This window comes from Marinomonas sp. IMCC 4694 (genome assembly GCF_008122525.1).
In the GTDB taxonomy this organism is placed as follows: domain Bacteria; phylum Pseudomonadota; class Gammaproteobacteria; order Pseudomonadales; family Marinomonadaceae; genus Marinomonas.
Genome location: NZ_VSRV01000001.1, coordinates 749,728 through 807,398 on the forward strand (window position 1 = coordinate 749,728; position 57,671 = coordinate 807,398).

The 57,671-nt window shown below is 45.3% G+C and carries 57 protein-coding genes and 1 tRNA gene (2 of these 58 only partly in view); 35 read left to right on the forward strand and 23 right to left on the reverse strand.

Annotation, left to right across the window (positions count from 1 at the left end):
- From FXV75_RS03410 to FXV75_RS03445, 8 genes are all read left to right on the forward strand, one after another.
- Positions 1-199, forward strand: partial view of a response regulator gene (locus tag FXV75_RS03410; protein ID WP_148831182.1) — the 3' portion only. The gene continues 224 nt to the left of window position 1, outside the view; the window shows 199 of its 423 coding nt (coding positions 225-423); its start codon lies off the left edge, out of view; the stop codon is at positions 197-199.
- Between the two features lie 26 nt (positions 200-225).
- A complete protein-coding gene (locus FXV75_RS03415; protein WP_148831183.1) occupies positions 226-996 on the forward strand; it encodes an EAL domain-containing protein in 771 nt (256 codons plus the stop codon).
- 140 nt (positions 997-1,136) lie between these two features.
- Positions 1,137-1,493, forward strand: a complete 357-nt coding sequence (locus FXV75_RS03420; protein WP_148831184.1) for a RidA family protein — start codon at positions 1,137-1,139, stop codon at positions 1,491-1,493.
- Positions 1,494-1,746: 253 nt separating this feature from the next.
- Positions 1,747-2,691, forward strand: coding sequence for a thioredoxin family protein (locus FXV75_RS03425; RefSeq protein WP_148831185.1), 945 nt, complete (start codon positions 1,747-1,749; stop codon positions 2,689-2,691).
- Positions 2,692-2,693: 2 nt separating this feature from the next.
- Positions 2,694-4,082, forward strand: a complete 1,389-nt coding sequence (locus tag FXV75_RS03430) for a conjugal transfer protein TraH (protein WP_148831186.1) — start codon at positions 2,694-2,696, stop codon at positions 4,080-4,082.
- A 310-nt stretch (positions 4,083-4,392) separates the two neighbouring features.
- Entirely contained in the window at positions 4,393-5,937 is a 1,545-nt protein-coding gene (gene istA, locus FXV75_RS03435) for an IS21 family transposase (protein ID WP_148831187.1), read from the forward strand.
- Positions 5,938-5,965: 28 nt separating this feature from the next.
- Positions 5,966-6,730 (forward strand): IS21-like element ISShfr5 family helper ATPase IstB, encoded by a 765-nt coding sequence (istB, locus tag FXV75_RS03440; protein ID WP_148831188.1) that lies wholly within the window; start codon positions 5,966-5,968, stop codon positions 6,728-6,730.
- Between the two features lie 40 nt (positions 6,731-6,770).
- Positions 6,771-10,295, forward strand: coding sequence for a conjugal transfer protein TraG N-terminal domain-containing protein (locus FXV75_RS03445; protein WP_262368453.1), 3,525 nt, complete (start codon positions 6,771-6,773; stop codon positions 10,293-10,295).
- Between the two features lie 32 nt (positions 10,296-10,327).
- Here the strand turns inward: FXV75_RS03445 and eexR are convergent, their stop codons facing one another.
- From eexR to FXV75_RS03480, 7 genes are read right to left on the reverse strand one after another with little or no spacing between them, the layout of a single operon-like run.
- Positions 10,328-10,759: an entry exclusion protein EexR gene (gene eexR / locus FXV75_RS03450; RefSeq protein WP_148831189.1), complete on the reverse strand. Its 432-nt coding sequence runs from the start codon at positions 10,757-10,759 to the stop codon at positions 10,328-10,330.
- Between the two features lie 54 nt (positions 10,760-10,813).
- Positions 10,814-11,347: a FlhC family transcriptional regulator gene (locus FXV75_RS03455; protein ID WP_148831190.1), complete on the reverse strand. Its 534-nt coding sequence runs from the start codon at positions 11,345-11,347 to the stop codon at positions 10,814-10,816.
- Positions 11,344-11,643 (reverse strand): flagellar transcriptional regulator FlhD, encoded by a 300-nt coding sequence (locus tag FXV75_RS03460; protein ID WP_000210563.1) that lies wholly within the window; start codon positions 11,641-11,643, stop codon positions 11,344-11,346. Before FXV75_RS03460 ends, FXV75_RS03455 begins: the two co-directional genes overlap by 4 nt.
- Positions 11,640-12,188 carry a lytic transglycosylase domain-containing protein gene (locus FXV75_RS03465; protein ID WP_148831191.1) on the reverse strand — a complete coding sequence of 183 codons (549 nt, stop codon included), beginning with the start codon at positions 12,186-12,188 and terminating at the stop codon, positions 11,640-11,642. The genes FXV75_RS03460 and FXV75_RS03465 overlap by 4 nt, the downstream gene beginning before the upstream one ends.
- Positions 12,175-12,837, reverse strand: coding sequence for a DUF6475 domain-containing protein (locus tag FXV75_RS03470; RefSeq protein WP_148831192.1), 663 nt, complete (start codon positions 12,835-12,837; stop codon positions 12,175-12,177). Before FXV75_RS03470 ends, FXV75_RS03465 begins: the two co-directional genes overlap by 14 nt.
- Positions 12,824-13,693 carry a hypothetical protein gene (locus tag FXV75_RS03475; protein ID WP_148831193.1) on the reverse strand — a complete coding sequence of 290 codons (870 nt, stop codon included), beginning with the start codon at positions 13,691-13,693 and terminating at the stop codon, positions 12,824-12,826. The genes FXV75_RS03470 and FXV75_RS03475 overlap by 14 nt, the downstream gene beginning before the upstream one ends.
- Before the next feature lie 55 nt (positions 13,694-13,748).
- A complete protein-coding gene (locus FXV75_RS03480) occupies positions 13,749-14,000 on the reverse strand; it encodes a helix-turn-helix domain-containing protein (protein WP_148831194.1) in 252 nt (83 codons plus the stop codon).
- A 117-nt stretch (positions 14,001-14,117) separates the two neighbouring features.
- On the opposite strand from FXV75_RS03480, the gene FXV75_RS03485 reads away from it, so the two are divergent.
- The 3 genes from FXV75_RS03485 to erpA all read left to right on the forward strand — a co-directional run bounded on the left by FXV75_RS03485 (position 14,118) and on the right by erpA (position 17,024).
- Positions 14,118-14,765 carry a LexA family protein gene (locus tag FXV75_RS03485; RefSeq protein WP_148831195.1) on the forward strand — a complete coding sequence of 216 codons (648 nt, stop codon included), beginning with the start codon at positions 14,118-14,120 and terminating at the stop codon, positions 14,763-14,765.
- 256 nt (positions 14,766-15,021) lie between these two features.
- A complete protein-coding gene (locus tag FXV75_RS03490; RefSeq protein WP_148831196.1) occupies positions 15,022-16,608 on the forward strand; it encodes a peptide chain release factor 3 in 1,587 nt (528 codons plus the stop codon).
- Between the two features lie 74 nt (positions 16,609-16,682).
- Complete coding sequence (erpA, locus tag FXV75_RS03495) at positions 16,683-17,024, forward strand: iron-sulfur cluster insertion protein ErpA (protein ID WP_187424919.1); 342 nt, start codon at positions 16,683-16,685, stop codon at positions 17,022-17,024.
- Between the two features lie 102 nt (positions 17,025-17,126).
- Here the strand turns inward: erpA and FXV75_RS03500 are convergent, their stop codons facing one another.
- Positions 17,127-17,969: a hypothetical protein gene (locus FXV75_RS03500; RefSeq protein ID WP_148831198.1), complete on the reverse strand. Its 843-nt coding sequence runs from the start codon at positions 17,967-17,969 to the stop codon at positions 17,127-17,129.
- A gap of 100 nt (positions 17,970-18,069) precedes the next feature.
- Positions 18,070-18,372, reverse strand: coding sequence for a YhbY family RNA-binding protein (locus tag FXV75_RS03505; protein WP_148831199.1), 303 nt, complete (start codon positions 18,370-18,372; stop codon positions 18,070-18,072).
- 99 nt (positions 18,373-18,471) lie between these two features.
- Here FXV75_RS03505 and rlmE point away from each other — a divergent pair, with 99 nt between their 5' ends.
- The 16 genes from rlmE (at position 18,472) to FXV75_RS03585 (ending at position 35,454) form a co-directional block, all read left to right on the forward strand.
- The gene (gene rlmE / locus FXV75_RS03510; RefSeq protein WP_148831200.1) at positions 18,472-19,092 is read left to right on the forward strand and encodes a 23S rRNA (uridine(2552)-2'-O)-methyltransferase RlmE; all 621 of its coding nucleotides are present in this window, start codon (positions 18,472-18,474) and stop codon (positions 19,090-19,092) included.
- Positions 19,093-19,153: 61 nt separating this feature from the next.
- Positions 19,154-21,121 (forward strand): ATP-dependent zinc metalloprotease FtsH, encoded by a 1,968-nt coding sequence (gene ftsH, locus FXV75_RS03515; RefSeq protein WP_262368454.1) that lies wholly within the window; start codon positions 19,154-19,156, stop codon positions 21,119-21,121.
- Between the two features lie 32 nt (positions 21,122-21,153).
- Complete coding sequence (folP, locus tag FXV75_RS03520) at positions 21,154-21,987, forward strand: dihydropteroate synthase (RefSeq protein ID WP_148831202.1); 834 nt, start codon at positions 21,154-21,156, stop codon at positions 21,985-21,987.
- On the forward strand, positions 21,987-23,336 hold the full coding sequence (gene glmM, locus FXV75_RS03525) for a phosphoglucosamine mutase (RefSeq protein WP_148831203.1): 1,350 nt from the start codon (positions 21,987-21,989) through the stop codon (positions 23,334-23,336). The genes folP and glmM overlap by 1 nt, the downstream gene beginning before the upstream one ends.
- An 86-nt stretch (positions 23,337-23,422) precedes the next feature.
- Positions 23,423-24,172, forward strand: coding sequence for a triose-phosphate isomerase (gene tpiA, locus FXV75_RS03530; RefSeq protein ID WP_148831204.1), 750 nt, complete (start codon positions 23,423-23,425; stop codon positions 24,170-24,172).
- A 3-nt stretch (positions 24,173-24,175) separates the two neighbouring features.
- Complete coding sequence (gene secG, locus FXV75_RS03535; protein WP_148831205.1) at positions 24,176-24,532, forward strand: preprotein translocase subunit SecG; 357 nt, start codon at positions 24,176-24,178, stop codon at positions 24,530-24,532.
- A 57-nt stretch (positions 24,533-24,589) separates the two neighbouring features.
- A tRNA-Leu gene (locus tag FXV75_RS03540) sits at positions 24,590-24,675 on the forward strand.
- A gap of 267 nt (positions 24,676-24,942) precedes the next feature.
- Complete coding sequence (rimP, locus tag FXV75_RS03545; protein WP_148831206.1) at positions 24,943-25,404, forward strand: ribosome maturation factor RimP; 462 nt, start codon at positions 24,943-24,945, stop codon at positions 25,402-25,404.
- A gap of 28 nt (positions 25,405-25,432) precedes the next feature.
- The gene (gene nusA, locus FXV75_RS03550) at positions 25,433-26,923 is read left to right on the forward strand and encodes a transcription termination factor NusA (RefSeq protein ID WP_148831207.1); all 1,491 of its coding nucleotides are present in this window, start codon (positions 25,433-25,435) and stop codon (positions 26,921-26,923) included.
- 26 nt (positions 26,924-26,949) lie between these two features.
- Positions 26,950-29,523: a translation initiation factor IF-2 gene (gene infB / locus FXV75_RS03555; RefSeq protein WP_148831208.1), complete on the forward strand. Its 2,574-nt coding sequence runs from the start codon at positions 26,950-26,952 to the stop codon at positions 29,521-29,523.
- A 12-nt stretch (positions 29,524-29,535) separates the two neighbouring features.
- Entirely contained in the window at positions 29,536-29,925 is a 390-nt protein-coding gene (gene rbfA / locus FXV75_RS03560; protein ID WP_148831209.1) for a 30S ribosome-binding factor RbfA, read from the forward strand.
- Positions 29,926-29,938: 13 nt separating this feature from the next.
- Entirely contained in the window at positions 29,939-30,865 is a 927-nt protein-coding gene (truB, locus tag FXV75_RS03565; RefSeq protein ID WP_148831210.1) for a tRNA pseudouridine(55) synthase TruB, read from the forward strand.
- A 111-nt stretch (positions 30,866-30,976) separates the two neighbouring features.
- Entirely contained in the window at positions 30,977-31,246 is a 270-nt protein-coding gene (gene rpsO, locus FXV75_RS03570; protein ID WP_012068748.1) for a 30S ribosomal protein S15, read from the forward strand.
- A gap of 200 nt (positions 31,247-31,446) precedes the next feature.
- Positions 31,447-33,555, forward strand: a complete 2,109-nt coding sequence (pnp, locus tag FXV75_RS03575) for a polyribonucleotide nucleotidyltransferase (RefSeq protein WP_148831211.1) — start codon at positions 31,447-31,449, stop codon at positions 33,553-33,555.
- A gap of 143 nt (positions 33,556-33,698) precedes the next feature.
- Complete coding sequence (locus tag FXV75_RS03580; RefSeq protein WP_148831212.1) at positions 33,699-34,289, forward strand: LPP20 family lipoprotein; 591 nt, start codon at positions 33,699-33,701, stop codon at positions 34,287-34,289.
- 130 nt (positions 34,290-34,419) lie between these two features.
- Positions 34,420-35,454: a DUF3080 domain-containing protein gene (locus FXV75_RS03585; protein WP_262368455.1), complete on the forward strand. Its 1,035-nt coding sequence runs from the start codon at positions 34,420-34,422 to the stop codon at positions 35,452-35,454.
- On the opposite strand, the gene FXV75_RS03590 is transcribed toward FXV75_RS03585, so the two are convergent.
- Positions 35,451-35,774 (reverse strand): hypothetical protein, encoded by a 324-nt coding sequence (locus FXV75_RS03590; RefSeq protein ID WP_148831213.1) that lies wholly within the window; start codon positions 35,772-35,774, stop codon positions 35,451-35,453. The genes FXV75_RS03585 and FXV75_RS03590 overlap by 4 nt on opposite strands.
- Positions 35,775-36,057: 283 nt before the next feature.
- On the opposite strand from FXV75_RS03590, the gene FXV75_RS03595 reads away from it, so the two are divergent.
- From FXV75_RS03595 to FXV75_RS03610, 4 genes are all read left to right on the forward strand, one after another.
- A complete protein-coding gene (locus FXV75_RS03595) occupies positions 36,058-37,122 on the forward strand; it encodes a diguanylate cyclase (protein ID WP_148831214.1) in 1,065 nt (354 codons plus the stop codon).
- A gap of 104 nt (positions 37,123-37,226) precedes the next feature.
- Complete coding sequence (gene glk / locus FXV75_RS03600) at positions 37,227-38,207, forward strand: glucokinase (RefSeq protein WP_148831215.1); 981 nt, start codon at positions 37,227-37,229, stop codon at positions 38,205-38,207.
- Positions 38,208-38,221: 14 nt separating this feature from the next.
- Positions 38,222-39,697 carry a glucose-6-phosphate dehydrogenase gene (gene zwf / locus FXV75_RS03605; protein WP_148835199.1) on the forward strand — a complete coding sequence of 492 codons (1,476 nt, stop codon included), beginning with the start codon at positions 38,222-38,224 and terminating at the stop codon, positions 39,695-39,697.
- A 20-nt stretch (positions 39,698-39,717) separates the two neighbouring features.
- On the forward strand, positions 39,718-40,341 hold the full coding sequence (locus FXV75_RS03610) for a bifunctional 4-hydroxy-2-oxoglutarate aldolase/2-dehydro-3-deoxy-phosphogluconate aldolase (RefSeq protein ID WP_148831216.1): 624 nt from the start codon (positions 39,718-39,720) through the stop codon (positions 40,339-40,341).
- 149 nt (positions 40,342-40,490) lie between these two features.
- Here FXV75_RS03610 and rpoD read toward each other — a convergent pair whose 3' ends face one another.
- The 4 genes from rpoD to rpsU all read right to left on the reverse strand — a co-directional run bounded on the left by rpoD (position 40,491) and on the right by rpsU (position 45,266).
- Positions 40,491-42,329, reverse strand: a complete 1,839-nt coding sequence (gene rpoD, locus FXV75_RS03615; protein WP_148831217.1) for an RNA polymerase sigma factor RpoD — start codon at positions 42,327-42,329, stop codon at positions 40,491-40,493.
- Between the two features lie 115 nt (positions 42,330-42,444).
- Complete coding sequence (gene dnaG, locus FXV75_RS03620; protein WP_148831218.1) at positions 42,445-44,439, reverse strand: DNA primase; 1,995 nt, start codon at positions 44,437-44,439, stop codon at positions 42,445-42,447.
- 4 nt (positions 44,440-44,443) lie between these two features.
- A complete protein-coding gene (locus FXV75_RS03625) occupies positions 44,444-44,890 on the reverse strand; it encodes a GatB/YqeY domain-containing protein (protein ID WP_148831219.1) in 447 nt (148 codons plus the stop codon).
- Positions 44,891-45,050: 160 nt separating this feature from the next.
- Complete coding sequence (gene rpsU, locus FXV75_RS03630) at positions 45,051-45,266, reverse strand: 30S ribosomal protein S21 (RefSeq protein WP_009835737.1); 216 nt, start codon at positions 45,264-45,266, stop codon at positions 45,051-45,053.
- A gap of 414 nt (positions 45,267-45,680) precedes the next feature.
- Between rpsU and tsaD the strand changes: the two genes are divergently transcribed.
- Entirely contained in the window at positions 45,681-46,718 is a 1,038-nt protein-coding gene (gene tsaD / locus FXV75_RS03635; RefSeq protein WP_148831220.1) for a tRNA (adenosine(37)-N6)-threonylcarbamoyltransferase complex transferase subunit TsaD, read from the forward strand.
- A gap of 1 nt (position 46,719) precedes the next feature.
- The gene (folB, locus tag FXV75_RS03640) at positions 46,720-47,085 is read left to right on the forward strand and encodes a dihydroneopterin aldolase (protein WP_148831221.1); all 366 of its coding nucleotides are present in this window, start codon (positions 46,720-46,722) and stop codon (positions 47,083-47,085) included.
- Here folB and FXV75_RS03645 read toward each other — a convergent pair.
- From FXV75_RS03645 to FXV75_RS03680, 8 genes are read right to left on the reverse strand one after another with little or no spacing between them, the layout of a single operon-like run.
- Positions 47,082-48,182 (reverse strand): tRNA nucleotidyltransferase, encoded by a 1,101-nt coding sequence (locus tag FXV75_RS03645; RefSeq protein ID WP_148831222.1) that lies wholly within the window; start codon positions 48,180-48,182, stop codon positions 47,082-47,084. The genes folB and FXV75_RS03645 overlap by 4 nt on opposite strands.
- A 5-nt stretch (positions 48,183-48,187) precedes the next feature.
- Positions 48,188-48,508, reverse strand: a complete 321-nt coding sequence (glpE, locus tag FXV75_RS03650; protein WP_148831223.1) for a thiosulfate sulfurtransferase GlpE — start codon at positions 48,506-48,508, stop codon at positions 48,188-48,190.
- Entirely contained in the window at positions 48,505-49,332 is an 828-nt protein-coding gene (locus FXV75_RS03655) for a symmetrical bis(5'-nucleosyl)-tetraphosphatase (RefSeq protein ID WP_148831224.1), read from the reverse strand. Before FXV75_RS03655 ends, glpE begins: the two co-directional genes overlap by 4 nt.
- 8 nt (positions 49,333-49,340) lie before the next feature.
- A complete protein-coding gene (gene apaG, locus FXV75_RS03660) occupies positions 49,341-49,715 on the reverse strand; it encodes a Co2+/Mg2+ efflux protein ApaG (protein ID WP_148831225.1) in 375 nt (124 codons plus the stop codon).
- Complete coding sequence (gene rsmA, locus FXV75_RS03665) at positions 49,716-50,516, reverse strand: 16S rRNA (adenine(1518)-N(6)/adenine(1519)-N(6))-dimethyltransferase RsmA (protein WP_148831226.1); 801 nt, start codon at positions 50,514-50,516, stop codon at positions 49,716-49,718. It lies immediately after the preceding gene.
- Entirely contained in the window at positions 50,513-51,532 is a 1,020-nt protein-coding gene (gene pdxA, locus FXV75_RS03670; RefSeq protein WP_148835201.1) for a 4-hydroxythreonine-4-phosphate dehydrogenase PdxA, read from the reverse strand. Before pdxA ends, rsmA begins: the two co-directional genes overlap by 4 nt.
- Positions 51,533-51,542: 10 nt before the next feature.
- On the reverse strand, positions 51,543-52,793 hold the full coding sequence (locus FXV75_RS03675; RefSeq protein WP_148831227.1) for a peptidylprolyl isomerase: 1,251 nt from the start codon (positions 52,791-52,793) through the stop codon (positions 51,543-51,545).
- 2 nt (positions 52,794-52,795) lie between these two features.
- Positions 52,796-55,030 carry an LPS-assembly protein LptD gene (locus tag FXV75_RS03680; RefSeq protein ID WP_148831228.1) on the reverse strand — a complete coding sequence of 745 codons (2,235 nt, stop codon included), beginning with the start codon at positions 55,028-55,030 and terminating at the stop codon, positions 52,796-52,798.
- A gap of 128 nt (positions 55,031-55,158) precedes the next feature.
- On the opposite strand from FXV75_RS03680, the gene djlA reads away from it, so the two are divergent.
- Positions 55,159-55,947: a co-chaperone DjlA gene (gene djlA / locus FXV75_RS03685; protein WP_148831229.1), complete on the forward strand. Its 789-nt coding sequence runs from the start codon at positions 55,159-55,161 to the stop codon at positions 55,945-55,947.
- A gap of 23 nt (positions 55,948-55,970) precedes the next feature.
- Here djlA and FXV75_RS03690 read toward each other — a convergent pair whose 3' ends face one another.
- Positions 55,971-56,903, reverse strand: coding sequence for a DUF3530 family protein (locus FXV75_RS03690; protein ID WP_410428251.1), 933 nt, complete (start codon positions 56,901-56,903; stop codon positions 55,971-55,973).
- 177 nt (positions 56,904-57,080) lie between these two features.
- On the opposite strand from FXV75_RS03690, the gene rpe reads away from it, so the two are divergent.
- Positions 57,081-57,671: the 5' portion of a ribulose-phosphate 3-epimerase gene (gene rpe, locus FXV75_RS03695; RefSeq protein WP_148831231.1), read on the forward strand. The gene runs 84 nt beyond the window's last position; only the first 591 of its 675 coding nucleotides appear in the window; its start codon is at positions 57,081-57,083; the stop codon falls past the right edge of the window.

Here is a 57,671-nt window from a genome sequence, read left to right on the forward strand (position 1 = left end):
TAATTATTTAGCAATAAGTAAATTTAAAAAAATCCCTCTAGCAGTCACTAATGTAACCGACTTTAGGACTTTTCAATTAGTTAAGTCAATCATTTCTGGTTTCCAGCTAAATTGCGTCGGTGTTTATCAGTTCCCTGTAAACTGTAAAATCTTGTTTAAGGACTTTTTAAAAAAACATCAAAGGAGGAGACTACGTTAACAGCATTAGCTTATAAGCAGAAACATATTTTAGACCTATTAAATGAAGAAAATTTGTTTTTGGATTATCAGCCCAAGATTGACTTATCTTCTGGGAGTATTATTGGTTTTGAGGCATTGGCTAGATTGCGTTCAACTGATAATAAAGTTATATACCCTGAGGAATTTGTACCTTTATATGAAAAGGTCGGCCTAAATACCCAACTAACTATGCTTGTTTTAGATAAAGCGATTACTCATTGGAAAATGCACCCTTTTTTAAAAAAATACTCATTATCGATAAATATAAGTCCTAATGATTTACTGTCAAAGGCTTTTTCAGAGTTTGCCATTAAAGCACGTTCAGACTCTATGGATATAAAGCTTTTATTCGAATTAACAGAATCACAGACAATTATTGATCAGTATCAGGCTAATAAAGTGCTCAACGAATTCATAGGTTACGGAATTTTAGTTTCCTTGGATGACTTTGGTAAGTGTCATTCTAACTTTTCTCGTTTAGATAGTTTTTCATTTAGTGAGATAAAAATAGATAAGTCATTCGTTAGTGATATCGACACAAATAAAAAACATTTTGCAATTATTGAATTGATTTTAAATTTAGCAAAAAAATTAAATGTTCAAGTGACAGCTAAAGGCATTGAAAGCTCGGTTGTTTTGAATAAATTGATAGATCTAGGCTGTACTATTGGACAAGGCTATTATTTTAGTAAGCCTATCACAGAAGATTTGCTGCATGATTGGATCGAAAAACATACTAATAATCTGAAAGTAGAATCACTCAGTTTATGTGAATAAATACTTTTATTTCATAGCTAAAAACGCTTAGATAATTTTAAGAGGTTTAGTTTAAATAACTGAACTCTGGTAAGAGGAAATTAACCCAAAAATTAAACTTATTCGAAAGAGTAGTTTAAATAACTTTATGAGGTAACCCTATGTCAATTAATCGTAAACAAATAACCCAAAGGATGAGTGCCAGTGTCACACACAACGGTACAGTTTATTTATGTGGGCAGGTATGTAAAGATGCCAATGAAGGAATTACAAATCAAACAATTTCAATGCTAGAAAAAGTAGAAGATTTACTTGAAGACGCAGGAAGTGATAAATATCATTTATTAAGTGCTACTATTTTCATAAAAAATATGGCCTTATTTGAAGAAATGAATGATGTTTGGGATAAATGGGTGCCACAGGAAGCCCCCCCCGCAAGGGCATGTGTACAAGCTAAAATGGCTCGTCCAGAATTATTAGTTGAAATATCTGTTATAGCCGCAGTTATAGATTTTTAACAGTTTTAAAAGTACATTAATTAGAGAATTAAGACCAATTTGGCGTAGTTGTTTTTTATCTATTTTAATGTCTATCAAGCTATGGGAAGTCCAGTTAGGTTGATTTCTTCTAGCCAAGGGCAGATAAGGTTTGTATATTATGCTAGTAATATCTCACTAGTCAGAAACACTCACAATTCCTTCATCTATCTGGCCAATCGCACTTACGGGGATCTTTAGGATGTTAGCTCTATGAAATTTTCTGGAGCTGACAATGAGAACCCCTTTGTTACCTTGGTTCATCCTATGGGTGACCATCCCAATCATTATTTTCTTTCTATTCATCTTGCCCGCCCATGCCAGTGAGGGGCCATTCTATCAGCGTAGTCAGGAAGGTTGGTTTTGGTATCAGGTCATTCCCGAACCTGAACAGCCTGATGAGCTTACAGAGCCTGAATCTGGTGTAGTGGAGTCCAGTCAGAGCGAACTAAAGCCCTTCAGTGCGGCATGGTTCCGAGTGCATATGCAATCGTTTATGGACAAGGCAATTGATGAGCCAACGAGTGAGAATGTCAGAGCGTATCAGTATCTTCAGCGCGTCATGATGGATAAGGGCTCACTATTTGCTGATGTTAGTCAGCAAGTGGTCATGGGTGATCCTGTTTTGGATGAAATCAGTCGCAGACCCTTGGCGACCTACGCTGCCAATCGGATGGACAGAGAAGCTGGCGCCCAACGGGATTTTGCTTTAAGTGAAGTAGCAAAACAGGCTGGTTTGTTCTTTTTCTATCGTTCGGATTGCCCTTACTGCCAAGCTCAAGCGCCTATCATCGAATCAATGGCTTTGAACTACGGTTTCGAGGTGTTTGCTATTGCTGTCGATGGCTTGCCTTTACCGGGTGGAGAATTTCCTAATTACAAAGTCGATTCAGGACAAGCACAATCCTTGTCCGTTACGACTGTCCCCGCCATGTTCTTAGTTGACCCGCCTAACGTCATTACTCCGATTGGCCAAGGCGCAATGAGCCTTGATGAGCTCAATAATCGAATCATTCTCGCAGCCCATCAGGCCGGTTGGATTGACGATCAAACTTACTATGCCACCAGACCTGTTCAACCCGGCGTGTCACTCGCGATGTCAGCCCAAGAGCTTAACGAAAAGATATTACAGGACCCTGAGTTCCTTGTTCGCTATCTGCGTGCACAAGGTGGGTTATAACGATGAAAAAAGTACTACGAGTAACGCTAATCGCCTGTGCGATTGGTTTTTCGTCTATGAGCCAAGCAAGCTTGCAACAGGAGATGAACCAGTTGTTTGGTTCAATGACCAACACCACTGCGCCTGGCGTATTTGAGAGTCAAAGGCGTGGCGTGATATCTGGAGGAAGTGTTGTTGTTCGTAACAGGATCATGAACGAGAACCTCGTCTCTATGGTGCCACCGTCATTCCAAGCAGGTTGTGGCGGCATTGATATGTTCGCTGGAAGTTTGTCATTTGTTAATGCAGATCAGTTTGTTCAATTACTTCGCTCTGTAGCGGCAAATGCCAAGGGATACGCATTCCAATTGGCGCTCAGTGCTATGTGTGAGAAATGCTCCCAGCACATGGAGACACTGCAAAAGAAAATCCAGCAGTTGAACGAGTATTTTGGCAATTCCTGTCAAATGGCTCAGGGAGTCGTGAACGATACCCTGACTGCCTTTGGTAAAAAGGGGCAAACAGAAGCCAGCATGTTGAGCTCACTTAAAGGGGCTGGAGACGTTTTTACCAGTTGGAGTGAATCCAATGGTAAGAACCCATATGAGAACGCTTCGAGTGTCGCGGCATCTGATGTGAACAAAACGATTAAAGGTAATTTGGTTTGGCGAGTATTGAAACGTCATTCGGCATCAAGCTGGTTTGCATCGGGGGATGACCGTTTTCTTGAAGCGGTTATGTCGGTGACGGGTTCGATCATTGTTGGTGATCTAGCTAATGCCGCTGATGGCCAGGGTAAAGCCCCAAAACTGACCCGGCTGAATGGCAATAAAGTGACTATTGAGCATTTAATTCATGGCGGCAACGTCGCTATGTACCGATGTGACACAGTGACGCAAGACGGTTGTCTGAACCCAACAATCACTATCGTGACTCTTACCGGGTTATCAACTCAGGTAGAAAATTTGCTTCTAGGTACAGGTTCTAGTAACGGCATTATTTTTAAATTTGCTCGAAATACAGGGGCTGCTAGCACCACCGAAAAGGCTTTTATGACCTCGGCTCCTGCGAGTATTGGCGGCATGATTCGAACACTTTCTGTATTAAATGAAGGGGCCGCTAGATCGTTTGCTTCAAGAGCGGCACCATTTATTGCTGTTGAGATGGCCCGAGCATTGGTTGAAGACATGCTCTATGCAGCTAGAAGTACCTCCGGTGTGGAAGATCATGCCTATGCGAAGTTATTAACGGAAGACCTTGAACGTGCACGTCGCCAAATTAATGAGGAGTACGCTGCTTTGCAGCGAAGATACGGCTCAGAGCAAGAGTTGCTGGCGCATTTTAATCAGGTGATTCTGACCATTCGCAAGCAGCGTTATTACACCGTTAAATCTACGGCGCTGGGGGAATAGGTCATGTGGGAAATCTATTCCATCGGGGATTCGGCTTTTTTAGAGCAGGTCCTGAACGCTGTCGCGATGATCACTGGTACAGGCGACTTTACTGCGTATTCTCATGCATCGCGATCACCTAATACTATCTAAGCCGATCACCTAATACCATCCATCAAGATCACTCAATACCATCGATGCCGATCACTTTTCGGTCAAAATGGTATTGAGTGATCGGCTTGAATGGTATCGTTCAATTTGTACACGTTTTTGTCTAGCCAGTAGGTGTTTTTAACCGTTATTCTTTTCATTTTTGATGATGAGAATGACCATGCCAACGGCACCTATTTCAATGCGTAAACTTAAAGAGATTTTAAGACTAAAATACAGCTGTAAACTCAGTCATCGTCAGATAGCAACAAGCTTATCTGTTTCACCCTCAATCGTGTCTAAATATGCCTGTAAATCAGCAGAGTTAGATATTACTTACTGGCCGCTTGATGAGAAGTGGGATGATCACGCTCTGCAACAAGCGTTCTTCAAAACAAAGCCTCGATTAAAGGGCTTTACCATTCCTGACTGGTCGTTAGTTCAGCAAGAGCTTCGGCCTAAAACCATGACGTTGTTGCTGCTTTGGGAAGAATACAAAGAGCGGCACGCGGAAGGTTTTTACAGTTACACTCACTTCTGCCGTCAGTACAAGGCATGGCTTAAATGCCAAAAACCCTCCATGCGACAAAATCATAAAGCAGGTGAAAAACTGTTTGTGGATTACTGTGGCCCAACCATGAGTATTGTTGATACAAGTACAGGCGAATGTCGTACTGCACAAGTGTTCGTTGCGGTCATGGGTGCATCAAATTATACCTATGCCGAAGCGACTTACAGCCAGAAACTCGAAGATTGGGTGATGAGTCACGCCCGTTGTTTTGAGTTTCTTGGCGGTGTTCCTGAGCTAATAATTCCTGACAACCTTAAAAGTGCCGTCACCAAACCGTGTCGATATGAGCCTGACTTAAATCCAACCTACCAACAACTAGCGACACATTACGATACGGTCATTGTGCCCGCTAGACCCTATAAACCAAAGGATAAGGCTAAGGCTGAAGTGGGTGTGCAAATTGTTGAACGTTGGATAATGGCGCGCCTTCGCAATGAAACCTTCTTTAGCTTGCGTCAATTGAACCTGAAAATACAAGCATTACTGGTCGATTTAAATCAACGTAAAATGAAAAAGCATCCTGGCTCACGGCTCAGTCAGTTTGATGCTATCGACAGACCTGCACTCAAACCACTGCCTACACAGCCTTACAGCTATACCTTAGTAAAACAGGTGAGCGTGCATATTGATTATCATGTGGAAATTGAAAAGCACTACTACTCAGTGCCACATACCTTAATTAAACAAAAGCTTGAAGCCCATGCCTCCGGGAAGTTGGTGACACTCTACCATCAAGGCATACAAGTCGCTGTTCACCCCAGATCATACCGAGAAGGTGCGCACACCACGCTTGATCTGCATATGCCTATCGCTCATCAAAAGCAGCAACAATGGGCACCACAGCGGTTCGAACGCTGGGCGAGTAAATTTGGCACATCAACTGAGCAGTTTGTTATGCAATTGATGCAAGCTAAAAAACATCCAGAGCAAAGCTACCGTGCTTGTATGGGGTTATTAAGCCTAGGTAAAAAGTTTAGTGATCAACGTCTTGAAGCCGCCTGTCATCGCGCATTAACCACAGGTGTTACTCGCGTTAAACAAGTAAAGACTATCTTAGAAAAAGGCTTGGATAAACAACCCTTGCCACAAGCTCAAGGTGATTTACTACAAGATATTGATCATAAAAATATCCGTGGCAACCACTATTACCATTAATAAAAATTAACAAACCATAGGAAGACTTATGCAAAATATCAATCAACAAGTTAATAATCAGTTAAGTAATTTAAAGCTAAGCGGCATACGTGATGCGCTATTGCAGCAATACGAGCAACCCAATTTATACGTTGAACAAAGCTTCGAAGAGCGGCTAAGTTTATTGCTTGAACATGAAATAACGCAGCGTGATCAGCGTAAAATAGATCGCCTAACGCGACAAGCAAAGTTCAGAGTTGGCGGCACACTTGCCCAACTCAACTATGGCGCAGCACGACAACTCGATAAAGCTCAGATCCGTTCATTAGCACAAGGTGAATGGCTTCGTCTTCACCAAAACATCTTGATCACAGGAGCAACAGGTTGTGGCAAAACTTACCTCGCTTGCGCGCTTGGTCAAAACCACTGCCAACAAGGGAGTAGCGTTTATTATTTTAGGCTCAAAGAGCTATTAGAAAAGATGTTTCTAGCGCAAGCCGATGGTAGTTATCGAAAACTGATCAACAAGCTTAGCTCTGCCAATTTACTGATCTTAGATGATTGGGGATTAGAGCCATTAACGGCTCAACAACGGAGTGATTTACTGGAATTAATTGATGCAAGATATGATACAAAATCGACCTTAATAGCGAGTCAATTACCGATAGAAAATTGGTATGAAATGATCGGAGAATCGACACACGCGGATGCGATTCTAGATAGGCTTGTGCACGGGGCGATAAAGTTGAAATTAAAAGGCGAGTCGATGCGAAAAAAACTAAATTTCTTGACTGATGCCGATCACTCAAGTTAGATTTTACTGAGGTCTACTGACAGACAAAAAAGTGATCGGCTTGAATGGTATTGAGCGATCGGCATCATGGTATTACGCATTTACTTCAATGGTTCGGATTGGCTTGCTCATTGGGGTATTGATGGTCTCTGTCCAGGCCTTAATGCAAGGCGGTCGTGGGATTAACTTTCAACACGTTTTAGTCTCATGGCTAGTCTTTGCAACTATGTTTGGACCCAGTACCCGAGTGAGCATTGAGGATGCGTACACGGGACAAGTTCGAGTGGTTGATAATGTGCCCATCGGTGTTGCTGCCGCAGGCAGTACGATTTCGACTGTTGGCTTTCAAATCACGCGATTGTTTGAAGCCGCCTTCTCAACTCCCGCGATGACGGAATACGGCTTTGCATCCAGTTTACAGTCACTGATTAAAGTGAGAAAACAGGTGATGGATCGCTCTGGGTTGGGTGATGCAAATCGTGTCGGCGGCTCGGACATCGAGCAATCGTGGTTTAACTACATCAAAGAGTGCACCTTGATTGGTATCGACATTGGCCAAAAGAACCTCGATCAGGTGCTGAGTGATCCTAACCCGATGACTGCGATTAGGTTTGATTCGCGCATTTATGGCACTCGAATCATGCTCAGTGGTAGCCGTAGCGATCTGGACTGCACCGATGCCTATAGCCAACTGAAACTCATGACAGAATCAACCTTCATTCCAAGGCTTAAACAGGTTCTGTCAGCCTCATTGGGGACTTCGTCAGCAACGGACACTGATGACGTGATCCGAAATGCACTGAATAACCTTGGTTTGGCTTCAGTAAACACCCAAGAGTACATGACCGCGTCGGTGCTTTTGCCTATTTATGAGCAAAGCGTGACGGGCAAATATATGGATGATCAAGCTTTCACCGCAGCCGTTATGGTTAATCAAGCGATTGAGCAGCGCAATACGCAATGGGCGGCGGAGCAGACCCTGTTCCAAAGTATCGTTCGTCCGATGATGACGTTTTTTGAGGGGTTCATTTACGCCATCACCCCTTTGATGGCCTTTGTGATAGCCCTTGGCCAAATCGGGATGCGAATGGCCGGGAAGTACTTGTTAATTCTGCTTTGGATTCAACTTTGGATGCCTGTCATGGCCATCATTAACCTGTATATTCATTTAACCGTTGCAGGGAAAATGTCGGCTCTTGATGCCTTTGCAGGTACAGAAGTGCCATCTTTTGCTGGGATGATGCAGATGGATTCAGTGCTGCAAACCTGGATAGCTACTGGCGGCATGTTGGCGTCGAGTGTTCCGGCGATTTCGCTCATGCTCGTGTATGGCTCAGCAATAACCGCTACCCACTTGGCTGGACGTCTTCAAAACGGTGATGCCATTGATGAAAAGATGGCAAGTCCAGATGCCGCGAAAAATGCCCCGGTAATGCAATCACAGTCAATGTTCCAAAATTCAGCCCTCACTGGTTCTGCTATGACCGGCGCGTCAAACCTACTAAGCAGTTTCTCTGTTGGAAACGCAGTGGGTTCAATGGTCGGCTCTGCAAAAGAATCCATGACTCAGGCAACTCAAGCCTTTAGCCGTCAGGTTGGCAATACCATGAGTCGAACCTTTGGTGAAAAGCTAAGTTACGACAACCTGTCTTCGGTTGGACGTCAGATCAGTTCTTCTAATTCCTCATCTAGCGCCGTTGTTAATCAGGTCACTGATGACCTTCAAACTCGGTATGGTTTCGGAGACGATAAAAAAGACGCTGTACGTGGCTTAGTATCTGGCGTGTTATCGGGAGGCCTAAGGGTCGGTGGAGATGGAACCATTACAAATACCGATGATAAAGAAGTAGCAGATAAAGGGTTCTTGGGAAGATTACTTGGTACAGGGGGGAATGACTCCCGACAAGGTAACTTGCCTGGAGTCGATAATCCCGAATCCTCAAGAGTGCCAAAGATATCACGGTTACGAGCAGGCTTGGATTTAGGTGGAAACTTTAGTGGCCAAGTTGAGTCGTCAGAAGGCAGTTCTCGATCTACGACCGCAAATACGCTCACTGGGGAGATGCAAAGCTTGGCATCGAGTGATTCACGACGTGCTGAGTTTCGCGATGCCATGGTTAAGGACCTTTCAGATTCAAGACGTTCTGGCGTTGAAATGTCGTTGTCTAACCAAGACTATCAGTCACTTCAGAGTTCAGCACAAGACGTTATCACGGCATCAAACCGCTTTAGTGAGCTTGATCAGGCCAGCTACAGTCTATCAGGACAAAGGAACACGGATGGTGCGACGTTAACTCGATTAGCAGCGGATAATCCTGATGTCATGGATTATTTAGGTCGCTATATGAACCAGCATGTTGAAGCAGGTAACCGATTACGTGAAAACCTTCCAATGTATCAGCGCTTGCTACCTGATGATAATCAGGCGTATGTGGCCGCAGCTATGGAGTCTTTAACCTATAGCAACTCATCGACGCCCGCTGAACGCGACAATGATTATCAAGCAGCAATGACTGTTATGGCCATGGCTACCGGAGCCGATTTACGATCAATTCAACCGCGCTCTAATGAAGGCTTGTCATCAGCTGCACCTACTTTTGGTGGCACTCAAAGCCAAGTGGAATCGGGTGTATTGGACGGCTACGAGGATGCTGCAACTGTTCGAACTCAGTTCAACGCAGCTCAATCAGCTTACCTAACTAATTTATCTGGTGTTGATGGACAACTAAATGCGCATCAACAACAAGCCCAACAGGCCGTAGTTTCTGACACAAGTACCTATCAATCTGGACTAAACAGTGAAGCTGGGTCTCAGTGGCGAGCACGCATTATGGCTGATGATAGCGGAGTTTCTGGTGCTGAAATGTTCTTCAACAGCGCCAGTGCTATTGGTGATTTCAGTGGCAAGCATACTGATGCAGCACTGCATACCTTGAATCACTTTGGCGAAGACTATGAGAGTTACAAAGAACAAGCGCTTGAAGATGCTGGCTCACGAGGTTTCTTGCACAATGCAACGCTGGCCAGTAAATCAACCTGGGATGGCTTAAAAGCAGCCGTTGACGCCGGAACCTCTTTGGAGAATCCTTTGACGGCGTTTAATGATGCATACAGTGGATCGAGTTCGCAGTATGCCTCCGAAGTAAACTGGGGTACTAAGTCTGAAGCCATGTTGGCTGGGGCATTCGGTGCGGCAGTTAACAATCGATATGGTGAGTTCTTAGAACAGTATGCCTATGATTTTAAACAGGAAGCATACAGCGAAGGGCAGAGAATGGGATTGACCCCGATTCAAAGTCAAGTGTTAGCTCAAGCTTTCAATGAAGGTTTGGCGGGGCGCGTTTTCAACTCTGAAGATTCATCGAGTTGGTCGCCTGAAATGCTTGGTCTAAGGGAGCAAATGCTAAATGAGTATCGTCAAAAAGATGAGAGCGGTGCTTACATCCCCGACAGTGTGTCCGAAGAAGATAAAGCATTTGTGGATAAGCAGATTGCAGTGATCTCAAATGCATCCCTTGCTGGAGATTATGCTCAGAACAACTTGATCGATATTAGGGCCTATAACCAGGCTTCAGGAAGGAACTAAAAACAGAAGGTAGCCAGCTTGTGATGGGCTGGCTATTTTTTTGGCCTTTTGGGGAGGATAGATGAGCGACCGTCTGCAAATTCGTTTACCCAGTACCAATATTTTTTTTCGCTCAGGCTTAGTTCTCGACCGGTATCTTTCAGTTGTCTTTGAAATAAATGGATTAGTCCGCTTAAGCCTAAGAAAGCTAAACCGACACATAAAATTGCCCAACTCGCTTGCCAATATGCGATTGCTAAAAACATAGTGGTGATGGTTATAAGGCCGATAGGACTAGCAGTTGCTTTGAATCCCAAGTAGCTGAAAAAAACGATGGTGCAAATCAGAAATGGCAAAGCCGCTAACTTGGCAGATGCCGTAAATATTTCTGATGGAAAAAAATGAGCCGCTGCCAGAGTCGCTAGAAAAAGCCCCAGTGATATAACCCAGCAGCGTGCTGGTAAAGATTTAAGTAAGTTTGTCATCTTAGTACTCTCAAAGTGCACGGGAGGTGCACAATCAAATCATGCATCAGCATGTTAGTTTTCAAAAAGTGCTCTAGTGGTTTGCTCGGCCATAATCTCACACACAGGACATTTAAGCTGAATGCGCTGTTGTGATACCGTCAAATACAGACTGCCGCATCGACACCGGTGTAAGGATGCCAGCTGTGATCTTAAATCACGAGCTAGAACCCAACCTTCATTGATGGTCAGTTTTTTCCAGGGGAGCTCAGCTGGAAGATCTGCTTCTTCCCTGGCAACCAGGTACGCATCGTAAGCCTTCATCAAAGTATCAATATTTAATTGCTTGTAAACATTGTCACCACCAATATTGACATAAAGAGCCATCAGCAGAGAGCCTTCAACTAATGCTCTTCTGCTTTTAACGATAGCATCAGATTCTGGCAATTGACCAGGACAAGGTGACTTGCCAGTCACTTCTTTGTAAAGCCTTCTGATAATGTGGATTGGCAAACCAGTATCGAGCGCGATAATGGTTGTTCGAAATCCGTATTTAATAAGCAGTGAGGCTCGGGTAAACAGCTCACTTTTGGACAGGTTATCAATCATGCATCCCCCTTGTTGTTTAGGGTTGATAATAAATAAGCGATTCTTGGGATACCTGTACCTTTGCTCTTCACCATCTCAATCAGTTGGCTTTGGTTACCCCTGGGTTGAAACAGCATGAATGATGAGGTCGCCACTCGTTGCAGGTCGTCAACACCAGCATTAATCAGTGCATCAACCACATCGCGTGTAAGTCCAAAGCGCAAGACAGCCTCTTGAGGATCAATTCGCGCTAATTCTCGTGCTGCGTGTAGGTACGCCAAATTTAATTGATAGAAGTCTTGTTGATTGGTTGTCATTGAAGGACCTCCAGTTCATGTAAAATATTTCGATAAATAGAAAGCACTCTTTGTCCATACCAGCGTGCACGCTCTTCGTTCCAACTGTGATAGCGGCCTATGCCAAGCTCTAAATCGTTTGGTGAAGACTTGATTGCTTCGGCCAAAATACTTGAGCCGACGGTAAGGTTGCTGATGGGGTCTAGCAGTTCCGCCGCTGAGCTCACCCGATGTCCGTGCCAATGCAAATTGATTTGCATTAGGCCAATATCGAGCTGGTATTTTTCACTCTCTTGAAGTGCCTGGTTTAACAGTTGCTCCGCTTCTGTCTTAGATTTGGCGTAGGTTGCGTTTGAACCATTGCGAATTGCGTATGGCCATGGACTGGTCATGTTAAGACCTCGATGTGAGGCCGACTCAGCCAAGGCAACGGCGTAGAGCATGACTGGATCAATACCAACACTTTGTGCTGCTTTTTCCCACTGATAGCCTGGAAACGCATAGACTGAAGTGCTTGCGGACATGGCTATCACTAGGGCAACGGTTTTTGCTTTAATGGTTTTCATTTTTGTCCTCTAATTGATTTCCGAGAAGCGCCTGAATGGCTTTCGGGCTTATTCTTTTCAAAGGCACTGCGCTAAAGTCGGTGATGCCTCTTGTATAAACTTGTGCTGCTTTTGACCAGTCGCCCACGGCAACCGGCGCTTGCATATCAAATCCTTTTTGCTGGTTCTGATGGTCTGCAATACCTTGTAATAGCCTTGGGTATTCACCCACTTCGTCCCGCAACAAGTAAGCCTGGTAGCGTGTTAAAAACTCTTTTTGTTTAAAGGGGTATTCCCTGTCATCTACCTTGCAGAGTTCAACCCATCCCCCCATGTCTGAAATAACGCGGTGAATAAGCGCATCGTCAAACATCACGGATGTCCAAGCGCCAACCTGACGAACAGCCTTGTCAACTTTGTTCCAAGCAACCATGGCTCTTGAACCCGAGTTGCCATCGATATGCTTGATGACGTCAGCGGGCTTTGGGAAAAATTGCCCAGTATCCGGTGATTGAATATGCCGAGTCAGACCGATTCGCACTTCTTCAATGCTATAAGCACGAAGGGCTTCAAATGCGATGGATAGCAATTGTGGTGATACGCTTTTGCCATACATGGCCCAAGCAGCTCCCCAAACTTCAGCAAACTCGCGTTTATCAACCTCCTGCACTTGAACGAACCTCCCGAATACCTGGTCCGGCCCAGCTTTCAGCAATGCGGCGATTGCTTTCTTCAATGTTCAACTGGTGATTGCTGCCTTTTAGGCTCGTCGATGATTGCTGTACTTCATCAATGCGAACGTACTCGTCTTCCCATTGCCGGTTTAAAAGCCAGTTATGTGGCATAGGGGTCTTAGTCCGATCTTGATACTGCAATCGGTTGTCTCGTTGCTCTTTCCAGCGTGTTAGCACTTCCAAGGCGAGTTCATTGTCTTCATTGAGGCCCATGCGTAGCCATTCTTCTTTGGCTTTAGCTTTTTTTTCTTTGCGTATTTGTTCATCCCAGAAGTCTTCAAACTTTATGTAATTAATAGTTTTAACTGTTAGTTTATTGCTTCTCTCAGAGTCATCCGACCGTTGAGAGTCCCTAACTGGGCTGCCATCAGGCATAAACAATGATGAAAATTCTTCTGGAAGCCGAGCTTGAAAAGCGGCGAGAGATTTCAAAAGCGAGGCCATACCTATGAAGTCGGCAGGTACATCTTTAAGCAACCGAAAGGCTGCTTTACCTTGGTTTGGGTTTTCGATTGGGTTGTGCTTCAGAAAGCTTCGAATCAAAGTCCAGCCGGATTCCTCGCAACGAATGAGGAACTGATCTTGTTCTAACTCATTTAGAGCCTTGGTAACATGTTGCTCATCCCAGTTCAAGTCAGAAGCCACGTAACCAATCGGCAATCGAAAGCAGCCAAGCAAATTACAATGTGGGCATGTAAGCAAATACAGTCCTAGCAACTTCGCTGAGTCACTCCAGGACAAAACGTTTTGCTTTAGCCAAAAGCGGGTATAGACCTTGCCATAATCACGCATGGAGGAACTCGCTTTTGTGTTTACGTAAAATGCTGACCATTATTTGCCCTTAATCCTACTGGTTACTGGCTTTCAGCTCGCTTGGGCATTCGGGATAGATGTCCGGTCTTAACTGGGCTCGGGTTACCTGTCCTTGCGTAGCTTGTTCGATGGGTAAAACGAATTCAGCGGGAACACGCCCTGATTTATTCAACCAAAACCAAACGTTTTGCTGTTTTGAGTTGATGGCTCGTGCTAATGCTGATTGCCCGCCGACCAAGTCAATGGCACGGCGGAGATGTTTTTGTGTCGTGTTGAACACTTCCATACCGTCTCCTGTTACAATAATAACTGTTACAAGATTGAATATTACAGTTTAAACTGTAGATAAGTCAACAGTTAAAATTGTTGAAAGACTACAGTTTTATTTGTAGAATGCGGGCTTATGAAAACTTTATCCGAACGACTAAACCATGCCTTGCAGCTTACTGGGGTGACTCAGTCTGAGTTGGCTCGTCGCATTGGTATCAAACAGCAGTCGATCAGCCAGATTTGCTCTGGTAAATCGGCTAGGTCTCGTTACACTATGCAGATCGCGGAGGCGCTTCGCGTGAATGCTCATTGGCTCGCCACAGGTGATGGCGAGATTGGCTTGGGGGTCGGTAATGTAGAAGTCGGGCCTGATATTAAGGGAATAATTCCTCTCATTAACTGGGTTCAGGCCGGTGATTGGACTGAAATAGCGGAGGGATTTGCCCATGAAGATGCTGAGGAGTGGCGTGAAGTCACTGGGAAAGCACATGAGGGTTGTTTCGCACTTCGCGTAAAAGGCGACAGTATGGAAAATCCAAGCGGCAAAAAATCAATACCAGAAGGTGCAGTTATAGTTGTAGATCCTGATGCTCCTTACTCATCTGGTTCATTGGTTGTAGCGCGGCTTGATGATTCAAGAGAAGCAACCTTTAAACAATTAGTCTTGGATGGTGAGCAAAAATATTTGAAGCCTCTCAATCCACAATATCCAGCAATACCGATCAACGGCAAATGCTCAATTATTGGCGTTGTTAAACAAGCTATCATCGATTTTTGGTAGCGAAGGAATTTATGGTTTAGCCACAGTTTTTCATGAGCTGAAGAGGCAAAGATTGCAAACAGCTACAACTGAGCATTGGCGCACGCTGAGAGTAAATGGTAACCGATTAGATAACCATTGATTGTTTATAAAGTCAAGATCAGCGAAAATAGCGGCCAATTACGATTAACACGACGGATTTGACAAGCGAAGAACTGAAAAGAGAGTACTTCCAAAAGTGTGTACAAATCCGTGTACAAACTAAAAGAATTTATACATGGCAAACCAAGATTTTCTTAATGAAATCAATAAGCGAAGGACCTTTGCTATCATCTCGCATCCCGACGCCGGAAAAACGACCATCACCGAAAAGCTATTGTTACTCGGGCAGTTGATCCAAACCGCGGGTTCTGTGAAAGGGCGTAAGGGCGATAAGCACGCGACGTCGGACTGGATGGCGATGGAGCAGCAGCGTGGGATTTCGATAACCTCTTCTGTGATGCAGTTTCCTTATAAAGATCGTATGGTTAATTTGTTGGATACACCAGGGCACGAAGATTTCTCCGAAGATACCTACCGTACGCTGACTGCCGTTGACTCGGTGCTGATGATCATTGACGGCGCGAAAGGGGTTGAGGATCGTACGATTAAGTTGATGGACGTGTGTCGCTTACGTGATACGCCGATTCTGACGTTTATTAATAAAATGGACCGAGACATTCGTGATCCTATTGAGTTGTTAGACGAAGTCGAGGCGGTATTGAAAATCGCTGCCGCGCCGATTACTTGGCCTATTGGCATGAGTACCTTTTTTAAAGGGGTCTATAACCTTTACACCGATACGATTCATATTTTTGTGCGTGGTCGGGGCCATACTTTGACCGATGATATTCGTATTGAAGGTTTGCATTCAGAGGAGGCCAAGGCGCTGTTAGGGGATGAATGGGAAGCGTACCTGGATGAAATCGAATTGGTGCGTGGCGCAAGCCATGAGTTTAACCAAGACGCTTATATAGCCGGTGAGTTGACGCCAGTGTTTTTCGGTACTGCGTTGTCTAACTTTGGTGTGCGTGAAATGCTGGACGGCTTTGTTGAGTGGGCGCCATCGCCGATCGATCGTGAAACCAATGGTCGTAACGTGTCGGCATTAGAAGAGAAATTTTCTGGTTTTATTTTTAAGATTCAAGCCAATATGGACCCTAAACACCGTGACCGTATTGCCTTCATGCGGGTGTGTTCGGGTTCTTACAAGCGCGGTATGAAGATGCGCCATTGTCGCCTTGGTAAAGACATTAAAGTTACCGATGCGGTGTCTTTTACGGCGGGTGATCGTGAAGGGGTTGAAGAAGCGTTTTCTGGCGATATTATTGGATTGCACAACCACGGCACGATACAGATTGGTGATACCTTTACTGAAGGTGAAGATCTAAAATTCACCGGTATTCCGCATTTTGCCCCTGAGCTTTTCCGTCGTGTGCGCTTAAAAGACCCCATGAAAATGAAAGCGCTGCAAAAAGGTCTACAGCAATTGTCCGAGGAAGGTTCGACTCAGTTGTTTATGCCGCAGCGGAATAATGAGCTAATTGTTGGGGCGGTTGGACAATTGCAATACGAAGTGGTCGCTTATCGTTTGAAGGACGAGTACAAAGTAGAGTGTATTTACGAAGCCGTAAACGTCAACACAGCCCGTTGGGTTGAGTGTAATGATACGAAAAAATTCGAAGAATTTAAACACAAATGCCGTGATAACTTAGCCATTGATGGTGGAGGGCATTTAACGTATTTGGCGCCCACACGTGTAAATTTGATGATGGCAGAAGAAAAATGGCCACAAGTGCGTTTCCGCTCAACACGAGAGCATTGATCAATACTTGACTAATTTACTCGGATAAGTAGATAATCGAAACATTAAAATAGCGTATTGGTGTTGAAATGAGCATGGTTGAATCGATTGATCCTATTGAGTTTACAGACGCGGCCGCCGCAAAGTTGCAATCATTGATCGTTGAAGAAGAAAACGATCGACTGATGTTACGGGTGTATGTGACGGGAGGGGGCTGTTCTGGTTTTCAATATGGCTTTACCTTTGATGAAGAACATCAGGAAGACGACACAGAAGTTCAGCGTAACGGTGTGACTTTGGTGGTTGACCCATTGAGTTTTCAGTATCTTGTTGGCTCTGAAGTGGATTACAAGGAAAATTTAGAAGGCTCACGCTTTGTTGTACAAAACCCAAATGCCACCTCTACGTGTGGCTGTGGTGCGAGCTTTAGTATTTAGTTTTAAGATTTAGTGCAAAGCCTGTATTGTTCAGGCTGTAAAAAAGCCCTTTGTGTTTGCGCACAAAGGGCTTTTTTTGACTTGAAATAGTACAGAACAGCATTAAGCCTTTGTATTAAGGTTATTTATCTGCTTTTCGCTGTGGTTTTTGCTGATCTGGCTGACGCCGAGCGGTTTGTGGTGGCCCACAAAGAGCAAGCCGATCTGGTGATCGCCTAGCGCGATAGGCGCTAAAAGGGTGTTTTTTACTCGCCAAACTCGCAGTCCATCTATATTAAAAAGTGGGGCTTTTGTGTCTATTGGCTGGGTTTGATGGGCATGCAAATACAGCGGGGACAATTGGTCTGGTTCCCCGTCTTGGTCCAGTAAGATATGGTGATGCGTGAGTTGTCGGTGCAGTACGTCTGGCAGATACGGCGTTCGCAAAGTAGGCAACCAATTTTCTTTTGGCGTGGTGCGAAAAATATCGGGCACTTTTGGTGAGCCATAATGGGGCGAAACCAGTAGCGTCATTTCTATTGGAGGGCCGTAAATGGGTTTGACCGGTATATGGAAGACGAGCGACTTGATTGGCTGTGGTCGTTTTTTTTCTGGTGATAGGTACTCTGAAGCCCTTGTGTCTGGATTCGCGTTAACAGGAGGTACTTGCAAAGACAGAGACCATTCTTTTGAGTCTACATTAAGCTCTTCTGGGGAGAGTAGCTGAACCTTCCCTTCAATAATATGAAGCAATACGTGTTCAACGAGGTTTGCAAAAATGCTAATCGACGCGGTAAGTGGTGTTTTTTCCTTGCTATTAAGGCGGATTTCTTTTACTTGGTGTGCGGCTGTGCTTAGGTCAACAGAATCCTTGTTGCTGACAACAGAACGATATTTTCCCCTCATGAAGGGTTTTTTTTCGTGGGGTTGGGGGCTTGCTTTATTAAGTGCCTCGATAAAAAGCATGGTGCGAATCCTCTATTAACGTTTAAAGGTATCGGCCATGATCTTAAAGAGTTTAGAGATAGCCTGTTTTTTGATCAAAAGGCTATCTCGCTGCTTGGTGTTAACGAAGTAAGTTGGACAGCTTTGGGTTGGCTTGCAGTGCAGCGCGGTAAAAAAGGGCCACTTTGCCGATGGTTTGTACGGTTTCGCATTTCATTATTTTGCTGATTTCTGCGATCAATGCGCTGCGCACTTCGCGATCCATGATGCTGATGCGGATTTTAATCAGTTCGTGATCTTCTAAAGCGCGATCAATTTCGACCAACACTGTTTCGGTTAATCCATTGCCCGCAATCATAACGACTGGGTTAAGTTCGTGTCCGATGTTGCGAAATTGCTTTTTTTGGGCGTTTGTAAGACTCATAGTAAAATTTTCTCATGTTAGTTGATCCTCTTTATTGGAGGCTTAAGAGGTTAAGCGATATTATAGCGGAATATTGACTGATTTAGGTATGATGAAAACGTGGCAAGATCAAAAAGTAGTAATAATTGGATGAAGGAACATTTTGACGATCCGTATGTCAAAAAATCCCAACAAGATGGTTATCGCTCTAGGGCCAGCTACAAGCTCATAGAGATAAACGATAAAGATAAACTGCTTCGTCCGGCGATGCGTATTGTTGATTTGGGTGCGGCGCCTGGAGGGTGGTCCCAGGTGGCGGCTAAATTAGTGGGAGATCATGGGACCGTAGTCGCTTCAGACATTTTAGAAATGGCGCCTTTGCCTGGTGTGCGTTTTGTTCAAGGTGATTTTACCGAACAAGATGTGTATGAGTCTATTTTGACAGAGATAGGCAATGAAAAAGCGGATCTTGTAATTTCAGATATGGCCCCCAATATGAGTGGTAATAGTGCTTCTGATCAGCCACAAGCCATGTATCTCGTAGAGCTTGCTTTGGATATGGCGTCTCAAGTGTTGCGTCCAGGCGGGAATTTTCTGGTTAAAGTGTTTCAAGGAGAGGGGTTTGAAGAGTACCTGAAGGCCATGCGATCTCAATTTGAGTCTGTGGTCACGCGTAAGCCAGATGCGTCACGAGCGAGAAGCCGTGAGGTGTATTTATTAGGAAGACAATACAAAGGTTAACCGGATATGGTTCTGGTACAATAACCAGAGACATTTACAATAACCGTTTAGAGGTGTGCTCTTGAACGATATGATGAAAAATATACTGTTGTGGTTGGTAATTGCAGCCGTATTACTAACTGTGTTTAATAACTTCAATACAGCGCCTGAAACGAACCGAATTTCGTATTCTGAGTTTGTTAAAGAAGTGCAAGATGGGCGTGTCGCAAAAGTGGTTGTAGAAGGTTACACCATCAGCGGAACGCGCAGCAGTGGGGACACATTCGATACTGTTCGACCTGCCGCCGCCGATCCTAAAATTATGGACGACCTGCTTACCAATAATGTCATTGTTGAAGGTAAAATGCCTGAGCAACAAAGTATTTGGACGCAGTTGTTGGTGGCGAGTTTTCCTATTCTTCTTATTCTCGCGATTTTTATGTTTTTTATGCGTCAAATGCAAGGTGGCGGTGGCGGTAAAGGCGGCCCTATGTCTTTTGGTAAATCCAAAGCCCGCCTTTTGCCGGAAGATCAAATTAAAACCACTTTTGCAGACGTGGCGGGGTGTGATGAGGCGAAAGAAGACACTGAGGAATTGGTAGATTTTCTTCGTGAACCGTCTAAATTTCAGCGTCTTGGCGGTAAAATACCTCGTGGTATTTTGATGTGTGGTCCTCCTGGTACAGGTAAGACCTTGCTCGCTAAAGCGATTGCGGGCGAAGCGAAAGTGCCTTTCTTCACTATTTCAGGGTCAGATTTCGTTGAGATGTTTGTGGGTGTTGGTGCGTCTCGTGTGCGCGACATGTTTGAGCAGGCAAAAAAACACGCGCCTTGCATTATCTTTATTGATGAGATTGATGCGGTGGGTCGTAATCGTGGCTCCGGTATGGGGGGCGGTAACGATGAGCGCGAGCAAACGTTAAACCAGTTGCTGGTAGAAATGGATGGCTTTGAAGGTAACGAAGGTATTATCGTGATCGCGGCGACAAACCGTCCGGATGTATTGGACCCTGCCTTGCTTCGTCCAGGTCGTTTTGACCGTCAGGTGCAAGTGGGTCTGCCAGATATTCGTGGTCGCGAGCAGATCTTAAAAGTGCATTTGCGTAAAGTGCCTTGTGATGACGATGTTGAGCCAAAAAATATTGCACGTGGTACGCCAGGTTTCTCAGGTGCTGATTTGGCTAACTTGATTAACGAGGCAGCTTTGTTTGCTGCTCGTTCTAATCGCCGCTTGGTAAATATGGAATTGCTTGAATTGGCGAAAGATAAAATCCTCATGGGCGCTGAGCGTAAGACCATGGTGATGAGCGATAAAGAAAAATTGAACACAGCGTATCATGAGGCGGGCCATACGATTATTGGTTATTTAATGCCTGAACATGACCCTGTATACAAGGTGTCTATTATTCCTCGTGGTCGTGCCTTGGGTGTGACTATGTATTTGCCTGAAGAAGATAAATACAGCATCAGTAAGCGCGGGCTTGAAAGCCAGGTATGCAGTTTGTATGGCGGTCGAATTGCTGAAGAAATGATTCACGGCTTTGATGGGGTTTCTACTGGTGCTTCCAATGACATCGAGCGAGCTACTAGTATTGCACGCAACATGGTCACAAAATGGGGGTTATCTGAGAAACTGGGTCCCTTTGCTTATGAAGAGGACGACAATAGCGGAAGCTTTATATCGGGTCCTACTGGCAGTAAGTCGAACTATTTTTCACCTGAAACCGGTAAAATTATTGACTCTGAAGTTCAGGACATTATCAGTCGTTGTTACAAAACAGCGACCACTGTGTTGGAAGAGAATAGAGCCAAATTAGACGTTATGGCGGAGGCATTGATGCAATATGAGACGATTGATGCCAAGCAAATTAAAGAAATTATGGACGGCAATAAGCCTTCTGCTCCTGAAGGCTGGTCTGATCCTAGTGCGAATGCGCCGAAGGATGAAGGGTCTGCTCCTGAAGCTGATGTTTCTTCACACCAGGCCAGTGACACTGTGGATGAGTCAGCTGATACGCTAAATCAAGCGCCAAAGCCAACAGGCGAATAACGTGCGCTGCTAATGATTCATAGGGTTGTTTCATGTCGTTAATGTTATTTGGGGACAAGTCGTTAGACTTGTCCCTTCCTCATGTTATGGGGATACTCAATGTTACCCCTGATTCTTTCTCTGATGGTGGTGCTTTTAACTCCCTTGAATTGGCGTTGCGACAAGCAGAGCGAATGATTCAAGAAGGCGCTAGTTTAATCGATGTAGGTGGTGAGTCTACTCGGCCAGGCGCTGCCCCAGTGACTATTGAGCAAGAAGTCGATCGAGTTTTACCCGTAGTTGAAGCGATAAAAAAACGCTTCGATATTGTCGTGTCTGTTGATACTAGTACGGCAGAGGTGATGCGCGGTGCGGCTGCATTAGGTGCTGGCTTAGTTAATGATGTGCGAGCGCTTGAGCGAGAAGGCGCTTTGTTAGCTGCGGCTGACACTGGTTTGCCTGTCTGTCTGATGCACATGAAAGGTGGGCCGCAAACAATGCAAGTCCAACCATCTTATGTCGATGTGGTGGATGAGGTTGCAGGTTATTTATTGTCAAGGGCGGCTGAGTGTGAGTTGGCTGGCATTGACCGTTCGCGGATCATCCTTGATCCAGGTATTGGTTTTGGTAAGACGTTGGAACACAACCTGTCTTTGCTACGCAATACGGCGGTGTTCAGATCGTATGGTTTCGACGTCTTGATGGGGCTTTCCAGAAAGGCCATGATAGGTGAAGTATTGGGGTTGCCCGTTGAAGAGCGTCTTTACGGTACTATGGGGGCCAATGCGTCCGCTTACCTAAAGGGGGCTCGTATTTTTAGAGTTCATGATGTTAGGCCGCATGTTGATATGTTGGCGTTGATGTCTCGTATTGAGAGAGAAGAGTGATGCGCAAGTATTTTGGGACAGATGGTATTCGTGGCAAAGTCGGAACGACACCGATAACGCCGGAATTTATGTTAAAGCTTGGTTGGGCAGCGGGCCAAGTGTTTAAGGAAAACGACAAGAAAATACTGATTGGTAAGGATACTCGCATTTCTGGCTACATGTTTGAGTCAGCTCTTGAGTCTGGCATCGTGGCGGCTGGGGCGGATGTTCGTCTGGTTGGTCCGATGCCAACGCCAGCGATTGCTTACCTTACTCGAACATTTCGGGCGAGTGCAGGCATTGTTATCAGTGCGTCGCACAACCCCTATACTGATAATGGCATAAAGTTTTTTTCTGCTGATGGGGGAAAAATATCCGATGAGATAGAAGAGCGCATCGAGTATTTTCTTGAGCAGCCTATGGAAGTAGTTGAATCCAGTTTAATCGGCCGCGCGAAACGTATTGACGATGCGGCGGGCCGTTATATTGAGTATTGCAAAGGAACATTCCCTATTGGGTTACAGTTGAGCGGTCTTAAGATTGTTGTGGATTGCGCGGATGGCGCTACCTATCACGTTGCTCCGCGTGTTTTTTCTGAGCTGGGTGCTGAGGTTGTTTCGATAGGTGTTAATCCTGATGGCTTGAATATTAATGAATTTAGTGGCGCGACCAAGCCTGAATTGCTGCGCAAAAATGTATTGGCCGAAGAGGCAGACCTTGGTATTGCATTGGATGGTGATGGTGATCGCTTAATCTTAGTTGATCGCCACGGTGTGGTGCGCGATGGTGATGATATTTTGTTTATTATTGCGAATCATTTGATGCGAACTGGCCGTTTTAGTGGTGGGGTTGTAGGCACTTTGATGAGTAATTTTGGTTTAGAGTTGGCTTTTTCTGAGACAGGGATTGGCTTTAGTCGTGCCGCCGTGGGTGATCGCTATGTTAATGAAAAGCTAATGCAGCATGGCTGGGTGTTAGGTGGTGAACCTTCAGGTCACATTGTTTGTCGCTCTATTACAACAACAGGGGACGGTATTATTGCGGCGCTACAGGTACTTAGGGCAATGGTTGAGGAAGGTAAAACACTGGATGAGCTTTTGGTGGGTTTGGTTAAATTCCCACAAAAGTTAAAAAATATCCGTGTTGCTAAGCGTTTTGTGCCGAATGAAGAGCCTGCTTTACAAAAAGCGATCGCGGTTGCAAATGAGCGTTTGAATGGTCTTGGTCGCGTGTTGTTAAGAGCGTCTGGTACGGAGCCCCTGATTCGTGTCATGGTTGAGGGGCGTGATCATGAAACTGTTGATGAGCTGGTTGATTACCTGGTAGAAGAGGTTAAATCTGTTGTTTCAGCGAAAGTGAATGGCCAATGAAAACTTTGTGTGTGGTTTGATAATAAATACTTGAAACAAACGCGCCCATTCCATAGAATAGGCGCCTCGAATTTAGGGGTTAGAATATGATTCGTCAAAAAATAGTAGCGGGTAACTGGAAAATGAATGGCTCATCAGAGTCGATTGTTTCACTGATTAGCGGACTATTGGAGATAGAGAGTTCTAGCGCCGAAGTGGTTATTGCACCATCGTTTCCTTATTTTTCTAAAGTTAATGATCTGATACAAGGCAGCGCTCTTGTGTTAGCGGCTCAAAACGTAAGTGAAAAAACATCAGGGGCTTATACTGGTGAAGTGTCTACTTCCATGTTAAGCGACTTTGGTGTCAAGTATGTTTTAATTGGGCACTCTGAACGTCGTTCATTGTATGGTGAGACAGATCAGCTTGTTGCCTCGAAAGTGAAAGCAGTGTTGGCGTCTGGATTGGCTCCTATGTTGTGTATCGGCGAGACCTTGTCAGAGCGTGAAGCAGGCAAGACAATCGAAGTGTGCGAGCGTCAGCTTCGTGCTGTGATTGATGAAATTGGTATTGCGTTGTTTGAGCAGGTGGTCATAGCATACGAGCCTGTTTGGGCAATTGGAACAGGGTTGTCTGCGAGTGCAGATCAGGCGCAAGAGGTTCATCGGTCAATTAGAGCTTATTTGGCTGCGTTGTCAGAGTCTGTATCTCAGAAAGTTCAGATTTTGTATGGCGGAAGTGTTAAGGCATCATCCAGCTCGGCATTGTTTCAAATGCCTGATGTAGATGGTGCTCTTGTTGGTGGTGCATCACTTGATGCAAAAGAATTTATAGCAATCGTAAAAACAGCAGGTTAATTGATGGAAGCACTTATTTTGGTTTTGCATGTACTAGCGGCAGTAGCTATTATTGCGTTGGTTTTGTTGCAGCAAGGCAAGGGTGCGGATGCGGGTGCCTCTTTTGGTGGTGGTGCGTCTCAAACAGTATTTGGCGGTCAAGGTAGTGGTAGCTTTTTTGGGAAAATGACAGCCGTTTTTGCATTGGTGTTTTTTCTGACAAGTTTTGGCTTAGCGTTTTTTGCTAGTGAGCAAGCAAAAGGTGTTTCTGGGTCGCTGGATTTTGTTCCTTCAGCGTCTCAAGTTGACGATGGTGCAGGCTTGCCTGATCTAGGTGTTGTGAAGAAAACAACGACTTCTGATTTGCCTGTTACTGAATAGTTTAAAGTGCCGAATGAATAAGGTGCTGTTAGATTAAAGTGTTTTTTAAAAAGTTTTGCGGATGTGGCGGAATTGGTAGACGCGCCACCTTGAGGGGGTGGTGAGCTATGCTCGTGGGGGTTCGAGTCCCCCCATCCGCACCAATCTTGAATAGTTGCTAATCTTTGTGTATAGTGACGACATAGCTATTTAGGTCCTTGGTTTTATTGCCAACGATCTTGCGTATTTAGTGTCAGGATTGATGCCCTTCCTTGGAAGGATGTTTACTCATTGTTATCTGAGTGACGTATAAAAGGCCCCTAAATGGGGTTTTTTATTATCTGAACTCTGCACTGTTTACAAATAAAATGGGCCTTGAGCCCGTTTTTTGTTTCTACGTTTTATAAAAAATTAGTTTTCGGAGAAAACGATTGTCAGCAAAATATACGATTTTAGAAGAACTTATTCGGCCAGTCGTTGAAGGTTTAGGATTTGAGTTCTGGGGGATGGAGTATTTATCGCTAGGTAAAGATTCTGTACTTCGTATTTATATAGAAACCGATGACGAAAAAGGCATAGATGTAGAAGACTGTGTTCAAGTTAGTCGTCAGGTGAGTGCCATTTTAGATGTTGAGGATCCTATTACAGGCGAATATAACCTAGAGGTGTCGTCGCCTGGATTAGAACGCCCTTTGTTTGGACTGGCTCATTATCAAGCATACATTGGATCTATCGTTTCTTTGCGTTTACGCGTGCCTTTTGATGGTCGTCGTAAGTTTAAAGGGCAACTAATGGGGATCGAAAACGAAGACGTTGTTATTCGTGTCGATCAAGAAGAATACTTGTTGCCTATCGATTTGATCGATAAAGCAAATGTTGTTCCGCAATTTTAAATATTTACCTTGAAGAGAGGCTAAAAGGATGAGCAAAGAAATTCTTTTGGTAGTAGAGGCCGTATCCAACGAGAAAGATGTTTCGAAGCAAGTTATTTTCGAAGCCGTTGAGATCGCCTTAGCGAGTGCTGCCAAACGCCGTTTTGAAGAAGACGCATTAATTCGTGTTTCTATTGATCAGCGTACCGGCGATTATAAAACTTACCGACAGTGGAATATTGTGGCAGATGAAGACTACTCTGCCCCCGCTTATGAACTCACCATAGACGATTCTGAAGAACAAAATCTAGGTGTGGCGATCGGCGAAATTTACGAAGAAGAAGTTGAGTCGGAAGTGTTTGGCCGTATTGCAGCGCAAACGGCTAAGCAAGTGATTGTTCAGAAGGTTCGTGAAGCTGAGCGCGCTAAGATGGTGGCCTTGTATACTGAGAAAGTCGGTAAGCTTGTGCATGGTCAAGTCAAGAAAGTGACTCGTGATAGCTTGATTGTTGATCTTGGTGAGAATGCGGAAGCGTCTTTACCAAAAGATCAGTTAATTGCTCGTGAAAGTTTCAGAATGAATGATCGTATCCGCGCTTTGTTGCTTGAGATTCGTGAAGACAGTCGCGGTGCGCAATTGATTCTTTCACGTAACGCGCCCGCGTTCATGATCGAATTGTTTCGTCTAGAAGTGCCAGAAATCGCTGAGGAAGTCATCGACATTCGCGGTGCGGCTCGTGATCCGGGTTTGCGTGCCAAGATCGCTGTTAAAACAAACGACCGTCGCATTGATCCTATCGGTGCGTGTGTTGGGATGCGTGGTGCACGTGTGCAAGCTGTATCTAACGAGATGAATGGCGAGCGTGTGGACATTGTTCTTTGGGATGATAATCCGGCACAGCTTGTTATCAACGCTATGGCCCCAGCGGAAGTGGATTCTATCGTAATCGATGAGGATGCGCATTCAATGGATGTGGCGGTTAAGAGCGATAACTTAGCACAGGCGATTGGTCGTAACGGGCAAAATGTTCGTTTGGCATCTACGTTGACGGGGTGGTCTTTAAATGTAATGACCAGTGAAGACGCGGAAGCCAAGCAGCAAGAGGAATCTCAGAAACTGATTGATATTTTTGTTGCAGGCTTAGACATTGACGATGATTTAGCCATTCAGATGGTTGATGAAGGGTTTACTTCTCTTGAAGAGATCGCTTACATCCCAATGGAAGAAATGCTAGATATTGATGGATTTGATGAAGATTTAGTAAACGAGCTGCGTTCAAGAGCAAAAGAAGCTTTATTAAATCAGGCGCTTCAAGCTGAAGAGCAGTTAGATGGCGCTAAACCAGCGGCTGACTTGTTGGCTATGGACGGGATGGATAACCATCTTGCTCTAGTGCTTGCTTCTATGGGGGTTGTCACTATGGAAGATTTGGCCGAGCAGTCTGTTGATGAATTGCTTGAAGTTGAAGGTATGACTGAAGCTCGTGCGGGAAGTCTAATATTGACTGCTCGTGCTCCTTGGTTTGCTGAATCTGAATAAAATCTGAGTACATAAGGGGGAACTTAATGACAGTTCAAACCGTAAAGATACTATCCGAGCTGGTCGAAACACCGGTCGATAAGCTACTAACTCAGATGAAGGACGCTGGTTTGCCTCAAACAAGAGCAGACCAAGAAGTTTCTGAAGTTGAAAAGCAGACATTGTTAACGCATTTGAAGCGCCAGCACGGTGATGACGCTGGCAATAGCCAACGCATTACTTTGCAGCGTAAGACCACGAGTACTTTATCTCGCGGTGACGGCGGTAAAGCCGTTAATGTCGCCGTCAAGAAAAAGCGGACTTATGTTAAACGCGATGACGGTGATGCAGAAGCGCAAAAACAAGAAGAATTGCTGGCCAAACGCCTCGAAGAAGAGCAAGCGCGCTTGTTAGAAGAGAAAGTGCGAGTAGAAGCAGAGCGCAAGCAACAAGAAGAGAAGGCAGCAAAGGCGAAAGCTGAAGCTGAAGAAAAAGCGCGTCAAGAAGCAGCGGTTACACCAGCCGTCGCAGATGCTGGCGCGGTCAATGATACGGAGCACTATGTTTCCGATACAGGAGCGGCAGAACCCGTGGAATCACCGAAGCCTAAAGCGTCGAAAAAAGTCTCTCAACCAGCGATGGACAATAAAAAGTCAACGGTTGCACCGAAAGGTAAAAAAGGTCCAGTGAGACATGAGAGTAACAACGACAAAGACAAGCCCCGTGGGCGTGTCAATCCAGACAACAAACGCACTGCACGTGTGAATGTTAACGACGAAGATGAGTTTACCCGTCGTGGCAAATTGGGTCGTAAAAACAAGAAGCAATCTAAACAAGAGCATGGTTTCCAAAAGCCAACGGCGAAAATGATCCACGAAGTAGCGCTTCCAGAGAGTATTACCGTCGCAGAGCTTGCTGAAAAAATGGCCGTGAAAGGCGCGGAAGTGATTAAGATCATGTTTAAAATGGGCGCTATGGCGACCATTAACCAAACGATTGATCGTGATACTGCAACGTTAGTGGTTGAAGAAATGGGCCATACCGCCAAGTTTATTGATGAGAATGCCGTTGAAAACGACATGATCGAAGCGATTGACTACCAAGGTGAAGCGATTAAGCGCGCGCCAGTTGTTACGGTAATGGGTCACGTTGACCATGGTAAGACGTCTTTGTTGGATTACATTCGTACAACACGTGTGGCGGCTGGTGAGTCTGGTGGTATTACCCAGCACATTGGCGCTTACCACGTTGAAACGCCACACGGCATGATCAGCTTCCTTGATACACCTGGACACGCGGCTTTTACGTCTATGCGAGCTCGTGGTGCCAAAGCAACTGACATTGTTATACTTGTGTGTGCGGCAGACGATGGCGTGATGCCACAAACTATTGAAGCGATTCAGCACGCTCGTGCGGCTGGCGTTCCTATGGTTGTTGCGATGACTAAGATCGACAAAGAAGGCGCCGACATTGATCGTGTTAAAAACGAATTGGTGGCTCAAGAAGTTGTGCCTGAAGAATGGGGTGGTGACATTCAGTTCGTCGGTGTTTCAGCTAAGTCTGGTGAGGGTATTGAAGCCTTATTAGAAGCTGTTTTGCTTCAAGCAGAAGTACTTGAGTTGACGGCAGTTCCAAGTGCGCCAGGTAAGGGTGTTGTCGTTGAAGCCCGTCTTGATCGTGGACGTGGTTCAGTGGCAACCTTGCTTGTACAAAACGGCACTTTGAAGAAAGGCGATATCGTTTTGGCTGGCCTTCAAATGGGTCGTGTACGTGCTTTGTTGGACGAAACAGGCAAGGCGATCAATTCAGCGGGTCCTTCTATTCCTGTTGAGATCCTTGGTTTGGACGGTACGCCTGAAGCCGGTGAAGAGTTTATCGTGGTTGCTGATGAGCGCAAAGCGCGTGAAGTAGCCAACTTCCGTCAAGGCAAATACCGTGAAGTCCGCTTTGCCCGCCAACATACGGCTAAATTAGAGAACCTGTTCTCTGAAATGGGTAAAGATGAAGTTCGTACGTTAAATGTTGTATTGAAAGCGGATGTTCGTGGTTCTCTTGAAGCCTTGATTAAATCGTTGACCGATTTGAATACGGATGAAGTGAAAGTAAACGTCGTATCAAGCGGTGTGGGTGGTATTACTGAGACAGACGCTACATTAGCGTTGGCCTCTGATGCGGTCATCTTTGGCTTCAACGTACGTGCTGATACGTCTGCTAAGCAGTTCATTGAGCGCGAAAGTATCGATCTTCGTTACTACAGCATCATCTATAATATCATCGACGACGTGAAATCTGCCTTGTCTGGTATGTTGTCTCCAGATCTTCGTGAAGACATTAAAGGGACCGCAGAAGTACGTGATATCTTCCGTTCACCTAAGTTTGGCTTGGTTGCTGGCTGTATGGTTATCGAAGGTACGGTCTATCGTAGTAAGCAGATTCGCGTATTACGCGATGATGTGGTTATTTACGAAGGTGAGCTTGAATCGTTGCGTCGTTTTAAAGATGCAGTGAGCGAAGTAAGCCGTGGCATGGAATGTGGTATCGGTGTGAAGAATTACAACGATGTCAAAGTAGGCGATAAGATCGAGGTTTTTGAAACCGTCGAAGTAGCGCGTACGCTTTAATAAGGCAAAATCATGGCAGGCGAATTTAGTCGTACTAGTCGGATTGGTGACCAGCTCCAAAAGGAGCTGGCGTCTTTAATCCAGTTTGAAGTAAAAGACCCTCGTTTAGGGTTGGTTACGGTCAACGAAGTGCGTGTAGCAAAAGATTTAGGCTATGCGGATATTTATTACACCGTATTAGGTAAAGACGATCAGCCGGAAGTTCTGGCTGAAAATCAAGCGGCACTGGACAGCGCCAAAGGTTTTTTGCGTCGTCGTTTAGCAAAAGAAGTAAAGCTACGTGTCATGCCGCATTTGCGCTTTCACTATGATCAGAGTGTGGTCAATGGTTCGCGGATGTCGACTTTAATTGACGAAGCGATTCGTGATGATGAGACGAAAAACGGTATCGAAGGCGAGTAGTAGATAGGTTTGTATGGCTAAGGCAAAATGGCGTTCGGTAGACGGTATTGTTCTATTGAATAAGCCGATAGGGTTAAGTTCAAATCAAGCTTTGCAACGCGTTCGCCGCCTGTATCAGGCGGCCAAAGCGGGGCACACCGGCGCACTTGATCCACTGGCCACAGGAATGTTGCCATTGTGTCTTGGTGATGCGACTAAGTTTTCTCAGTACCTGTTGGATGCGGATAAGCGTTATCTGACCTGCATTCAATTAGGGAAAAGAACCACTACAGGTGATCGAGAAGGGGAGGTGTTGACGCAAGAGTCGATACCTTTACTGACCGATGAGGCGCTGAACGTTATCTTAGATCGCTTTCGTGGCGAAATAGAGCAAATTCCCCCCATGTATTCTGCGTTGAAGCATGAAGGTAAACCTTTGTATGAATACGCACGTCAAGGGATCGTTATTGAGCGTAAGCGTCGTCGTGTGACTGTTTCGAATTTGACCTTGGTTTCTCGAACCGAAGAGTCGTTAACCCTCGATATTCAGTGCTCTAAAGGCACTTATATTCGTACCATTGGTGAGGATATTGGCGAGGCACTGGGTTGTGGGGCGCACTTGCATTCGCTGCATCGTATTTCAACGGCAGGCTATCTGCCTGAAAATATGATGTCGTTGGAAGAGTTTGAAGCGATTGCTGAGCAAGGTTATGAGGCGCTAGATTCTCATCTTATCTCAATGGATACGGCGGTTGAGCACTTTATCAAAGTGGATTTACCTGAGGTAGATACGCTGGATATGATGTTTGGCCGAACAGTACACAGTCCAATGGCCTTAGAAAACGACACCGTCGTCAGAATGTTTGATTCTGGTACTCAGCGTTTCTTAGGGCTTGGGCAAGTAAAAGGGGCGTTTTTGCGGCCTTATCGGTTGGTAAATACCAGTGAGTTCTCATTATAAATAGCAGTGAGTTCTGTGAAAAAAAATGGTAAACTTGTTGGCCTAGGATGACTGAAAATATGCTCGGCTATCCTTTACTTTTAATAGCATATTAATTTGGAGATTAAGATTATGGCATTGTCTGCAGAATCAAAAGCAGCGTTGGTAAAAGAGTTTCAAGTAGCGGAAGGCGACACAGGTTCTCCTGAAGTTCAAGTAGCATTGTTGACTAAGAACATCGAAGGTCTTCAAGGTCACTTTAAAGCTCATATCCACGACCATCATTCTCGTCGCGGTCTAATCCGCATGGTAAACCAGCGTCGTAAATTGTTGGATTACCTTAAGCGTAAAGATGCAGCTCGTTACACTAGTTTGATCAAAAAACTAGGTCTACGTCGCTAAGACTGAGAAAGGGCCATAAATTATTATGGCCCTTTTTTTATTGCACTCCCAAGGGACAGCCTGTACTTCATATGCGCTTTTTCTTTTCACAGGTTAGATAACAATCAACAACCTAACGATGAGAGGTTTAAGAGTCCATATGAGTACTGGCTTAAAAAGAGGTCTTTGGGAGAAGAATTTTTTAACCAAAAGGAATACGTGTGAGTATTACGACAAAAACTTTCCAGTTCGGTAACGATACCGTAACACTAGAAACCGGCCGCATCGCTCGTCAAGCAACGGGCGCGGTTCTTTGTACTATTGGTGATGCACAAGTATTGGCGACTGTTGTCGGTGCAAAATCGGCTAAACCAGGTCAAGATTTCTTCCCATTATCCGTTCATTACCAAGAGCGTGCTTATGCGGTTGGTAAAATTCCTGGTGGCTTCTTGAAGCGTGAAGGTCGTCCTTCTGAAAAAGAAACCCTAACTTCGCGTCTTATTGACCGTCCAATTCGTCCATTGTTTCCAAAGGGTTACATGAATGAAGTTCAGGTTGTTTGTATGGTTATGTCTACCAATACGAACTTGGACGCAGATATTGCGGCTATGTTGGCAACGTCTGCTGCCTTGACGATTTCTGGTATTCCATTCAATGGTCCTATCGGTGCAGCACGCGTTGGCTTTAACGACGAATCTGGTTACGTTCTTAACCCAAGCTATTCTGATTTAGAAGGTTCTTTGCTAGACATGGTCGTTGCGGGCACGAAAGACGCCGTTTTGATGGTTGAGTCAGAAGCCCAAGAGCTTACCGAAGACGAAATGTTAGGTGCGGTACTTTACGCACACAAAGAAATGCAATCGGCTATTTCTGCAATTACAGAATTCGCCGCTGAGTGTGCTAAACCTCGCTGGGAATGGGAAGCAGAAGCCGTAAATGTTACCTTGACTGAAGCGCTAGCCACAGGCTACGCGGCTCAAATCGCAGAAGCATACGGCATCAGTGAAAAAATGGCTCGCTACGCGAAACTAGGCGAAGTGCGCTCTGCAGCGGTTGCTGCATTGGCGACTGAAGAAAGTGAATTCTCTGAAGCGGATGTAACCGGTGCTTTTGCGAAACTTGAGAAACGTACGGTACGTCGTCGTGTTATCGATGGTCAGCCACGTATCGATGGTCGTGATAACAAAACCGTGCGTCCCATCAACGTTGAAGTCGGCCTGTTGAGCAAAACTCACGGCTCGGCTTTGTTTACACGTGGTGAAACTCAGGCGATTGCGACTTGTACGTTAGGTACCAGCCGTGATGCTCAAATGTCTGATGGTCTGACTGGCGAAAGTAAAGACAGCTTCATGTTGCACTACAACTTCCCTCCCTACTCTGTGGGTGAGTGTGGTCGCATGGGTGGCGTTGGTCGTCGTGAAATCGGCCATGGTCGTCTAGCTCGTCGTGGTGTTCAAGCAGTATTGCCATCTGAAGATGAATTCCCATACACCATTCGTATCGTCTCTGAGATCACTGAATCAAACGGTTCAAGTTCAATGGCGTCTGTTTGTGGTGCTTCTTTGGCGATGATGGACGCGGGTGTTCCTTTGAAAGCGCCAGTTGCGGGTATCGCAATGGGTCTGATCAAAGAAGACGACGGTTTTGCAGTATTAACAGATATCTTGGGTGACGAAGATCATCTTGGCGACATGGACTTTAAAGTGGCGGGTACCGAAGAAGGTATCACAGCACTGCAAATGGACATTAAGATCGAAGGTATCAATGAAGAAATCATGGATATCGCCCTAAGCCAAGCGATGGAAGCGCGTAAGCATATACTTCGCGAAATGGCTCAGGTCATTGGTTATGCTCGCCCAGAAGTGTCTCCAAACGCGCCTTCTATGGCAACGATTAAGATTGATCCTGAAAAAATCCGTGACGTTATCGGCAAAGGTGGCGCGATGATTCGTTCCATTACGGAGCAAACCGGTGCGTCTATTGATCTTGACGACGACGGTACGGTTCGCATTTACGCAGCAGACAAAGCGTCTTCTGATGCGGCGCTGTTGAAAATTCATGAAATTACAGCGGAAGCCGAAGTGGATAAACTTTACAAAGGTAAAGTGGTTCGTCTTGCTGAGTTTGGTGCCTTTGTTAATATTTTACCTGGAAAAGATGGTTTGGTTCACATTTCTCAGATCGCTGAAGAGCGTATCCGTGCTGTGACTGACTTCCTTTCAGAAGGTCAAGATGTCATCGTTAAAGTATTAGACGTGGATGCGCGTGGCCGCATTAAGCTATCTATGAAAGACGTTACAGAAGAAGAAAAAGCGTCTTATACTGAGTGATTTTCTGGTGTAAGAACATAAAAGGGCGCTATTTATAGCGCCCTTTTTTTTGTGTTTTATAGCCTAAATGCACTAAAATAAATGTGTTTTCAAGGTGTCTAGGTTTTATCTAGCTGAGTCGTTCGTTATTGAAGGGAAATAAAATGAAATTGAAACTGGTTAGTTTGCTTGTCTCGAGTGTGGTTCTTGTTGCTTGTAGTAAAGAGGTGATTAATGCACCTGTTGCAGCAATCCCTGATTGTGTTTTTGCGGATGGTTCTAATCAAGCTGCTCCAGATTGGGTATGTGGTGCGCCATTAGAGGGTGTTGCTCTATCTGCGGTTGGCTACAGTGAAAAATCGGCGGCGGGACCTAATTATATGAAACAAATGGCGGCGACCGCAGCGCGCGTGGAATTGGCTCAAGTATTAAGTGTTGACCTGCAAAATATGGTGAAGCAGTACGTTGAAACAACGGGCGCAGGTGACGCCGAAACGGTTGATCGTGTAAATAGCGTAGTGACTAAGCAAGTTACCGAGCAAAAACTGATTGGCTCTAAAGTGGTTCGTCAAATGCCTACACCGACTGGTGGTTTGGTTGTATTGGTGGGTTTAAACCCAGCGGAAGCGGAAGAAGCGGCGGAAGGTATTTTACGTTCGTCAATGCGAAATGAAGCCGCTTTATTTCAAAAAATGGAAGCCGAAAAAAGCTTTGATGAGCTCGCTGCAGAAATTGTAAAGCGTCGCGCTAATTAAGCTAATTAAGCTAATGGCGAGGGTGGCAGTCTGCTTTGTGGCCCTCGTTTTCTTAATGTATTAACAAAGTTATGAGATTGAAACTGTCTACGTCGTGTTTGTTGCCGTACCTTTGTCGTTGGGGGTTTTGTTGAAGGTATTACCCGCTTTATGTATTCGAGTGATCTTGTGTGTCATCACTCTTATTGTCATTGGTGCCTGCGATACCCGCTTTAAGGCGGAAATATTGCTGTCTCAATATGTGGCTGATTTAAGTCGTTCTGCGCTCCTCGATTTTTCGGCACCTAATAAGATCATGCCAGATGCCTTACCTTCTGCACGTTATCGTCAACAGACGTTAACTCAATTTGATATCGGTCTATTAGATTTTTTGTCTTTACAACAGTGCGATGTTGGGGTTGTTGTTGGCAAAAAAAACAGCATTCTTGGTAAGGTAATGCCAGATAGCCAACGTTTTTTATATGAGCTGGATATTATTCGTGCAATTGAGTCATGCGATATTAAGAATGATGCTTTAGCGGCGGAGTTATTGAGCGTTGCACAGAAAAAACGTGATGAATTACCTGCGGCGCTGGGTAACGCTATTTTTAATGGTGCTGAATCCGAGGCTTTTTTCAGTTTATCAAATGGTTTTTTGCCACTAGATTACACCACGTCTGAGCAGCAACTATTGTTGGATGCATTGAATCGACTTGTCAATATTGCTGAAAGTCTTCATGGTCTTCCTGACGTTGATGCCGTGGTATTTGAAGGGGATTTAAAAGTGTTGATGGACAGTGAGTACGCCGGACGTTTGTTGTATTCTTTGGCTCAAGTGACGCAGTCTTTAACACAGGTTACTGCCCAGATATCGTCCCTTGATCAGTCGGTGTGTGGTGCGCCAATAGGATACCTTAAACAACAATTTGAGGTGGATTATGTTGAACAGATACAGCCTTATATGGGCCGCATAAACCAAGGTGCCTATTTGGTTTTACCTCTACTTGATCGCCTAGTAAGCGCCGTTCAACCACTGACCGTTGACATGGAGCACTTTGTCAATCAGCTCTCCTTGGTTCATGTTCGCAGTATATGGCGAGGTTATCAAATAGCCTCTCAAAACCATGCGAAGCAATGGAGCGTTTTATTTAAACAGTGTGGCGTACTTTTGGCGGCAGTATCTTAAATGTGCATGTTAATGTGCTGTTCGAGGTTTTTAACGGCATCGTATTGGTAAGCAGGGCCGTCGGATAAGGGCTCTTGGCTTAAAGCTTTTAGTAGGGCGAGATTGGCAATTGGGTTGTGACTGATGCTGTGTGAAAATTGCATGGGACGAGTTATAGCGTGCGGTTTATGAAAGTTTAATGTGTCGGGCGTATCCTGCAGTGAAGGGCCAGGTTGATTAAACAAACTCATTAGTAGGGCGAAGTGCGCATTGCCGGTAACAGATTGACCGGCTTTACTGCCTTGGGTAACCTGGGTTTCGACAATTTCTCTTATATTCATTTTAACGTCCGCTCATTTGTCTGTGATCTATCTATCGGCATTTATTGGAGTATCTTAAGAAAACAGCCAATTAATTACCGTTGCTATCAAGGTAAGGCGTCTTCTTGTTGAAAGGCGCCCTACCTTGATGTGTCGTAGGTCGATGCAGCAAATTTTGCTCAATGTGTAGCTCAAACCAGTGAAGCGTCGTACTATAAGGCGTAATAGAGCGATTATTATTACGTTCTTGTGCTTTTATTCAAAAAAGTGAGCCGCCTGATGGCTGTGCGGTAAGGCATAATGCATGCATGATATTAATGAGTTGATCGATAACGTAAGGCATAACGAAGAAATTGCGCGTAAATTTTTCGAAATAGAGCGTTGTATTCTGTCAATTGGGCGTTGTGATCAGTTTGTTTCTACTTTGACCAAAGAAGTGCAAAAGCAGTTTAATGTGCCTTATGTTTGGGTGAATCTGATTAACGAGGCGCCACTTTCTCATTTGATTGAGAGTCTTGAAAAAACACCAGATCTGCGTGACCGAGTGATATTTACTCGACGCCGTTTTATGATCGATATTATAAAATCAAGCAATAAGACGATTTTGGTGAATGCGAATTTGAGCCGTTGTTGGGATATTATTCCTCCAGTGTTTCGCGATGTCGTGTCTTCACTTGCAATTTCACCGCTTACGATTGATGGTGAATTGGTGGGCTTATTTTGTCAGGCTGATTCAGACAGTACGCGTTATGATGCCGCCACTAAAGATACATTTTTACTCGATCAACTGGCGATAAAAATCTCCATTTGTTTGAGTAATGTGACGGCCAGAGAGAAGTTAGAGTACTTGGCAACGCGCGATCCTTTGACCGGATTATTAAACCGTCGACAACTTGAATTGATGTTGGATAGGGAATTTGCTCGCACTAAGGTTCAAGGGCGAGATCTCGCCGTGGTCTTTATTGATTGTGATGCTTTTAAGTCGGTCAACGACACCTTGGGCCATAATTGTGGTGACGAAGTGCTAGAGTATATTGCAAAGCGCTTATTAAAGTACGTGCATAAACAAGGCTTGGCGTTTCGTTTTGCCGGCGATGAGTTTGTCTTTGTTATGCCAGGTAAAAGTTATGAACAAGCCATTTTGGTGGCAGAATCCATACAAGACTATTTGCAATCCAATCCGCTGAGGTATAAGTCAAATCTTGTCCCTATTACCATCAGTTATGGTGGTGCCAGTGTGATCTCTGACGCACCGAACAGCTATAAATACTTGTTAAAAATCGCGGATGAGCGCCTTTATAATTATAAAAATAACCGTAAAAGATCCGTACCAACAAAAGTCTTCAAATTTTTAAATCGACTTCGTTGATTTATGTAATTTTATTACATAAATGGTGAGGGTTTTTGAGTGTTACGGTATTTTTCACTTCTGTTTTGTTGTAAAATTTCAAAAAAATTAGATAAGGTTCATTTATGTCTCATGCCTTAATCGCTGATCTTGGTGGTACTAATGCGCGCTTTGCTTTAGTGCCTATCCATCATTACGATCCCTTAGAAGTTAGGGTTCTCCCTTGTGCAAATTACGACACTTTTTTTGACGCGGCAGCCGACTATATCGATTCATGTAGTGTTGCAATGGAAGATATTGAAGCGATTGTGTTGGCCATTGCCGGTCCGGTCAATCAGCCAATTATCCGTTTTTCCAATAATCCATGGCAATTCACCCGCTCTGAAGTCCAATCGTATTTTGGCGGTGACAAATCAGTTGCTTTTTTAAATGATTTTGATGCGGTTGGTCATTGTTTGGAGATTCTAAAACCAGACGATCTTGTGGTGGTGGGTGAGTCTTCTGCGGTGGATACGACAGGTGTCTGCTGGGTGATAGGGGCTGGAACGGGTTTGGGTATCTCTTGCGTTGTGCCGCAGGCGGATGGACCAAACATTGTTTTGCCTGGTGAGGGTGGTCATGTTGATCTGTCTGCTTGCAATGAAGTGGAAGACAATATTTTGAAGTTTTTGCGTACTCGTCATCATCGCGTTTCCGCTGAACGTGTTCTTTCAGGTATGGGACTTGAAAATATTTATGAAGCCCTTTCGTTACAATCGGGTATTGAGAAGCGCTTAACGGCTCCTGCTATTGGTGAGGCTTTAAAGGCAGGTGATGACCCCATTGCTATTGCTGCTCTTGAACAATTTTTTGTCTTTTTAGGGCGAGTTATTGGGGATCTTGTATTGTCTGTTGAGTCCCGTGGTGGTGTTTACATTGCGGGTGGGATTGTGCCACGGTATTTGAATGAAATAGTAAAAAGCGGTTTTCGTGATGCAATGAACGATAAAGGCCGTATGAAAGCATTTGTTTCCCCCATTCCAACTTTTGTTGTGATGTCAGAATACCCAGGGCTGATGGGGTGCGCATGTTACGCATCTCATCTTGTATCGAAAGCCAAGATTTAGTTGGAGAGTTGAGAATGAAGGCCAGTTTAAAAGCCTGTGATGTTGTAATTTTTGGTGGCGGTGGTGATCTTGCGATGCGTAAGTTGCTGCCAGCCTTGTACCATTTGGATATGGACGGTCTGCTTGCCCCGACGACTCGAATTATTGGAGCTTCAAGACGAGAAGTGAGTACTGAAGAATATCAGAAAAAAATTCGTGTAGCGCTCGATGAATTTGTTCCTTCTAGTATTGGCGATGAAAAAACATGGCCGCGCTTTAAAGAACGCTTGAGTTATGTGTCTGTTGATGCTCAGCAAGAAGCCGACTTCACACGATTAAATGACCAGCAGGTTGGCGGTGACAATCGTGATGTTGTGTTTTATCTCGCTACGTCTCCTGATTTGTTTGGGTCTATTTGTTCTTCACTGGCGATTCATGGCCTCAATGCCGATCGTATGCGTGTTGTGTTAGAAAAGCCGTTAGGTCGAGATCTAGCCTCTTCACGAGCTATCAATGACGAAGTCATGAAGAACTTCAATGAGCAGCAAGCGTTTCGGATTGATCATTATTTAGGTAAGGAAACGGTTCAAAACTTATTGGCGATTCGCTTCGGTAACACGTTATTTGAACCACTTTGGGACAGTGCGCATATAGATAATGTGCAGATTACTGTATCAGAGACGGTTGGTGTAGAGGGTCGTTGGGGTTATTACGATAACGCGGGTGCCATGCGCGATATGGTGCAAAACCACTTAATCCAGTTATTATGTCTAGTGGCGATGGAGCCACCAGGGCGTATGGATGCCGATTCTGTGCGCGATGAAAAGATCAAAGTGCTCAAGGCGTTGCGTCCTATTGCTGGGGCAAATGCCTATACCAAAACAGTACGTGGCCAATATGCGAAAGGCATGATCAAAGGCAAAGATGTGCAAGGTTATTTTGATGAAGAGGGCAGTAACCCGAATTCTAAAACAGAGACCTTTGTTGCTTTACGTGCTGATATTGACAACTGGCGTTGGGCTGGCGTCCCATTCTACCTAAGAACGGGTAAGCGCTTAGGTCAACGTTATTCAGAAATTGTTATTCAATATAAAGCGGTGCCGCACAGTATTTTTAGTGATGAAAGTAACCGTCAGTTACAGCGTAATCAGCTGATTATTCGTTTGCAACCTGAAGAGAAAATCTCACTGACGGTAATGAACAAAGTGCCTGGTGCGAGCGAAGGCATGAATCTTCAGCCGGTTGATTTGAACTTGAGTTTGACCGAAGCCTTTAATGATAAGCGCAGTCCTGAAGCGTACGAGCGTTTGTTATTAGACGTTATGCGCAATGATGCGACCTTATTTATGCGCTATGATGAAGTGGAAGCGGCTTGGAAGTGGGTTGATGGCATTATGTCAGCGTGGAATCAAACCAGCGAACGCCCTAAAGAGTACGCTTCCGGTTCGTGGGGGCCTGCGGCATCTATGGCGCTACCTATTAAAGATGGCCGTAACTGGCACGATTATTAAGTGATAAAAGGAACAAGACAATGACGACTTCTTATACTGCAGAACAGGTAATGACAGCGACTTCCGTAGTGCCTGTTATTGTTGTCGATAATGTGGAGCAAGCGGTTGCGCTGGGTAAAGCACTTGTTGCGGGTGGTGTGCCCGTTTTAGAGGTTACACTGCGTACGCCAGCCGCCTTAAAGGCTATCTCCGCGCTTCGTAAAGAAGTACCAGATGCGATTGTTGGGGCGGGTACTGTGTGTTCTCGTGCTCAATACATTCAAGCTATCGAAGCGGGATCACAATTTATTATTAGCCCTGGAATGACGGCAGACTTGTTGGCGGTAGGGAAAGAATATGACGTGCCTTATTTGCCTGCTGTGGCGACCATTTCGGATATCTTGTTAGGCATGGAATACGGTTACGATCGTTTTAAATTTTTCCCAGCAGAAGTGAATGGTGGTATCAAGGCGCTAAAAGCATTTGGCGGACCCTTACCTCAAATCAAGTTTTGCCCAACCGGTGGTATTGGTGCTGACAATTTCCGTGACTATTTAGCTTTGCCAAACGTGTTGTGCGTGGGTGGGTCTTGGATAGTACCGACTGATCTTGTGAAAGCCGGTAAATGGAGTGAAATTACCGAGTTGGCAAAATCAGTGGCTTAGTAATTGGTTGATAATAAAAAGGGAAAGACATGAGTCTTTCCCTTTTTTTTGCTTCTAAATTAAGGCTCTATTTCTGCAGCCATTCAACCTAAAAAAACGCTGGTTAAAAGCCACGGTTTTTGAATTTCTAGCCTTTCTTTAGTGTATTTTTAATCGTCTAAGAAGCTTCTTAAATGTTCGGAGCGGCTAGGATGGCGTAGTTTACGCAAAGCTTTTGCTTCGATTTGACGAATGCGTTCGCGTGTCACATCAAACTGTTTGCCCACTTCTTCAAGTGTATGATCAGTATTCATGTCAATGCCGAAACGCATACGCAGTACCTTAGCTTCGCGAGCGGTTAGGCCAGCAAGCACCATGGTGGTGGATTCACGTAAGCCTTCGATGGTCGCGATGTCGATAGGAGACTCGGCGCCATCGTCTTCTATGAAGTCGCCAAGGTGAGAGTCTTCATCGTCGCCGATCGGGGTTTCCATGGAAATCGGCTCTTTCGCTATTTTCAACACCTTACGAATTTTGTCTTCTGGCATGTCCATACGAGCCGCTAATTCTTCAGGTGTGGCTTCGCGCCCCATCTCTTGTAGCATTTGACGAGAGATGCGATTCAGTTTGTTGATCGTTTCAATCATATGCACAGGGATGCGTATCGTGCGCGCTTGGTCGGCAATTGAGCGAGTAATCGCCTGACGTATCCACCATGTTGCGTAAGTAGAGAACTTATAGCCACGACGATATTCGAATTTATCTACCGCTTTCATCAAGCCGATGTTGCCTTCTTGGATCAAGTCTAAGAACTGCAGTCCACGGTTGGTGTATTTTTTCGCAATAGAGATAACCAGACGTAAGTTGGCTTCTACCATTTCTTTCTTAGCACGACGAGAGCGTGTCTCGCCGATAGAAATGCGACGGTTAATTTCTTTTAATTCAGCGATGGTTAAGCCAGTGTCTTTAGCGACTGCACGAAGTTTACGTTGGCTGCGCATAAACTCAGCTTCGTTCTCTTCAAGCATGCTAGCGTAATCAGCACCAGAAGCAATTTGCTCTTTTAGCCAGTCTTGATTGGTTTCATTGCTTGGAAAGCGTTTCAAAAACTCGGTTCTTGGCATGCCAGATTTACGTACGCACACTTGCATGATTAAGCGCTCTTGATCACGCACTTTTTCCATTCGAGAGCGTACACGATCAACCAAATCGTCAAACAATTTAGGCACCAGCTTGATGGGTGCGAAACTGATGCTTAATTCTTCTTGTTTGCTCTGAACGGCAGGGTTTTGTCTGTCGTTGCTCTCAAGTAAGACTTTTAGCTCATTATAAATTCGAGCAATATCGTTGAATCGTAATGCGGTCTCTTCAGGATCGGGGCCGTTGTCCGTTTCTTCTTCGGTAGAATCCGAATCGTCATCGTCATCCTCGTTGTCATTAGACTCTTCTTCAATGACAGGTTCTTCTATTACGGCTTCTTCAAAAACAGGCTCTTCGCCATCGCCATCGATAAAACCGCTGAATATGTCGCTTAGTCGGCCTTCTTCTTCCTGTACTTTTGCGTAGGCGTTTAGCAAAACGTCGACGGCGCCAGGAAAATACGACACGGCGGCCATGACTTCACGTGTGCCTTCTTCGATGCGTTTGGCTATGGCAATTTCGCCCGCGCGCGTTAAAAGCTCGACGGTGCCCATTTCGCGCATGTACATGCGAACTGGGTCTGTTGTTCTGGTGATATCGCCTTCTACAGCGGCCAAGGCAGCAGCGGCTTCTTCGGCGGCCGCTTCGTCGGTGGAGTCACCTTCTTCCATAAGAAGGCTATCTTTATCGGGTGCAACTTCAGAAACCGTAATGCCCATGTCATTGATCATGGCAATAATTTCTTCAACTTGCTCCGGGTCTGAAAGGTCATCTGGGAGATGGTCATTAACTTCAGCAAAAGTTAAGTAACCTTGTTCTTTGCCCTTGGAGATCAGCTCTTTGAGACGTGACTGTTGAGTGTCTGGCATTCGACAACCTATCGTTAGAAATTCATTTGGGAGTTTAGCAAGCCGCGGATTATACTAAATTTAATCACTTTCATCCATAGAATCCTTGCATTTTTGATTGAAAATCAAGCAAACGCTAGTGTTTTTTTTGTCTGATTAAGTCCATCAAATGTCGTAGTTCCTGCTTGCTACTATTATCCTTTATGGATTCGTTTCCTCTGCTTTTCAACCGTTCGATGCTGCTATTTAAACCAAGGTTCTTTTCCATGCTCGATATCATGTCTTGCACTTCTTGTTGTGCGTTGGTTATTTTTTGCTTGGTAGTGGCGTCTTTGTGGTTTAAAAGTGCGTATACAGAAGTAATGGTGGTGTTATCTGTCGCTTCTCCAATTAAGTGTCCTGTGTTTTTAGTAGGGTATTTTGCGAAATATCGCCATATTTTACAAAATAATTGCAGTTCTTCATTTGCCTGATTAATTAAAGGGTCTGGCAGGTCAATGTCTTTTGCAATGTGGGGATGTAACAAAAGGCATATTGAGGCTTGCTTAATGCGACTCAGGCTTGGTGCGGCTGGAGGCAGTGCTGGCTCATCATTGAAAAACAGACCTTTTACGAAGGGTTTTTTGCCAAACGGTTTTTGAGTCGTGTGCTGTTTTTTGGGGTAGCCTGTCGAGGCGCTTGAGCCAGAAGAAAGAGGGTAGTCCGTATATTCTCCAACTGGCGCTTCATCGTCATAATAACTGCTGTGTGGATGGTCAGTATCGAAATGAGGAGGGTGTTGCTCGCTTTGGTGAGTGTCTACTGTGGGGGGGTGTGCCTGACGACGTGTTTTAAAGACGGTATTGCCAAGCGTTTCTTTATCTATACCTGATTGATCACTCAGCTGTCGTATGAGTACTGAGCGAAACGTGAGTTCTTTGGGGATTTCGCGGATCATCTCCATTGCATTTCGGGCGAACTGTGCTTCGCCTTCTTCATCGCCAAGGGTAACCTGGTTTCGAGCATGATCGAATAATACGTGAGACAAGGATGAGGCATCTTCCAGTCTAAGATTAAACGCTTCTTTGCCTTCTTTTCTAACCAATGAGTCTGGATCCTCACCTTCTGGTAAGAAAAGAAAACGAATTTGTTTTTCGTCCTGCATCACGGGTAAAGCCGCTTCAAGCCCACGAATAGCGGCCGCCCGTCCCGCTTTGTCGCCATCAAAGCAGAGCACTACTTTGCTGACCAATTTAAACAGTTTGCGTATGTGTTGGCTGTTAACCGATGTGCCCAGTGTGGCTACAGCGTTGGTAATGCCATGCTGCGCTAGCACGATAACATCCATGTAGCCTTCGACAACGAGAATCTGATCAAGTATTGGTGTATTTTGTTTGGCTTCAAATAAGCCGTAAAGCTCTTGGCTTTTTTGAAATACCGGTGTTTCGGGGGAGTTCAGATACTTGGGTTTTTCGTCGCCAAAAGCACGCCCACCAAAAGCGATAACGCGGCCACGAGAGTCGCGTATTGGAAAAATAATGCGGTCGCGAAAGCGGTCGTAATAGTGTCCCGGTTGATCTTTCTTTTCGATCAACATACCGCCCATAAGCAGTTGTTCTTGGCTTTCAGCCCGAGTGCCGACTTTTTTGAGTAAGTTGTCCCAGCCTGGCGGTGCGTAACCCACACCAAAAACTTTAGCAATTTGCCCTGATAGACCACGGTCTTTGGATAGGTAATCGGTGGCTTTCTTTTTATCTGGATGTTGGGTGAGTTGTTGCTGATAAAACTGCGAGCTTTCCGACAAACGTTTCAGTAGTTCGGCGTTTTGCTCGTATCTATCAGGTGCACCTTGCTCTCTCGGGACTTCCATTCCAGCGTCTTTGGCGAGCATTTCAATGGCGTCGACAAAGTCCAGATGGTCGTGCTCCATCACAAAAGAGATGGCGTTGCCACCGGCTCCGCATCCAAAGCAATAATAAAATTGTTTGTTCGGATTTAAGCTAAAAGAAGGGCTTTTTTCATTGTGAAAAGGACAGAGGCCACTGTAGTTCTGGCCGGTTTTTTTTAAGCTAATACGAGACGCAACCACATCGGTTAGGTCGGTTCGAGCGAGAAGCTCGTCAATAAACTGATCAGGAATGCGTCCCGCCATGGTGTTAGCCTAGTTGTGCTTTTACTTGTTTGCTGATTTGCGCCATGTCGGCACGGCCCTGAACCTGAGGTTTTACAAGAGCCATAACGGCGCCCATTTGTTGCATAGTGCTTGCGCCGGTTTCGATAATGGCGGCTTTAACGATCTCACCTACTTCGTCATCTGTTAGTGGTGTCGGGAGAAACTCGCTGATAATAACCATTTCTTCTTGTTCGATGAGGGCGAGATCGTCACGGCCACCGTCGATGAATTGTTGATTCGAATCTTTACGTTGCTTGTTCATTTTATCTAGTACGGCTAATACGCGTGCATCGTCAAGTTCAATGCGCTCGTCAACTTCAATTTTTTTGCACTCAGACAAAATGGTACGAATAACGGTAACGCGTTGTTTTTCTTTGGCGCGCATGGCGGTTTTCAGTGTGTCTGAAATGTGCTTTTTTAGATCTGACATGGAAAGCCTCTTTGCAGTCATTGGGAGAGAGTAATGTAAGTAAAAACTAAGCAAAAAAAAGCGGCTAGTTGGTTAACTAGCCGCTTTTTTATAAGCCTAAAAACAATTTGTGTCTAGGCAAAACATTCGTAATGATCAAATTGCCAGATGGCAAAGTGGCCTAGTACAAACGTTGGAATTTCTTCTGTTCGCGAGAAACTTTCTTCGCGTGACGTTTAACGGCAGCAGCAGCGGCACGTTTGCGAAGTGTAGTGGGTTTCTCGTAGCATTCACGACGACGAACTTCAGCCAAAACGCCTGCTTTTTCACAAGAGCGTTTGAAGCGACGTAGAGCGATGTCAAAGGGTTCGTTATCTTTTACTTTTACAGCTGGCATGTATTTACCTTTAATATTGATTTTTTAAAGTTTAAGTATTCACAAAAACGGCGTGAATCATACCCGTATTTAATGGGCTTTCAAAGCGCGCTTTTGTTGAACAGAGTGTGATTCACTATGAATCAAATTTCCTAGGCGGTGCCTAACCCTGAACAGACTGTTGTCGCGTCTGTAACGGTATTCAATTTTAATAGGGTGTTTGGGCTGCCATTTCACTTTCTTTAGAAGCTATGTGCCAAACGAAAAAAATCACCTGCCTTTTAATTTAAACATTTAAAACGCGCGCATTATAATCACTTTGATCTGATTTGTCTAACTTGATTTAACATAACGACGAATGAAGTACCGCTTCGCGCTGCAATGGCGTTGGCAGATAAGGTACAATGCGTCTAAATTATTAATGAGAGTATTCTGATGAAAGTATTGGGATTAGAAACCTCCTGTGATGAAACGGGCATTGCGATTTACGACACGGACAGAGGATTGTTGGCGCACAAAATATATTCTCAAATTGCGCAACACGCTGAATACGGTGGCGTGGTGCCAGAGTTGGCTTCTCGCGATCATGTGCGTAAAACCTTGCCGCTGATTGATGAGGTGTTGCTAGAAGCGGGCATGAAAAAGTCTGAGTTGGATGCCATTGCTTATACCAGTGGGCCAGGCTTAGTCGGTGCGTTGATGGCGGGGGCAACCATCGGTCGTGCTTTGGCGTATGCTTTGACTATTCCTGCCTTAGGTGTGCATCACATGGAAGGTCATCTTTTGGCGCCTATGCTAGAAGCGTCGCAACCTGAGATGCCTTTTATTGCGCTTTTGGTCTCTGGTGGTCATACCCAGTTAGTTAGAGTCGACGGCATTGGCGAGTATAAATTGTTAGGGCAATCACTGGATGACGCCGCTGGCGAAGCCTTTGATAAAGCCGCTAAGATGATTGGGTTACCGTACCCCGGTGGGCCGCAAATTGCCGCGTTGGCGAAGCAAGGTAACCCAAATTCCGGCCTTAAATACCCTCGTCCGATGACGGATCGCCCAGGGTTAGATTTTAGTTTTAGTGGATTGAAAACGGCGTTTCTTACGTCGATTCATGCGGCACTGGATGAAGGACGTTGTGACGAGCAATTTAAAGCGGATGCGGCGCTGGCGTTTGAAACCGCGGTCGTTGAGACCTTGGTTATCAAATGTCGTAGAGCGTTGGAAGCAGAAGGTTTAAAACAGCTGATTATTGCTGGCGGTGTGAGTGCAAATCAACGTTTGCGAGAACAGCTAGAAAGTCAGCTGCAAAAAATTCGTGCCCGTGTTTTTTATGCACGCCCCGAGTTTTGCACGGATAATGGTGCCATGATCGCTTACGCTGGGGCGCAACGTTTGCTCAATGGGCAGTCGTCACCGCTTAATCTGTCCATCCGAGCACGCTGGCCCTTGTCTGAATTACCTCCATTAAAGGCGTCTTAATATGAAAGATTTGGTGTTTATTGAAGGGCTTAAAACCCAAGCGGTCATTGGTGTGTACGATTGGGAGAAGAAAATTCTCCAAGATCTGGTGTTCGATCTGGAAATGGAGCATGACAATCGTATTCCAGCTGCCACTGATGATCTGTCTAAAACCTTGGACTACGAGGCTATTTCGAATCACATTATGGCATTTTGTGCCGAGCGTCAATTTGAGTTAATTGAAACGTTGGCGGAACATTTGGTGAGTGAATTAATGGGCGTATTTAAGCTGAATGCCGTGACATTGACGCTGAGAAAGCCCGGAGCGATTAGCGCCGCGCAGTCTGTTGGTGTCAAAATCCATCGTAAATCAGCGGTGACTTATTAAATTGAGGCATCACTAATAAAGGGCGATAAGCTCTTGTTTAGAGCCTCTATTCGAGACTGTTTTAAAGCCAGTCCTAGCTCGGCGCCACTGACACCTTGTTTAATTAAGGCTGTGGCACTAAGGCCCGCTATCGTATCGCGCAGTGTTATCCAGTCTTCTATTCTGGTGCCTGTCAAGAGGCTCAGTACGTGGATGAGCAGCCTGTAGGGTTGTGGCTTTTTGATGGCGTTGACTGACATTAGCCATTTTTCCCACTGTTCGGCCGTCATGACAGTGTGTTGATGTTCAATAAAACCACGCACTTGTTCGGCGAGAATTTTAAATTGATTAGAACAGCGAATGCGCTGGTGTAACGCGATGAGTGCTGGCATTGGTGTCGATTGAGTTATGATTGCCCAGCGTTGGGCAGGTGTTAAGTCGGATTGAATGTGAGTGAAGGTGTTTTTTTGCCAAATGAACCCTGGAAACAGTGGGGTTATTGCATTGGCTTGTTGTAACACGTCAAAAAAAATGTCGGCATGCGGTGTTCTAAGCGCTTTCTCTAACTCCTTCCAAACTCGCTCGGGGCTTAGGGTTAAAAGCTCCCCTGAGGCGCTGATGGCTTGCATTAGTGTCATGGTATCGGGCGCGACTATAAAGCCAAAATCATGAAAACGTGCAGCAAAACGAGCCACGCGCAATACTCGAAGTGGGTCTTCCACAAAAGCGCTAGAGACATGGCGAAGTAGCCGGTCGTCAAGATCTTGTTGGCCATTAAAGGGATCGATCAGTTGTCCGTCTGAGGTTTGTGCGATGGCGTTAATGGTAAGGTCGCGGCGCTCTAAATCTTCTTCTAAACGAATGTCAGGGGAAAAATCACAAATAAACCCTGTGTAGCCCTCACCTTGTTTTTTCTCTTTTCGAGCAAGCGCGTATTCTTCTTTGCTTTTAGGGTGTAAATACACGGGGAATTGCTTACCGACTTGCTGGTAACCTTGTTGCTCGAGTTGAGCAGGAATGGCGCCCGTAACGACCCAGTCATGATCGTAAACAGGCAGTTTGAGCAGTGAATCTCTGACTGCGCCACCCACAAGATAGACCTGATAAGACATCGTCATGGCGTTTAGCGGCCCATTTCACATTGCTCAGGAAACATGGCACTCCATTGGCTGAAGCCACCGTTTAATGAGTACACTTCTTTAAAGCCCTGTGCCGCCAAATATTCAGCGGCGCCTTTGCTGCTGTTGCCATGGTAGCAACACACAATGATGGGCTGGTTTTGATCTGCACTGTCAATAAAGTCTTGTACATTGTCGTTCGTTAGGCTGACTGCGTTTGTAATGTGGCTGGTTTCAAAGCTAACCAAATCACGAATGTCGACAACAGCGGCATTGTTTTCAATGATGGGTAGGGCGTCTGAAATATCGATACACGTATAGGTCATGATTTTTTCCGATTAAGAGGGCAAGGTAGGCTGAATCTCTGTCTGTCTTCAAGGCGTAAAGCCGTTAAGCTTCCTCCCCAAACGCAGCCAGTATCAAGTGCATGCACGTTAGTTTGTGGGGTTTTACCTTCTAAAGCCGCCCAATGACCAAAGACAATATGGCATTCTGTAGGCACCTGAGAAGGGTAATGAAACCAAGGGGCGTAACCCTTTTCGGCGGTGTTAATGCCTTCTTTTGACTTTAGGTCAAGTCTGCTGTGTTCATCGCAGAAGCGCATACGCGTTAAATAATTGGTAACGGTTCTTAGGCGATCTGCGCCACTCAATGTGTTGTCCCATTGATCTGGTATGTTGCCATACATGGTCGCAAAAAAATGCTCAGCGTGGTCGGATTGTAATGTATTTTCGACTTCTTTTGCGAGTGCTTGAGCCGTATCTAAATCCCAGCAAGGCGGAATGCCGGCATGAGTCATGACGGTGTTTAGTGAGGGATCGTAGTGAAACAAAGGCCGGTGACGAAGCCAGTGCATAAGATCATCGCGGTCTGCCGCGGTCAGTATTTCAGACAGCGTGTCGCCCCGTTTTAACTTGCCGCGACCGTAGGAAACGGCCAGCAGGTGTAGGTCGTGGTTACCCAAAACCACAATGGCTTTATCCCCCAACGATTTTATAAAGCGTAAGGTCTCGAGCGATTCATGACCACGATTAATTAAATCCCCAGCGAACCACAGGGTGTCTTGTTCAGGGCCATACTCTATGTGTTCTAAGAGCTGCATAAGTGGCGTTAAGCAGCCTTGTACATCGCCAATGACATAAGTGGCCATAAATTGCCTCAGTGAACCTGGTTTGGAACCGACAGAGTAAACGGGCGTATCGGCGCTTGAAATTCGGTACCGTCATCGGCCAAAAACTGATAGCTGCCTTGCATGCTGCCCACCACTGTTTCCATGACTGTGCCACTGCTGTAGTGAAAGGACTCGCCGGGCGGTAAGTAAGGGTATTCACCGATTACGCCATTTCCTCTCACTTCTTGCACTTGTTCATTGCCGTCAGTAATCACCCAATGACGCGTTTGAAGCTTGGCAGATTCGGTCCCGCAATTGGTGATCGAAATATGATAAGCAAAGACATAACGCGCTTCACTGGGCGTAGATTGCTTGGCGAGATATTCGGTACGAACGGATACGACGACATCGTATTTCTGCATTTAACTTTCCTTTTTGAGGACATAGTTGGTGATGCTAACAAAGTCTTCGACATCCAGTCTTTCAGGGCGAAGGGTTGGGTCGATGGACAAGGCTTCGAAGTCGTCGTTGTCCAATACGCCTTTATAGTTATTTCGTAGGGTTTTACGGCGCTGCTGAAATCCGATACGAACCATTTCTTCCAATTTTTTAATGTTATCAACCACAAAAGGTAGGTTCTTATGAGGCGTCATTCTCACAATGGCTGAGTCGACTTTAGGTGCAGGGTCAAAGGATTCAGGCCCAACAATGAATAAGGATTCTACCGCGCAATAATATTGTGCCATGACGCTTAAACGACCATACAAGCTGTCACCAGGGCGCGCGGCTAAGCGATCAACCACTTCTTTTTGCAGCATAAAATGCATGTCTTCGATCACATTGGCTTGACTTAATAAATGAAAAATGAGCGGCGTGGATATGTTGTAAGGCAAGTTGCCGACGACTCTCAGTTTTTGGTCGTCCGTTTTTAGTGACGTAAAATCAAACTTCATGGCATCGGCTTCATGAACCGTCAAATCGGGGAAACGAAACAGGTTAACCTTGAGGATTGGAATCAGATCGCGGTCAAGCTCAACCACGTCCATGCGCTCTGTCACACTAATAATGCCTTCGGTTAAGGCGCCTTTACCCGGGCCGATTTCAACGAGACGTTGGCCTTTTTTTGGGCCGATGCAGGCGACAATACGACGAATAACGCCGTGATCGTGTAGAAAATTTTGACCGAATCTTTTTCGTGCTTTATGTGACTGTGGTTTGCTCATGTAGAAAACTTTTTCGCATTATTTGCCATGTTAATGGCATGTTGAATGGCCACTTTCAGGCTGCCGTTGTTTGCTTTGCCTGTGCCAGCTAAATCAATGGCTGTGCCGTGGTCGACTGACGTTCTTATGATGGGTAGACCTAATGTAATGTTAACGGCGTTACCAAATCCAGAGTATTTTAACACAGGAAGGCCTTGGTCGTGGTACATGGCTAAGGCGCAATCCGCGTTGTCTAAATATTTGCGGGTGAAAAGGGTGTCCGCGGGTAAAGGTCCAATTAAATTCATACCTTCTGCACGCAATGCGTTGAGCGTTGGCGTGATGACATGGATCTCTTCTTTTCCTAGATGACCGTCTTCGCCAGCATGAGGATTTAGCCCACAGACTAAAATTTTGGGCCGTTCAATGCCAAATTTTTCCTGTAAATCTTTGTAAAGTGCTCGTACAACCAAGCGGATATTCTGCTCAGTAATCGCATCGGCAACGTCTTTTAAAGGCATGTGTGTGGTGACAAGGGCGACTTTCATCGCCTCTGTAGCCAGCATCATCACTACATGTGGTGATCGGCACTGAGCTTGAAAGAATTCCGTGTGTCCTGAAAAATGCACGCCGGTGTCGCACAAAATGCCTTTGTGTACGGGAGGCGTCACAATGGCGTCAAACGCCTGTTCTAAACAGCCTGCACCGGCTTGTTTAAGGGTTTCCAATACATAGGGCGAGTTTTTAACATTTAAGGTGCCAGCCACCGTTTCCGTGCCCATATAGATAGGCAGTACACTAATAACGCCTTGCTGATGTGGCTTAGCGTCGGTGCTGTGGCTGAGTATCTGAATCGTTGGCGACAATCCTAAGGTTTGAGCTCTTTCTTTTAGTAAATTAGGATCGGCCAGCACGATTAAGCGAGCGTCAAAAGACTGCTCACTTAATGCGCTTAAGATAATGTCCGGGCCAATGCCCGCAGGTTCGCCAGAGGTGATGGCGATGATGGGCAGTGACGTTTCTTGTGTATTGGTCATGGCGTTGTGTTTACTTCTTAATGTCGATAAAGGCGTCAGCGCGCAATTCATCGAGCCAGTTACCTAATACAACATCTTGTTTTTGTGCGGTGAGGGCGCGTTCGGCGTTACTGCGTTTTACCTTGTCGCTGATGTCCGCTTCACGGCGACCTTCGACTTGCAATATATGCCAACCAAATTGTGTTCTAAACGGCGGGCTAATATCGCCTAAATCGGTTTGTTTCATCATGTCCTCAAATTCTGGCACCATGGTGCCTGGTGTGACCCAGCCAAGATCACCGCCCTGAATGGTGGAGCCTTGGTCTTCACTAAACTCTTTGGCAAGTTGGGCGAAGTCTGCTCCACTTTTTAGACGTTTATAGAGGTCATCTGCCAAGACTTTGGTTTGTTCAAGGGTTCGGATTTCGTTGGCACGAACCAGAATGTGGCGTGTTTTAGTTTGTTGTTGCAAGGTCACATCGGGCGAGCGTTTTTCTATCAGCCATAATAAATGAAAGCCGGCATTACTTTGCAACGGACCGATCAATGGACCTTTTTCAGTGTCTATTGCTCTTACAAACAACGGAGGAAGCTGATTGAGTGGGCGCCAGCCTAAATCACCGCCTTCGATGGCAAATTGACCGTCTGAGTTTTCAATCGTCTGTTGGATAAAATCGTCTTCCGAGCGTATTTTGTCAGCAATGGTTTGAATGCTTACTTCTGCACGTTCAGGATCACTCGCACGGATGATTAAGTGACGCAAATGAACTTGTTCCTTTTCTTTGGTGATGCTGGTGTCAGAGCTCAGGTAATCACTGATTTCTTCTTCCGTGATTACAATGCGCTTTCTAACGATGTCTCTTTTAATGCTATTGATGAGGATTTCTTGCGTTATCTGTTCACGGTAGCGAGCATAATCAACGCCTTTGTCGGCTAGGACACGCTTTAAACCGTCCAGATCGAGGTTCATGTTTTTAGCCACACCGAGAATAGCGTTGTCTACTTCTGAGCTTGAAGCGCGCATACCGACTTTGCGAGCGTAATTGACCTGTAGCGCTTCATCGATCATTTGGTTTTGTATTTGTCGATGAATGTTATCGGTCATGATCCCCCCAGGAATGCGGTCTTTAACGATTTGAAAGCGACCCTGAATGTCGCTTTCGAGAATAGGGGTTGAGTCGATGATGGCTGAAATACCGTCCACTTTAATGGGCGCCGCCTGAATCGCCTGAAAAGGCGTTAGTGATAATAAAACAACAGAGAAAAAAGAAAGCAACTTCATGGTTAATATCCAACGTTTCCTTGGTTCCAATAGGTATCAGCAATACTGGACTGATTATTTGCACGGCCAGCTGAGCTTAAACCGCGTAGGGTAAATTGTAAAAAGACGCCTCTATCAAATTTTTTGTCATCATTGAGCCAATCTTGGTAGCTCAATGATACCTTGATACAACAGTTTTCATAGCCTAGACCGGCAATCTCTTTAATAGAGTCTTGTCTGAGAAAATCGTAGGTGTATTGAGTGAACATCGACCAGTTTTGGCTTAGAGGCAATACGCTGCCAAGACTGGCCTGTTCGGCGTCGTCAACAGAATAAAGGTAACTGACATTAATTTTTACGTCATCGACAGGTTCTAACGAGGCGACTATTTGGGTTAAGTTGATTGCGTCACTGTCTGGGTCGTAATTCACGTTGCTGGTTAAAGAATATCGATCGCCACTGTAAGTCGCAGAGGTTAATAAATCACTGTGTTTTGAGCTGTCAACAGGGCTGCTGTCGTTCGAATTGCCACTGATAGACACATAACGATCTTCAAGGTAAAAAATTTGCCCGGCTTTAAAGGCCCATTTTTCACTGTTGTTTTCGTCGTAGAGACGACTTTCTAAGCCAAAGGTAAGCTGTTGTGTGTCACCAATGCGGTCGTTACCGTTAAAACGTTTATGACTAAAGGCCTGTGAGTAGGTCAATGTCGTGTTACTGGCGTCAAAGTTTGGGATGGCGTTTTGATTTTTGTAGGGTGAGTTTAAGTAGTTTAAGCGTGGCTCCAGTGTTTGCCGCCACAGCCTGCGGTTTGTTGTAATGCTGCGCTCAAGTACAATCGACGAGTCAATGTAAGCGCTAATGTGCTCAAGCGAGGCGCTGCTGGCTGAGCTACCAGTATAATGGTTTAGATCATAATCGCGATATTGCGCCAAGACACCTGGCGTGAAATTACCCCAAGCGTTACTCAGTTCTATCGCGATGTCTTGATTAAGAACAAAGCGCCGTCCGTCAAAGTTATCTTCCGCGGGGTCATAAAAATCTGTGTACTGCCCCGTAATCGAGTAATCGACCACCGAGTTAGCCAGTCGGTACGCGCTGTCAATGCGAGGTTTCCATTCAAACGGCTGATTAGTGGCGGCGTTCGGTGTTTGGTATGTTAAATAGGTTACCTTGTTGAGAAAGTTTCCCTCGTTCAAATCAACATAAATACTGCGCTCGTAATGATCTTTTTCCCCAAGGGAAATGCTGTTGATCTCAGGGTATTTGGTTTCTGTCGGGTTACTTTCGTAGGTGAGGCCAGCATAAATATGGCGATTAAACACTTGATCTGAAGTTAGTTTAAACAGCGTTTGTTCGCCTTCTTCATTGCTTGAGAAGGTAGATTGCTCGTAAACAGTGTCGCCAAAAGGCCCTAAATGCCTGAACTCAATGTCAATGCCTTCACCTTTTTCTTGAATGAATTGTGGCGTGAAAGTGGCATCGTAATTAGAGGCGATATTCCAATAAAACGGCGCTGAGAGACTGACGCCATCAGAACCTGAATAACCCAGTACTGGAAACAAAAAACCTGTTTGGCGAGTGTTGTCTATCGGGAATCTGAGCCAGGGAAAGTAAAAGATGGGTAAGCCAGCAATGCGAATTTGCACGTGTTTTGCTGTGCCAAAACCACTGTTTGTATCGAGCTTTATGGAGCTGCCATACAGTGTCCAGCTTTCTTGATTTGGTTCGCAGGTGGTAAAAAAACCTTCCTCGATAAACACCACCCCCGATTGAGTTTGCGACAGCAACTTGGCTTCACCTCGGGCGCCTGAGTTATGGCTAAGAAATTGCGCGTTATCAAACTGAGTCGCGTTGTTACCGCTGTTGTCAATATAAGCGCTAGAACTTCGAACGAGCTGGTTGCTGGCGCGTAGGGCGACATTGCCTTTGGCGCGATAGTATTCGTTAGGCACCCCGTCAATGGTGTCTGCGGATAAAGTGGATAAAGGCTGAATAATCTGCGCGGCACCTTTAAGGTGAATTACCCCTTCTTTTCCTCGAACGATCATGTCCGCCGCGAGACGAGTGTCTTCTGATGTTGTCGCCTGCCATTGACTCACGTAGGTGCCTTGGCAATATTGATTCAGTTGTGACTGCTGCTCGCTTGTCAGTGTTTCTCTTGGCGCCCAATCCCACTGATTCGCTTGCGCATGAACCAGCGGCAAAATGAAAAGACTTTGAAAAAATAAGGTGTAGGTGCGTAAATGCTTAACCATGCAGGGTATACTTATTATTAATAGTTGTTGTCCTAAATCGGATACTGCCTAAAAGCGGTTCCACCTGATGAGACAAATGATAATCTAAGCAGGCCTGTAGGGGCTACCGATTCTGGAGAAATTTCTTTATGTGGAAAATTGTGTGTGCCATCTTGGGTTATATTCTAGGTGGTTTTCTTGGGGGATTGTTAGGTTTCATTGTGGGCGGTTTTGTCGACCGAGGCCAAAAAGGGCAAGCCTTTGGTGGTGCTCGTAATCGAGCGAATATTCGTTTACAACAAGACACTTTTTTTCGTACTTTATTTTTATTGATGGGGCGTTTGGCCAAATCAGACGGACAGGTATCAGAGGCTGAAATTCAGCTAGCGCAATCGGTGATGCAGCGCCTCAGGTTGTCGCCAGCGGCTCAAGATCAAGCCAGACAGTTATTCAACGAAGGTAAATCCGCCCATTTTGATCTTACTTCGGTCCTAAATACCTTTAAACAAACGGTTGGCCCAGGCGATTTAACACGCACCTTATTGGAAGTTTTGTTGGTGTCGGCGTATGCGGATGGTCATTTCAGCGTAGAAGAAAAATCGTTTGTTTCTCAAGTTTGCGCGCATTTGGGCGTGTCGGTCGCTGAGTTTGATGCGCTGCACATTCAGGTTAAGCAACAAGCGCATTTTAGACAGGGGTATTCTTCTTCCGATTCGATGGGATCAAAAGATGTGCTAAAAGCCGCTTACGAGCTGCTAGGCGTAACACCAGAAATGAGCGATGCAGACATTAAAAAAGCGTATCGTCGGCTAATGAGCAAAAATCACCCGGATAAACTCAGCGCAAGCGGCTTACCTGATGAGATGATCGAGCTGGCGAAAGAGCGCACGCAAGAAATTCAAGCGGCCTATGAGATGATAAAAAACATCCGTAAATAAAGAGCGAGTGCTTGCTGGTGGCATTAAGGGCTTTCGTAGAAAAGTCCTTTTTTTAGGGTGGGTAGCGCTGAGCGTTGTTCTTTTTGAGTGGTGTTTTGTTTTAAAAAGCCGCGTACTCTTTGAATAAGTACGGCTCCGTTTTCTTCGCCTACTTGGTGGTCAAAAAGAGCATTTAACGCGGTATAGTTATTCTGACTGTTTTTTTGTTGGTTCGCCGCTTGCTGGCGCCAAACGGAAAACTGCTCGCTAGAATCAGTTTGGGTGTAATAGTCCAGTGTCGGTTGGTTTATCAGACTCAGTGATTGTGCGGTCGGGTATTCTTGTTGTGCGGATGACGCTTTTATTTCAATCAGTATCAAAGCGTTGACGCTTGTTGGGTTCGTGGCCAAGAAACTCAACGCGTAACTGGCACCTGTGCCGTACCCTAAAAGTGCTATTTGACCGATATTTTGCGTGTTTGCTTGATCTATTGTGGCTTGAATTCTAGCAAAAACAACGGCTTGGTTGGGCTGTTCTTGATTAGCCTGATCGTTGTTTTCTTCTGATGTGATGGTTTTGATCGGGGCTGCCCGCAATGTGACATCGGGTACTTCGATAGAAAAAGTACACCAGCTGTGGGCTGGCATGGCATTTCGTAATGGCGCAATCGCGTCAGGCCAGTCAGGGTGTTCATTGTCAGAGTGTAAAAGAATAAGGCAGCCTTCTGTTGAGTGGGTGAGCGCAGGTCGATACAGTGTAAGGAACGCCTCACCGTTTGCTTCTAAGTTTTGGATTTGATGGTCTAGTCTTCTTCGCGTTATCGAGGTAATTAAGGCTTCTATGCGCGTTTTTTGAGGTTGGGGTAACACATAGTCGGTGCTATCTGAAGGCGGATTTTGTGTGCTTTCGGGCGAGGGTTGAGTCGTTTCGGCTGACAAAAAACCACTGAGGATCAGACAGATAAAAAGCGTAATGATGTGTTGGGTCTTCTGAGTTCTTGTTTTCTGACAACTTGTCTGATGCGTTGTCGAGTGCCCTGTCTGAAAGGGTGTGTTCATTTTCTTCATTGTTTTCAATACTTCTTTTTAATGCCTTGTTAAAATACGCACAACATTTTCTTTTGATCCTTTATTGTGTCACTGCTGGAGTTAGATATGAATGATTTTCTTATAGCGCCTTCGATCCTGTCGGCGAATTTCGCTCGACTAGGAGAAGAGGTGGATAATGTGTTGGCGGCGGGCGCTGATATCATCCACTTCGATGTGATGGATAATCATTATGTTCCCAATTTAACCATTGGTCCTATGGTGTGCAAAGCGCTGCGCAAACATGGTGTGACAGCCGATATTGATGTGCATTTAATGGTGAAACCGGTCGATCGTATGATCGCCGATTTTATTGAAGCAGGCGCGTCCATTATTACTTTTCATCCAGAAGCCAGTGAGCACATTGACCGCTCCTTGCAAATGATCCGCGACGGCGGATGTAAAGCAGGTTTGGTATTTAATCCAGCGACGCCCTTGCATTACTTAAAGCATGTGATGGACAAAGTGGATATGGTGCTACTGATGTCGGTGAACCCTGGATTTGGGGGGCAATCTTTTATTCCCGGCACGCTGGATAAGTTGCGTGAAGCGCGCGCGCTTATCGACGCGAGTGGATACAGCATTCGCCTTGAAGTTGATGGCGGCGTGAGTGAAAAAAACATTGCAGACATCGCCCGCGCGGGAGCCGATACCTTTGTG

Bases quoted from the DNA above. Each gene is read 5' to 3' on its own strand.
- FXV75_RS03420 (WP_148831184.1), top strand. From the start codon at position 1,137: ATGTCAATTAATCGTAAACAAATAACCCAAAGGATGAGTGCCAGTGTC.
- FXV75_RS03425 (WP_148831185.1), top strand. From the start codon at position 1,747: ATGAGAACCCCTTTGTTACCTTGGTTCATCCTATGGGTGACCATCCCA.
- FXV75_RS03430 (WP_148831186.1), top strand. From the start codon at position 2,694: ATGAAAAAAGTACTACGAGTAACGCTAATCGCCTGTGCGATTGGTTTT.
- istA (WP_148831187.1), top strand. From the start codon at position 4,393: ATGCCAACGGCACCTATTTCAATGCGTAAACTTAAAGAGATTTTAAGA.
- istB (WP_148831188.1), top strand. From the start codon at position 5,966: ATGCAAAATATCAATCAACAAGTTAATAATCAGTTAAGTAATTTAAAG.
- eexR (WP_148831189.1), bottom strand. From the start codon at position 10,759: ATGACAAACTTACTTAAATCTTTACCAGCACGCTGCTGGGTTATATCA.
- FXV75_RS03455 (WP_148831190.1), bottom strand. From the start codon at position 11,347: ATGATTGATAACCTGTCCAAAAGTGAGCTGTTTACCCGAGCCTCACTG.
- FXV75_RS03460 (WP_000210563.1), bottom strand. From the start codon at position 11,643: ATGACAACCAATCAACAAGACTTCTATCAATTAAATTTGGCGTACCTA.
- FXV75_RS03465 (WP_148831191.1), bottom strand. From the start codon at position 12,188: ATGAAAACCATTAAAGCAAAAACCGTTGCCCTAGTGATAGCCATGTCC.
- FXV75_RS03475 (WP_148831193.1), bottom strand. From the start codon at position 13,693: ATGCGTGATTATGGCAAGGTCTATACCCGCTTTTGGCTAAAGCAAAAC.
- FXV75_RS03480 (WP_148831194.1), bottom strand. From the start codon at position 14,000: ATGGAAGTGTTCAACACGACACAAAAACATCTCCGCCGTGCCATTGAC.
- FXV75_RS03485 (WP_148831195.1), top strand. From the start codon at position 14,118: ATGAAAACTTTATCCGAACGACTAAACCATGCCTTGCAGCTTACTGGG.
- FXV75_RS03490 (WP_148831196.1), top strand. From the start codon at position 15,022: ATGGCAAACCAAGATTTTCTTAATGAAATCAATAAGCGAAGGACCTTT.
- erpA (WP_187424919.1), top strand. From the start codon at position 16,683: ATGGTTGAATCGATTGATCCTATTGAGTTTACAGACGCGGCCGCCGCA.
- FXV75_RS03500 (WP_148831198.1), bottom strand. From the start codon at position 17,969: ATGCTTTTTATCGAGGCACTTAATAAAGCAAGCCCCCAACCCCACGAA.
- FXV75_RS03505 (WP_148831199.1), bottom strand. From the start codon at position 18,372: ATGAGTCTTACAAACGCCCAAAAAAAGCAATTTCGCAACATCGGACAC.
- folP (WP_148831202.1), top strand. From the start codon at position 21,154: ATGTCGTTAATGTTATTTGGGGACAAGTCGTTAGACTTGTCCCTTCCT.
- glmM (WP_148831203.1), top strand. From the start codon at position 21,987: ATGCGCAAGTATTTTGGGACAGATGGTATTCGTGGCAAAGTCGGAACG.
- tpiA (WP_148831204.1), top strand. From the start codon at position 23,423: ATGATTCGTCAAAAAATAGTAGCGGGTAACTGGAAAATGAATGGCTCA.
- secG (WP_148831205.1), top strand. From the start codon at position 24,176: ATGGAAGCACTTATTTTGGTTTTGCATGTACTAGCGGCAGTAGCTATT.
- nusA (WP_148831207.1), top strand. From the start codon at position 25,433: ATGAGCAAAGAAATTCTTTTGGTAGTAGAGGCCGTATCCAACGAGAAA.
- infB (WP_148831208.1), top strand. From the start codon at position 26,950: ATGACAGTTCAAACCGTAAAGATACTATCCGAGCTGGTCGAAACACCG.
- rbfA (WP_148831209.1), top strand. From the start codon at position 29,536: ATGGCAGGCGAATTTAGTCGTACTAGTCGGATTGGTGACCAGCTCCAA.
- truB (WP_148831210.1), top strand. From the start codon at position 29,939: ATGGCTAAGGCAAAATGGCGTTCGGTAGACGGTATTGTTCTATTGAAT.
- rpsO (WP_012068748.1), top strand. From the start codon at position 30,977: ATGGCATTGTCTGCAGAATCAAAAGCAGCGTTGGTAAAAGAGTTTCAA.
- FXV75_RS03580 (WP_148831212.1), top strand. From the start codon at position 33,699: ATGAAATTGAAACTGGTTAGTTTGCTTGTCTCGAGTGTGGTTCTTGTT.
- FXV75_RS03590 (WP_148831213.1), bottom strand. From the start codon at position 35,774: ATGAATATAAGAGAAATTGTCGAAACCCAGGTTACCCAAGGCAGTAAA.
- FXV75_RS03595 (WP_148831214.1), top strand. From the start codon at position 36,058: ATGCATGATATTAATGAGTTGATCGATAACGTAAGGCATAACGAAGAA.
- glk (WP_148831215.1), top strand. From the start codon at position 37,227: ATGTCTCATGCCTTAATCGCTGATCTTGGTGGTACTAATGCGCGCTTT.
- zwf (WP_148835199.1), top strand. From the start codon at position 38,222: ATGAAGGCCAGTTTAAAAGCCTGTGATGTTGTAATTTTTGGTGGCGGT.
- FXV75_RS03610 (WP_148831216.1), top strand. From the start codon at position 39,718: ATGACGACTTCTTATACTGCAGAACAGGTAATGACAGCGACTTCCGTA.
- rpoD (WP_148831217.1), bottom strand. From the start codon at position 42,329: ATGCCAGACACTCAACAGTCACGTCTCAAAGAGCTGATCTCCAAGGGC.
- dnaG (WP_148831218.1), bottom strand. From the start codon at position 44,439: ATGGCGGGACGCATTCCTGATCAGTTTATTGACGAGCTTCTCGCTCGA.
- FXV75_RS03625 (WP_148831219.1), bottom strand. From the start codon at position 44,890: ATGTCAGATCTAAAAAAGCACATTTCAGACACACTGAAAACCGCCATG.
- rpsU (WP_009835737.1), bottom strand. From the start codon at position 45,266: ATGCCAGCTGTAAAAGTAAAAGATAACGAACCCTTTGACATCGCTCTA.
- tsaD (WP_148831220.1), top strand. From the start codon at position 45,681: ATGAAAGTATTGGGATTAGAAACCTCCTGTGATGAAACGGGCATTGCG.
- folB (WP_148831221.1), top strand. From the start codon at position 46,720: ATGAAAGATTTGGTGTTTATTGAAGGGCTTAAAACCCAAGCGGTCATT.
- FXV75_RS03645 (WP_148831222.1), bottom strand. From the start codon at position 48,182: ATGACGATGTCTTATCAGGTCTATCTTGTGGGTGGCGCAGTCAGAGAT.
- glpE (WP_148831223.1), bottom strand. From the start codon at position 48,508: ATGACCTATACGTGTATCGATATTTCAGACGCCCTACCCATCATTGAA.
- FXV75_RS03655 (WP_148831224.1), bottom strand. From the start codon at position 49,332: ATGGCCACTTATGTCATTGGCGATGTACAAGGCTGCTTAACGCCACTT.
- apaG (WP_148831225.1), bottom strand. From the start codon at position 49,715: ATGCAGAAATACGATGTCGTCGTATCCGTTCGTACCGAATATCTCGCC.
- rsmA (WP_148831226.1), bottom strand. From the start codon at position 50,516: ATGAGCAAACCACAGTCACATAAAGCACGAAAAAGATTCGGTCAAAAT.
- pdxA (WP_148835201.1), bottom strand. From the start codon at position 51,532: ATGACCAATACACAAGAAACGTCACTGCCCATCATCGCCATCACCTCT.
- FXV75_RS03675 (WP_148831227.1), bottom strand. From the start codon at position 52,793: ATGAAGTTGCTTTCTTTTTTCTCTGTTGTTTTATTATCACTAACGCCT.
- FXV75_RS03680 (WP_148831228.1), bottom strand. From the start codon at position 55,030: ATGGTTAAGCATTTACGCACCTACACCTTATTTTTTCAAAGTCTTTTC.
- djlA (WP_148831229.1), top strand. From the start codon at position 55,159: ATGTGGAAAATTGTGTGTGCCATCTTGGGTTATATTCTAGGTGGTTTT.